The sequence below is a fragment of the Roseinatronobacter ekhonensis genome (assembly GCF_900499075.1).
GTDB lineage: Bacteria > Pseudomonadota > Alphaproteobacteria > Rhodobacterales > Rhodobacteraceae > Roseinatronobacter > Roseinatronobacter ekhonensis.
Genome location: NZ_UIHC01000002.1, coordinates 57672 through 113131, shown reverse-complemented (window position 1 = coordinate 113131; position 55460 = coordinate 57672). Strand labels below are relative to the sequence as shown.

Annotated in this window: 56 protein-coding genes and 1 riboswitch (1 of these 57 only partly in view); of the genes, 30 read left to right on the top strand and 26 right to left on the bottom strand. The window is 63.0% G+C overall.

Features of this window, described 5'->3' with window-relative positions; genetic code table 11:
* Window positions 1-32: 32 nt before the first annotated feature.
* Together ROE7235_RS01500 and ROE7235_RS01495 are read right to left on the bottom strand one after the other, a co-directional pair.
* Window positions 33-326 (bottom strand): hypothetical protein, encoded by a 294-nt coding sequence (locus ROE7235_RS01500; protein ID WP_121092893.1) that lies wholly within the window; start codon window positions 324-326, stop codon window positions 33-35.
* 99 nt (window positions 327-425) lie between these two features.
* On the bottom strand, window positions 426-1280 hold the full coding sequence (locus tag ROE7235_RS01495) for a tetratricopeptide repeat protein (protein ID WP_121092892.1): 855 nt from the start codon (window positions 1278-1280) through the stop codon (window positions 426-428).
* Between the two features lie 117 nt (window positions 1281-1397).
* On the opposite strand from ROE7235_RS01495, the gene ROE7235_RS01490 reads away from it, so the two are divergent.
* A complete protein-coding gene (locus ROE7235_RS01490; protein ID WP_121092891.1) occupies window positions 1398-2021 on the top strand; it encodes a hypothetical protein in 624 nt (207 codons plus the stop codon).
* Between the two features lie 3 nt (window positions 2022-2024).
* Here the strand turns inward: ROE7235_RS01490 and ROE7235_RS01485 are convergent, their stop codons facing one another.
* Entirely contained in the window at window positions 2025-2702 is a 678-nt protein-coding gene (locus ROE7235_RS01485; protein WP_121092890.1) for an SDR family oxidoreductase, read from the bottom strand.
* 120 nt (window positions 2703-2822) lie between these two features.
* Between ROE7235_RS01485 and ybgC the strand changes: the two genes are divergently transcribed.
* From ybgC to ROE7235_RS01420, 13 genes are all read left to right on the top strand, one after another.
* Entirely contained in the window at window positions 2823-3236 is a 414-nt protein-coding gene (gene ybgC / locus ROE7235_RS01480) for a tol-pal system-associated acyl-CoA thioesterase (protein WP_121092889.1), read from the top strand.
* A 100-nt stretch (window positions 3237-3336) separates the two neighbouring features.
* Window positions 3337-4035, top strand: a complete 699-nt coding sequence (tolQ, locus tag ROE7235_RS01475; RefSeq protein WP_121092888.1) for a protein TolQ — start codon at window positions 3337-3339, stop codon at window positions 4033-4035.
* A gap of 2 nt (window positions 4036-4037) precedes the next feature.
* A complete protein-coding gene (tolR, locus tag ROE7235_RS01470; RefSeq protein ID WP_121092887.1) occupies window positions 4038-4508 on the top strand; it encodes a protein TolR in 471 nt (156 codons plus the stop codon).
* 15 nt (window positions 4509-4523) lie between these two features.
* Window positions 4524-5669: a cell envelope integrity protein TolA gene (gene tolA / locus ROE7235_RS20060; protein WP_183073246.1), complete on the top strand. Its 1146-nt coding sequence runs from the start codon at window positions 4524-4526 to the stop codon at window positions 5667-5669.
* The gene (gene tolB / locus ROE7235_RS01460) at window positions 5666-6973 is read left to right on the top strand and encodes a Tol-Pal system beta propeller repeat protein TolB (protein WP_121092886.1); all 1308 of its coding nucleotides are present in this window, start codon (window positions 5666-5668) and stop codon (window positions 6971-6973) included. The genes tolA (ROE7235_RS20060) and tolB overlap by 4 nt, the downstream gene beginning before the upstream one ends.
* A 16-nt stretch (window positions 6974-6989) precedes the next feature.
* Complete coding sequence (gene pal / locus ROE7235_RS01455; protein ID WP_121092885.1) at window positions 6990-7514, top strand: peptidoglycan-associated lipoprotein Pal; 525 nt, start codon at window positions 6990-6992, stop codon at window positions 7512-7514.
* A 3-nt stretch (window positions 7515-7517) separates the two neighbouring features.
* Window positions 7518-8288: a tetratricopeptide repeat protein gene (locus ROE7235_RS01450; RefSeq protein ID WP_121092884.1), complete on the top strand. Its 771-nt coding sequence runs from the start codon at window positions 7518-7520 to the stop codon at window positions 8286-8288.
* Window positions 8285-9508: a tRNA lysidine(34) synthetase TilS gene (gene tilS / locus ROE7235_RS01445; RefSeq protein WP_121092883.1), complete on the top strand. Its 1224-nt coding sequence runs from the start codon at window positions 8285-8287 to the stop codon at window positions 9506-9508. Before ROE7235_RS01450 ends, tilS begins: the two co-directional genes overlap by 4 nt.
* 74 nt (window positions 9509-9582) lie before the next feature.
* Window positions 9583-11508 (top strand): ATP-dependent zinc metalloprotease FtsH, encoded by a 1926-nt coding sequence (gene ftsH, locus ROE7235_RS01440; RefSeq protein WP_121092882.1) that lies wholly within the window; start codon window positions 9583-9585, stop codon window positions 11506-11508.
* Window positions 11509-11870: 362 nt separating this feature from the next.
* Window positions 11871-13142, top strand: a complete 1272-nt coding sequence (locus tag ROE7235_RS01435) for a calcium-binding protein (protein WP_147434149.1) — start codon at window positions 11871-11873, stop codon at window positions 13140-13142.
* 124 nt (window positions 13143-13266) lie between these two features.
* A complete protein-coding gene (locus tag ROE7235_RS01430) occupies window positions 13267-14007 on the top strand; it encodes a hypothetical protein (protein ID WP_121092880.1) in 741 nt (246 codons plus the stop codon).
* A gap of 11 nt (window positions 14008-14018) precedes the next feature.
* Complete coding sequence (locus tag ROE7235_RS01425; RefSeq protein WP_121092879.1) at window positions 14019-14741, top strand: sulfotransferase; 723 nt, start codon at window positions 14019-14021, stop codon at window positions 14739-14741.
* A 14-nt stretch (window positions 14742-14755) separates the two neighbouring features.
* Complete coding sequence (locus tag ROE7235_RS01420; protein ID WP_121092878.1) at window positions 14756-18805, top strand: glycosyltransferase family 2 protein; 4050 nt, start codon at window positions 14756-14758, stop codon at window positions 18803-18805.
* Here the strand turns inward: ROE7235_RS01420 and ROE7235_RS01415 are convergent.
* The 8 genes from ROE7235_RS01415 to mutM form a co-directional block, all read right to left on the bottom strand.
* Window positions 18798-19418 carry a LysE family translocator gene (locus ROE7235_RS01415; RefSeq protein WP_121092877.1) on the bottom strand — a complete coding sequence of 207 codons (621 nt, stop codon included), beginning with the start codon at window positions 19416-19418 and terminating at the stop codon, window positions 18798-18800. The two genes, ROE7235_RS01420 and ROE7235_RS01415, sit on opposite strands and share 8 nt — an antisense overlap.
* The gene (locus ROE7235_RS01410) at window positions 19415-19864 is read right to left on the bottom strand and encodes a VOC family protein (protein ID WP_370743411.1); all 450 of its coding nucleotides are present in this window, start codon (window positions 19862-19864) and stop codon (window positions 19415-19417) included. The genes ROE7235_RS01415 and ROE7235_RS01410 overlap by 4 nt, the downstream gene beginning before the upstream one ends.
* The gene (gene recF, locus ROE7235_RS01405; protein WP_121092876.1) at window positions 19861-20946 is read right to left on the bottom strand and encodes a DNA replication/repair protein RecF; all 1086 of its coding nucleotides are present in this window, start codon (window positions 20944-20946) and stop codon (window positions 19861-19863) included. Before recF ends, ROE7235_RS01410 begins: the two co-directional genes overlap by 4 nt.
* A 19-nt stretch (window positions 20947-20965) precedes the next feature.
* Window positions 20966-22084: a DNA polymerase III subunit beta gene (gene dnaN, locus ROE7235_RS01400; protein WP_121092875.1), complete on the bottom strand. Its 1119-nt coding sequence runs from the start codon at window positions 22082-22084 to the stop codon at window positions 20966-20968.
* Between the two features lie 133 nt (window positions 22085-22217).
* Complete coding sequence (gene dnaA, locus ROE7235_RS01395) at window positions 22218-23567, bottom strand: chromosomal replication initiator protein DnaA (RefSeq protein WP_121092874.1); 1350 nt, start codon at window positions 23565-23567, stop codon at window positions 22218-22220.
* A gap of 388 nt (window positions 23568-23955) precedes the next feature.
* Window positions 23956-24228 carry a 30S ribosomal protein S20 gene (gene rpsT, locus ROE7235_RS01390; protein ID WP_121092873.1) on the bottom strand — a complete coding sequence of 91 codons (273 nt, stop codon included), beginning with the start codon at window positions 24226-24228 and terminating at the stop codon, window positions 23956-23958.
* 147 nt (window positions 24229-24375) lie between these two features.
* On the bottom strand, window positions 24376-25152 hold the full coding sequence (locus ROE7235_RS01385; protein WP_121092872.1) for an enoyl-CoA hydratase: 777 nt from the start codon (window positions 25150-25152) through the stop codon (window positions 24376-24378).
* 63 nt (window positions 25153-25215) lie between these two features.
* Window positions 25216-26079, bottom strand: a complete 864-nt coding sequence (gene mutM / locus ROE7235_RS01380; protein ID WP_121092871.1) for a bifunctional DNA-formamidopyrimidine glycosylase/DNA-(apurinic or apyrimidinic site) lyase — start codon at window positions 26077-26079, stop codon at window positions 25216-25218.
* A gap of 102 nt (window positions 26080-26181) precedes the next feature.
* Here mutM and ubiE point away from each other — a divergent pair, with 102 nt between their 5' ends.
* Together ubiE and ubiB are read left to right on the top strand one after the other, a co-directional pair.
* On the top strand, window positions 26182-26934 hold the full coding sequence (gene ubiE, locus ROE7235_RS01375; protein WP_183073244.1) for a bifunctional demethylmenaquinone methyltransferase/2-methoxy-6-polyprenyl-1,4-benzoquinol methylase UbiE: 753 nt from the start codon (window positions 26182-26184) through the stop codon (window positions 26932-26934).
* Entirely contained in the window at window positions 26935-28464 is a 1530-nt protein-coding gene (gene ubiB / locus ROE7235_RS01370; protein WP_121092869.1) for a 2-polyprenylphenol 6-hydroxylase, read from the top strand.
* A 20-nt stretch (window positions 28465-28484) separates the two neighbouring features.
* Here the strand turns inward: ubiB and tolA (ROE7235_RS01365) are convergent, their stop codons facing one another.
* The 10 genes from tolA (ROE7235_RS01365) to ROE7235_RS01320 all read right to left on the bottom strand — a co-directional run bounded on the left by tolA (ROE7235_RS01365) (window position 28485) and on the right by ROE7235_RS01320 (window position 36795).
* On the bottom strand, window positions 28485-29297 hold the full coding sequence (gene tolA / locus ROE7235_RS01365; protein ID WP_121092868.1) for a cell envelope integrity protein TolA: 813 nt from the start codon (window positions 29295-29297) through the stop codon (window positions 28485-28487).
* Window positions 29297-29674 carry an ExbD/TolR family protein gene (locus ROE7235_RS01360; protein ID WP_121092867.1) on the bottom strand — a complete coding sequence of 126 codons (378 nt, stop codon included), beginning with the start codon at window positions 29672-29674 and terminating at the stop codon, window positions 29297-29299. Before ROE7235_RS01360 ends, tolA (ROE7235_RS01365) begins: the two co-directional genes overlap by 1 nt.
* Window positions 29674-30060, bottom strand: coding sequence for an ExbD/TolR family protein (locus tag ROE7235_RS01355; RefSeq protein ID WP_121092866.1), 387 nt, complete (start codon window positions 30058-30060; stop codon window positions 29674-29676). The genes ROE7235_RS01360 and ROE7235_RS01355 overlap by 1 nt, the downstream gene beginning before the upstream one ends.
* On the bottom strand, window positions 30060-30680 hold the full coding sequence (locus ROE7235_RS01350; protein WP_245963851.1) for a MotA/TolQ/ExbB proton channel family protein: 621 nt from the start codon (window positions 30678-30680) through the stop codon (window positions 30060-30062). The genes ROE7235_RS01355 and ROE7235_RS01350 overlap by 1 nt, the downstream gene beginning before the upstream one ends.
* On the bottom strand, window positions 30680-31351 hold the full coding sequence (locus ROE7235_RS01345) for an adenosylcobinamide amidohydrolase (RefSeq protein WP_183073259.1): 672 nt from the start codon (window positions 31349-31351) through the stop codon (window positions 30680-30682). Before ROE7235_RS01345 ends, ROE7235_RS01350 begins: the two co-directional genes overlap by 1 nt.
* A complete protein-coding gene (locus ROE7235_RS01340) occupies window positions 31348-32103 on the bottom strand; it encodes an ABC transporter ATP-binding protein (RefSeq protein WP_121092863.1) in 756 nt (251 codons plus the stop codon). The genes ROE7235_RS01345 and ROE7235_RS01340 overlap by 4 nt, the downstream gene beginning before the upstream one ends.
* Entirely contained in the window at window positions 32100-33086 is a 987-nt protein-coding gene (locus ROE7235_RS01335) for a FecCD family ABC transporter permease (protein ID WP_121092862.1), read from the bottom strand. Before ROE7235_RS01335 ends, ROE7235_RS01340 begins: the two co-directional genes overlap by 4 nt.
* On the bottom strand, window positions 33083-33841 hold the full coding sequence (locus tag ROE7235_RS01330; RefSeq protein WP_245963850.1) for an ABC transporter substrate-binding protein: 759 nt from the start codon (window positions 33839-33841) through the stop codon (window positions 33083-33085). Before ROE7235_RS01330 ends, ROE7235_RS01335 begins: the two co-directional genes overlap by 4 nt.
* Before the next feature lie 40 nt (window positions 33842-33881).
* Entirely contained in the window at window positions 33882-35756 is a 1875-nt protein-coding gene (locus tag ROE7235_RS01325) for a TonB-dependent receptor plug domain-containing protein (RefSeq protein ID WP_183073242.1), read from the bottom strand.
* Window positions 35757-35888: 132 nt separating this feature from the next.
* Window positions 35889-36097: riboswitch (cobalamin riboswitch) on the bottom strand.
* A gap of 29 nt (window positions 36098-36126) precedes the next feature.
* Window positions 36127-36795 carry a thiamine diphosphokinase gene (locus ROE7235_RS01320; protein WP_245963855.1) on the bottom strand — a complete coding sequence of 223 codons (669 nt, stop codon included), beginning with the start codon at window positions 36793-36795 and terminating at the stop codon, window positions 36127-36129.
* A 142-nt stretch (window positions 36796-36937) separates the two neighbouring features.
* Between ROE7235_RS01320 and ROE7235_RS01315 the strand changes: the two genes are divergently transcribed.
* Window positions 36938-39256, top strand: a complete 2319-nt coding sequence (locus ROE7235_RS01315; protein ID WP_147434148.1) for a hypothetical protein — start codon at window positions 36938-36940, stop codon at window positions 39254-39256.
* A 62-nt stretch (window positions 39257-39318) separates the two neighbouring features.
* On the opposite strand, the gene ROE7235_RS01310 is transcribed toward ROE7235_RS01315, so the two are convergent.
* Window positions 39319-39546, bottom strand: coding sequence for a DUF2842 domain-containing protein (locus ROE7235_RS01310; protein WP_121092857.1), 228 nt, complete (start codon window positions 39544-39546; stop codon window positions 39319-39321).
* Complete coding sequence (locus ROE7235_RS01305; RefSeq protein WP_121092856.1) at window positions 39546-40838, bottom strand: adenylosuccinate synthase; 1293 nt, start codon at window positions 40836-40838, stop codon at window positions 39546-39548. The genes ROE7235_RS01310 and ROE7235_RS01305 overlap by 1 nt, the downstream gene beginning before the upstream one ends.
* Window positions 40839-40991: 153 nt before the next feature.
* Here ROE7235_RS01305 and secG point away from each other — a divergent pair, with 153 nt between their 5' ends.
* The 4 genes from secG (at window position 40992) to ROE7235_RS01285 (ending at window position 44400) form a co-directional block, all read left to right on the top strand.
* Window positions 40992-41354: a preprotein translocase subunit SecG gene (secG, locus tag ROE7235_RS01300; RefSeq protein ID WP_121092855.1), complete on the top strand. Its 363-nt coding sequence runs from the start codon at window positions 40992-40994 to the stop codon at window positions 41352-41354.
* A 118-nt stretch (window positions 41355-41472) separates the two neighbouring features.
* Entirely contained in the window at window positions 41473-43116 is a 1644-nt protein-coding gene (gene pyrG, locus ROE7235_RS01295) for a CTP synthase (RefSeq protein ID WP_121092854.1), read from the top strand.
* Between the two features lie 77 nt (window positions 43117-43193).
* Window positions 43194-43658 carry a RidA family protein gene (locus tag ROE7235_RS01290; RefSeq protein ID WP_121092853.1) on the top strand — a complete coding sequence of 155 codons (465 nt, stop codon included), beginning with the start codon at window positions 43194-43196 and terminating at the stop codon, window positions 43656-43658.
* A complete protein-coding gene (locus tag ROE7235_RS01285; RefSeq protein WP_121092852.1) occupies window positions 43645-44400 on the top strand; it encodes a glycerophosphodiester phosphodiesterase family protein in 756 nt (251 codons plus the stop codon). The genes ROE7235_RS01290 and ROE7235_RS01285 overlap by 14 nt, the downstream gene beginning before the upstream one ends.
* On the opposite strand, the gene ROE7235_RS01280 is transcribed toward ROE7235_RS01285, so the two are convergent.
* Window positions 44388-45005, bottom strand: coding sequence for a TetR/AcrR family transcriptional regulator (locus tag ROE7235_RS01280; RefSeq protein WP_121092851.1), 618 nt, complete (start codon window positions 45003-45005; stop codon window positions 44388-44390). The genes ROE7235_RS01285 and ROE7235_RS01280 overlap by 13 nt on opposite strands.
* 98 nt (window positions 45006-45103) lie before the next feature.
* Here ROE7235_RS01280 and ROE7235_RS01275 point away from each other — a divergent pair, with 98 nt between their 5' ends.
* The 6 genes from ROE7235_RS01275 (at window position 45104) to ROE7235_RS01250 (ending at window position 49665) form a co-directional block, all read left to right on the top strand.
* The gene (locus ROE7235_RS01275; RefSeq protein WP_121092850.1) at window positions 45104-46033 is read left to right on the top strand and encodes an AEC family transporter; all 930 of its coding nucleotides are present in this window, start codon (window positions 45104-45106) and stop codon (window positions 46031-46033) included.
* A gap of 32 nt (window positions 46034-46065) precedes the next feature.
* On the top strand, window positions 46066-46896 hold the full coding sequence (gene fghA / locus ROE7235_RS01270) for an S-formylglutathione hydrolase (protein WP_121092849.1): 831 nt from the start codon (window positions 46066-46068) through the stop codon (window positions 46894-46896).
* On the top strand, window positions 46893-47513 hold the full coding sequence (locus tag ROE7235_RS01265; RefSeq protein WP_121092848.1) for an HAD family hydrolase: 621 nt from the start codon (window positions 46893-46895) through the stop codon (window positions 47511-47513). Before fghA ends, ROE7235_RS01265 begins: the two co-directional genes overlap by 4 nt.
* Window positions 47510-48430 (top strand): ornithine cyclodeaminase family protein, encoded by a 921-nt coding sequence (locus ROE7235_RS01260; RefSeq protein ID WP_121092847.1) that lies wholly within the window; start codon window positions 47510-47512, stop codon window positions 48428-48430. The genes ROE7235_RS01265 and ROE7235_RS01260 overlap by 4 nt, the downstream gene beginning before the upstream one ends.
* Window positions 48431-48499: 69 nt before the next feature.
* Window positions 48500-48811: an H-NS histone family protein gene (locus ROE7235_RS01255; RefSeq protein ID WP_121092963.1), complete on the top strand. Its 312-nt coding sequence runs from the start codon at window positions 48500-48502 to the stop codon at window positions 48809-48811.
* A complete protein-coding gene (locus ROE7235_RS01250; protein WP_183073240.1) occupies window positions 48808-49665 on the top strand; it encodes a YihY/virulence factor BrkB family protein in 858 nt (285 codons plus the stop codon). The genes ROE7235_RS01255 and ROE7235_RS01250 overlap by 4 nt, the downstream gene beginning before the upstream one ends.
* Here ROE7235_RS01250 and map read toward each other — a convergent pair.
* Window positions 49622-50494 (bottom strand): type I methionyl aminopeptidase, encoded by an 873-nt coding sequence (gene map, locus ROE7235_RS01245; protein WP_245963849.1) that lies wholly within the window; start codon window positions 50492-50494, stop codon window positions 49622-49624. The two genes, ROE7235_RS01250 and map, sit on opposite strands and share 44 nt — an antisense overlap.
* 172 nt (window positions 50495-50666) lie before the next feature.
* Between map and ROE7235_RS01240 the strand changes: the two genes are divergently transcribed.
* From ROE7235_RS01240 to ROE7235_RS01230, 3 genes are all read left to right on the top strand, one after another.
* Complete coding sequence (locus tag ROE7235_RS01240; protein WP_121092845.1) at window positions 50667-53546, top strand: hybrid sensor histidine kinase/response regulator; 2880 nt, start codon at window positions 50667-50669, stop codon at window positions 53544-53546.
* 18 nt (window positions 53547-53564) lie between these two features.
* Complete coding sequence (locus ROE7235_RS01235; RefSeq protein ID WP_121092844.1) at window positions 53565-54200, top strand: response regulator transcription factor; 636 nt, start codon at window positions 53565-53567, stop codon at window positions 54198-54200.
* 78 nt (window positions 54201-54278) lie between these two features.
* Window positions 54279-55298, top strand: coding sequence for a Hint domain-containing protein (locus tag ROE7235_RS01230; RefSeq protein ID WP_121092843.1), 1020 nt, complete (start codon window positions 54279-54281; stop codon window positions 55296-55298).
* On the opposite strand, the gene ROE7235_RS01225 is transcribed toward ROE7235_RS01230, so the two are convergent.
* A protein-coding gene (locus tag ROE7235_RS01225) for a hypothetical protein (RefSeq protein WP_245963848.1) crosses the window boundary here: on the bottom strand, window positions 55207-55460 show its 3' end. The gene runs 547 nt beyond the window's last position; 254 of the gene's 801 nt are visible here — the last part of the coding sequence; the start codon falls outside the window, past its right edge — the gene reads right to left on this strand; it ends in the stop codon at window positions 55207-55209. The two genes, ROE7235_RS01230 and ROE7235_RS01225, sit on opposite strands and share 92 nt — an antisense overlap.

Genomic DNA, 55460 nt, shown 5'->3' with positions numbered 1-55460 from the left:
CCTGGTGTGACGTGCCGGCGATGGTCGGTGCCTTAGTCCGGGCAGGACAAGCGGGCGCTAAGCACCCCGATATCGCCTTCGACACTGTTTTCGCGCAGATCGCAGCCGGTCGCGTCACGCATGGCGCGCATCAGTGTCGCGCGCAGATGCGGTTTGTCTGCGCGGCGCGCAAAGCCGTGCCGAATAGCCTCAACCCGGTCATCCGCCCGCCAGACGGTAATTTCGTAGCCACCACGCGTCAGCTTCGTCGGCTCTGCCCGCCCAAGCTGGGGGGAGGGGCTGTCACAAGCGGCCAGCATCAGAAAAAGGACAAGGGCAACACGCATGGATGCATGAAGCCACGGAATGGTTAACGTACGTTTAACGCCATCGAAAAAGCCAACCGCAGTCTTTTGCCGCTCATAAAGCTGTTTGCCTGAGGAGCGTTATTCCGGGCAATCATCACTTTGGGTCAGACAGGCCGCCGCTGCCGTGCGCGCGGCTTGTTCGGCCTGTGCGGTCATGACATCCAGCAAGGCCCCCGACAGCGTGGCCGCCTGCACAAAGCCCTGTTCCTGAGCGACCAGCGCCCAAGTCAATGCGGCTTGAAAACTCTCGCGCCCGCCCTGCCCGCGCGCATGCATCAGCGCAAGGTTATGGCTGGCCGCGCCGAACCCCGCCAAGCCCGCGCGGCGATACCACATCCGCGCCGCTTCGGGGTCAGTCTCGAACAGCGCGCGGCCAAGGTTGAACTGTGCTTCGGTATGACCAGCCTCGGCGGCGCGGGCGAACCACTCGGTCGCGGCAGGATCATCCGCCTCTGCCAGCACCGCGCCCAAGGCGAATTGTGCGTCGATGTGCCCTGCATCCGCGGCTTGCCGGAACCATCGCGCAGCCTGCCCGCGCGCCGCGTCGCCCAACAGCCCGCGATCGTGCAACAGGCCAAGGCTGTGCGCGGACCCCGCATCACCCTGCCCGGCGGCTGCGGCATACCAGCGCGCGGCCCCGTCCCAATCCCCGGCATCGGCCAACAGGCCCGCAAGCGCCGTTTGCGCCGGCAGGTGCCCCGCTTCGGCCGCAAGCGTGAACCAGCGCAGCGCATCCGTCCCGTCACGCAGCGCCAGCACACCAAGGTTGTATTGCGCCAGCACATCGCCGCGTTCGGCCAAGTGCTGCCAGATGGCACGCGCGGTCACGGCATCACCCTCGCGCAGCGCCGCCAGCCCGTCCGCGGCGCGCAACTGCGCCTGCGCCGGAGCGCCCACCAGACCAACCAGTGCAATGATCCATGCCCAGCGCATTTCCGCCCTTCCCGAGTCGGTTCACGCTATAGGGCGCGGGCACGCCAGTGTCACGCCTTTGTGACGGGTTGCGCGCGGGGGTTGTGGCGCTTATGCCAAGCGCCGAAAGGAATGCCCATGGATGCAGCAGAAATCACCGGTTTGTTCACCCGTGCCGACGGCCAGTTCCTGTGCGCGCGTTGGGGGCGGCCCATCGTGCCGGTGGTGTTCGGCGTGGAAGACGCCACGCTGCAAACGGTCAAAGGCGCGATAGAGGCGGTCGTCACACTCGCCAACCACAAGATGGCAGAAACCGACCCCGAACTGGGCGCGAACCTGATGGTGTTCTTCTTTCGCGACTGGGCGGAGTTGCTGGAGGTGCCCAACCTTGACCGTCTGGTCGAGGGGCTGGGACCATTGGTCGCGCGCTTGCAAGCGGCGAGGGCCAATCAATACCGCGTGTTCCGGTTTGACGAGGCGAACGCCATTCGCGCAGCCTTTGTGTTCGTGCGGATGGATGATGCGCTGGCAGAGGTTGATGCAGAGACCTTGGCGCTGTCGCAGGCGGTGCAGGTGATCCTGCTGTGGTCTGAAACGGCCTTTACCGACCGCTCGGCCTTGGCGGTGGCGGGCGAACAGACCATCCTGCGGCCAGAGATCGGCGCGCTGATCCGCGCGGCGTATGACCCGGTGCTTCCTGCGGTCGCCACCGACCCCACCCACGCGCTGCGGCTGGCGGCGCGGATGGGGGATGTGCAGTAGCCCTCAGTTGCGCGGCATGACGGCCAGTTCCAGCACGCTTGCGCGCTCTGGCTGGGTTAGCGCGAACAGGACGGCCTCTGCAATGTCCTCGGGTTTCAGCTTGTCGGGCTTGGGCTCTTCGAAAAACGGTGTGTCGATCATGCCGGGTGCGATCAGCGTGCAGCGCCCGCCCCAGTCGCGCATTTCTTGCGCCATGTTGCCCGCATAGCCCTGCACGAACCATTTGCTTGCCCCGTAGATAGAGCCGGGCAAATGCACTTTACCCGCCATGGACCCCGTCAACACAAGATGCCCCTTGGTCTTGCGTAATTCTGGCAGGGCCGCGCGCGTGGTGTAGAGCAGGCCCATGATGTTCAGGTCGATCATCGCGCGCCATTCTTCCGGATCGCCCGCTTCGGTGCCGGGGGTGTCGAGCCCGGTACCAGCATTGGCAAAAGCCGCATCCAGCCTACCGAAATGCTCTATCGTGCGGGAAATGGCGTCTTCCTGCGCCAGCAGATGCGTTGCGTCGCCGCTGATCGTCAGCGCCGCGTCGCCCAGCTCTGATTGCAAGGCTTTGAGCTTGTCGGCGCTGCGTGCGAACAGGCTGACATTCCATCCGGCAGCGACGGCCGCGCGCGCCGTGGCCGCCCCGATCCCGCTGGATGCGCCGGTGATGAACAGGGTCTTGCGATCTGACATGATATGCCTCCGTGTGGTTGTGTCAGAGCTTCACCTATGCAGCACCTGTGGACCCACAACCCCTTGTCGTGTGACGGTCTTGGCGATAGGCCACAGTCGAACCAAGGCCACAGGCAAGCCATGACCCATTCCCACCCCGTTCGCGTTTATTACGAAGATACCGACATGGCCGGGATCGTCTATTACGCGAATTACCTGAAGTTCATCGAACGTGGCCGGTCGGAATGGGTGCGGGGGCTGGGCGTTGATCAAGCGCAGATGAAAGCGACTGGCGGCGGTGTTTTCGCCGTGCGCCGCGTGGTTGCAGACTACCGCGCGCCTGCCGTTTATGACGACCTGCTAGAGGTGCGCACCCGGTATCTGAGCCATTCCGGCGCGCGTCTGATCCTGCATCAGGCGGTGCTGAGGGGCGCAAAGCTGCTATTCGAGGCCGAGGTAACGCTGGTATGCATCAGTGATGCGGGACGTCCCATTCCCCTACCGGAACGGCTGGTTGCGGAAATCGGTAAAAATCCGCCGCAAGAGGCGGAATAAACCAAGGGTATAACGCCATCGTGTTGGTGTCGCGCTTGTCTTGCTGTATGGTCTGGATCAAAGCCGCCGTCAGATGCGGCCCCCAAACCCGAGCAGACTCATGGACCCGACCACACTGACCGCTGCGCAAGAGATCGACTTCTCGTTGATTGCGCTGTTCGCCCGCGCCACGCTGACCGTGAAGCTGGTGATGATCTCGTTGATTGTCGCCTCTTTCTGGTCATGGGCGATCATCATTCAAAAACACATCCGCTACCGCCGTGCGCGGGCCGAGGCAGAGTCGTTCGACGCGGCCTTCTGGTCGGGCGAGCCGTTGGACCAGTTGTTCGACCAGATCGGTCCCAATCCCGCCAGCCCGCCCGAACGCGTGTTTTCGGCCGGAATGGCCGAATGGCGGCGGTCGCACCGCGCGGATGGCGGGCTGATCCCCGGTGCCGTCGCGCGGATTGACAGGTCCATGGATGTGGCCATCGCGCGCGAAGGGCGAGACCTCACACGCGGGTTGACCTTTCTGGCCTCTGTCGGGTCGGCCAGCCCGTTCATCGGGTTGTTCGGCACGGTCTGGGGTATCAAATACGCGTTCGAGGAAATTGCCCTTGCGCAATCCACGAACCTTGCGGTCGTCGCACCGGGTATTGCAGAGGCGCTTCTGGCGACGGGTCTGGGCCTGCTGGCCGCCATTCCCGCCACGATCTTTTACAACAAGCTGAGCGATGACAGCGACGAGATCCTGTCGGGCTACGAAGCCTTCGCGGACGAGTTCAACACCATCCTGTCGCGCCAACTGGACGCAGCCTGACCATGGGCGCGCAACTGATGGGCAAATCCAAGGGCGGAGGACGGCGCGGGCGGCGTGCGCGCACGGGCCGCATGTCGGAAATCAACGTCACGCCGTTTGTCGATGTGATGCTGGTGCTGCTGATCATCTTCATGGTCGCAGCCCCCATGCTGACGGTGGGTGTGCCGGTGGAACTACCGCGCACCTCGGCGGGCGCGCTGCCAGCCGAGCAAGAGGAGCCGCTATCCGTCACCTTGACCGCAGACGGACAAGTCATGTTGATGAATAGCGAAATCGGCGCGGATGAGTTGATACCCCGCCTGCGCGCGGTCGCGTCCGAGCGGTCCAACCGCAAGGTGTTCCTGCGCGCCGACGGGTCCATCCCGTATGAGCGGGTGGTGCAGGTCATGGGCGCCCTGAACGCGGGCGGGTTCAACGATATCGGGCTGGTCACAGAACAGGGCGGCCCGCGATTTGACGGGCAAGGCAACTAGGGGCCATTCGCCAATATGAGCGTTGCAAGCGACATTGTCGGACGGATGGACACGGGCCAAAAGGCCTCTGCCGTGCTGCACCTTGGCCTTGTGGCCTGGGTGTTGGTGTTCGACCTGTTCGCCGCGCCCTCGAATGAGCGCGACATGCCGGTGGCCGAGGTGTCGCTGGTCAGTGCAGAAGAGTTCGCGGCAATGAGCGGGGCGCAAGCGCCCGTCCCTGCCCCCGAGCCGACACCCGAACCGGAACCGGAACCGGAACCAGCGCCCGAACCAGAGCAGATTCAGCCGCCTGCCCCCATGCCGGAACCTGAACCAGACCCGACACCCGCCCCCGCGCCGGACTCGACCGGGGCGATCTTTTCGCCCGCGCCGACCCCCGGCGCGACGGAGCGTCCTGCCCCACGCCCCGTGGACCGCGTGGCCCCGACGCCATCGGACGCGCCACCAGAGGACGCCACGATCGACCTGACCGCGCAACCGCAGACCAGCGCGGACGCGCAGGGCGATGTGGTCTTGCCCGAACAGGACCAAGCCGCCCCACCAGAGGCGACGACCGAAATCGTGACCGAAGCCACCGAAACGGAAACCGACAGTCTGGACCGCGCCGCAGCCGCGCCCACGGTCAGCCCAAGGCCGCGCACGCGGCCAGAGCGCCCCGCGCCGACGCCGGTCGAGGTTGCTGAAACGCCGGACCCCGAGCCGACGCCAGAGCCAGCGCCAGAACCGGAGCCGGAGCCCGCGCCGGAACCAGATGTCGCGGACGAGGTCGCCGACGCCGTGGCCGCCGCGCTGGCCGACAGCCTTGCGGGCCTTGGCACACCGGGCCCTCAGTCGGGGTTCAGCGCATCAGAGGCCGACCGCCTGCGCCTTGCGATCCAGCAGTGCTGGAACATTGGCACCCTCTCCACCGAAGCGCAGCAGGTCACCGTCACCGTGGGCTTTTCTATGACACCGGGCGCGATGCCCGAACAGGGCAGCATCTACATTGTCGAAAGTTCTCAAGGGTCGGACGGTGCCATTGCGCAAGCTTTCGATGCCGCACGCCGCGCCATCATCCGTTGCGCAAGCTCAAGCAATGGCTACGGCCTGCCGCCAGAGCAATATGACGCTTGGCGCGATGTCGAGATTACATTCAACCCCGAAGGGATGAGACTGCGATGACACGGCTTTTGATTGCTTTTCTGGCGCTCTGGATGGGTTTTGGCATGGCGGCGCAGGCACAGCCCTTGCGCTTGCAGATCACCGAAGGGGTCATCGAGCCGATGCCCTTCGCCGTTCCCGCCTTCGTGCCGGAAGATCAGGGCGGTGGCCAATATGCAGAGGCGCTCTCGCGGGTGGTCGCCGCGAACCTGTCGGGCACGGGCTTGTTTCGCGAAGTGTCGCCCGCCGCGCATATCGCGCGGATCACCAGCTTTGACGCAGGCGTGTCCTATCCCGATTGGCGGGCGGTCAACGCCCAAGCCCTGATCGTGGGGTCGGTGGCGGCCAGTGGCAATAACCTGACCGTCAAGTTCCGCCTGTTCGACGTGGTGTCGGGGCAGCAAATGGGCCAAGGGCTGCAATTTGCGGGCACGGTGCAGGACTGGCGGCGCATGGCGCATAAAGTGTCGGACGCGGTCTATAGCCAGATCACCGGCGAGGGCGGCTATTTCGACAGCCGTGTTGTCTTCGTGGCCGAATCTGGCCCGCGCGAAAACCGCGTCAAACGGCTGGCAATCATGGATCAGGACGGCCAGAACATCCGCACCCTGACCGACGGGCGCGCTTTGGTCATAGCGCCGCGCGTGTCGCCCACTGGCGACAAGGCAGTCTACACCACCTACCAGACCGGCAGCCCGCGCATTGCGCTGATGGATTTGCGGTCGGGGCAAGCACAGCTTGTGGGCGAGATACCGGGCGCGATGACCTTCTCGCCCCGATTTTCGCCCGACGGGCGCGCGCTGGTGTTTTCCGCCGCGATGGGCGGCACGACAGACCTGTTTCGGCTGGACCTTGGCACCGGCCAGATGGTGCGCCTGACCAATTCGCCAGCGATTGCCACGGCTCCCAGCTTTTCGCCCGACGGGCGGTTCCTGACCTTCGAATCCGACCGGTCAGGGGCCAGCCAGATCTATGTCATGCCCGCAAACGGGGGCGAGGCGCAGCGCATCAGCTTTGGTCAGGGCCGCTATTCGACGCCGGTCTGGTCGCCGCGCGGCGATCTGATCGCCTTTACCAAGTCGCATGCCGGGCGCTTCCATATCGGCGTCATGCGCTCTGACGGGTCCGAAGAACGCCTGCTCACGGCTTCTTTCCTTGACGAAGGGCCGACTTGGGCGCCAAACGGGCGTGTCATAATGTTCACCCGAGAGGCGCAAGGGGGTGATCCCGCGCTTTACGCAGTGGATATCTCGGGGCGCAACCTGCGCCGCGTGCCGCTTTCTTCCTCGGCCAGCGATCCGGCCTGGGGCCCGCTCTTGCCATAACAATGGGACACACGACATGAATTTGACCACAAAATCGCTTCTCTTGCTGGCGGGGCTTGCGCTGGCCGCGTGTAACAACCCGCGCCCCGGCATGTTCGGCGGCGGCGGGGCCAATGGGTTTGGCGGCGAGGGAGGCATCACCACCGGCACACTGGGCGACCCCAATGACCCGCGCTCTGTCGCGCATTTCCAGCAACGCATCGGCGACAGGGTGTTTTTTGACGACAACAGTTCTGACCTGACGCCCGAAGGCCGCAGCACCTTGTCCGGTCAAGCCGCATGGCTGCGCGCTAACCCGCAATTTGCGGTTGTTGTCGAAGGGCACGCGGATGAACGCGGCACCCGCGAATACAACGTCGCCTTGGGTGCGCGCCGCGCCGACACGGTGCAACGCTTCCTGATTTCCGAAGGGGTGGCCGCCAACCGGCTGCGCACAGTCAGCTACGGCAAGGAACGCCCGGTCGAAGCCTGCGCCGAGCCGCGCTGCTGGAACCGGAACCGCCGCGCGGTGACGGTCGTGTCGGGCGGGGCTGCGGGGTAAGCCATGCACGCGTTGCGCGCCATCATCCTGACCCTTGTGCTTGCCGCCCCGGCAAGTGCCGACACCGTGGCCGAATTGCGCGCGGAGCTGACCGCGCTGACGGGTGCCGTAGCGGATCTGGCGCGCGAGCTGTCCTCTGGCGAGGGGGCATCGCAGCCGGGTTATGACGGCAGCCTGCTGGACCGCGTCGACCGGATGGAGGCGGCTTTGGCAGACCTGACGGGGCGCACAGAGGAATTGGAATTCCGCATCCGCCGCGCGATTGATGCCGCATCGAACCGTTTGGGCGATCTGGAATTTCGTCTGACAGAACTGGAGGGCGGCAGCACTGACGGGCTGTCGCCACCCGCCCTTGGCCAATCCATGCCCGATCTGTCGCAGCCCCAGCTTGCGGCTGGCGAACAGCGGGCCTTCGATGCCGCCATGGCGCTGGCCGCAGAGGGCGCACCACAAGAGGCCGCTACGGCGCTGGCGCAATTCATCGAAACCTATCCGGGCTCTCCGCTTGGCCCCGAGGCGAGCTTCAAACTGGCCGAGGTCAATCGCGATCTGGGCCGCGAACCCGACGCCGCGCGCGCCTATCTGAACCTGTATATGGCCGCGCCCGACGGGCCAGACGCACCACGCGCGCTGTTGGCTTTGGGCGAAAGCCTTGGACGGCTGGATCAGGTGGCAGAAGCCTGCGCCATGTTCGACGAGCTGCGCGCCCGTTTCGCCGGAAGCCCGCAAGCGGCGCAGGCAGACGACGCGCGCGCGCGGCTTGCCTGCCCTTGACCACCCTGCCCGACCGCTTCAACGGCGCGATGGATACCCTGTTGCCGGACCCGCCCCAAGCCCTTGGGTTGGCAGTGTCGGGCGGTGGCGATTCCATGGCGCTGTTGCATCTGGCCAGCGGTTGGGCCGCGCGCCACGGCTGCCGGTTGTATGTTGCATCGGTCGATCACGGGTTACGGCCCGAAGCAAAGGGCGAATGCGCGCTGGTCGCCGCACGGGCCGCAGGGTTGGCCGCACCGCATGACATCTTGCCATGGTCGTGGGACGGGCGCGGCAATCTGCAAGACCGCGCGCGGCAGGCCCGCCAAGACCTGTTGGCAGCATGGGCCAATGCGCGCGGGATCACGCATGTCGCGCTGGGGCACACCCGCGACGATCAGGCGGAAACCCTGCTGATGCGGCTGAAGCGCGGCTCTGGCGTGGACGGGTTGGCGGCCATGGCACCTGCCCGCACTGCCAAAGGACTGACATGGCTGCGCCCGCTGTTGGATACGCGCCGCGACACGTTGCGCGCCCATCTGCGCAGCCTTGGCTGGGACTGGGCCGACGACCCCAGCAATGATGACACGGGCTATGAACGGGTGCGCACCCGGCAGGCAATCGCGACCTTGGGGCTGGATGTTGACCGGCTGGCAGAGACCGCGGACCGCATGGCCGCAGCGCGCAGCGTGCTGGACAATGCCGCGCAACAGGCCGCAGGTGCGTTGGTGCGTCAAGAGCACGGCGACCTGCTGCTGGACCGTGCCGGACTGAGCGCCTTGCCAGCCGACACGCGGGACCGTCTGGTCGCCGCGGCGCTGTGCTTTGTCGGCAATTCCGCGTATCGCCCCCGCCTGAGCGCCTTGCGCAGCACGCTCGACACCGCGCGCGCCACGCTGCATGGCTGCGTGTTGGTGCAAGGCCCCGACCAGCTGCGTATCTGCCGTGAATGGAAGGCGGTGGACACCGTCACAGCCCCTGCCCCCGGACCGTGGGACGGGCGCTGGCAGATCACCGGCCCGGCACATGACGGGCTGGAAACCCGCGCACTTGGTCCTGTGGGACTGTCGCAAACCGACCGCGCAAGCTGGTTGGTGCCCCGCGACTCCGTGCTCTCAAGCCCGTCGGTCTGGGCGGGTGAGCGGTTGATTGCTGCGCCTCTGGCCGGATTTAACCCGGAATTTCGGGCAAATTGCCGCGCATTGCCGCCCGATTGGCCCGCAACCGGCGACGCTCATTGATTGCGGCGCGGTAATCGCTATGTAACACTGGAACAACGGCGCGACCCGCGCCGACCTGACTAAAGGAGAGGCCCGTGGGCAACGCACGGAATTTCGCTTTCTGGATCGTGCTCTTTCTGCTGATGATCATGTTGTTCAACATGTTCAGCAATGGCAGCAGCACATCCTCGGCACGCAGCGTCAACTATTCGGATTTCATCACGCGCGTGGACAATAACGAGGTCAGCCGCGTGACCATTGATGGCGAACGCATCGTGTTCGTTGGCAGCGACGGCCAGCAATACAGCACCGTGCGCCCCGATGACACCACGCTGACCCAACGCCTGCTGGACCAGAACATTCCGGTCGAAGCGCAGCCGCAGCAGCAGTCAGGCTTCATGTCCACGCTTATGCTGTGGCTGCCGTTCCTGTTGCTGATCGGTGTGTGGATCTATTTCATGAACCGCATGCAGGGCGGTGGCAAAGGCGGCGCGATGGGCTTTGGCAAGTCAAAGGCCAAGCTGCTGACCGAAAAGCAGGGCCGTGTGACGTTTGACGACGTGGCGGGCATTGACGAAGCCAAGGATGACCTTGAAGAAATCGTGGAATTCCTGCGCAACCCGCAGAAATTCTCGCGCCTCGGCGGCAAGATCCCCAAGGGCGCGCTGTTGGTCGGCCCTCCGGGCACGGGTAAAACCCTGCTGGCGCGCGCCGTTGCGGGCGAAGCGGGCGTGCCGTTCTTCACCATCTCCGGCTCTGACTTTGTCGAGATGTTTGTGGGCGTGGGCGCAAGCCGCGTGCGCGACATGTTCGAGCAAGCCAAGAAAAACGCGCCCTGCATCGTGTTCATCGACGAGATCGACGCCGTTGGCCGGTCGCGTGGTGTGGGCTATGGCGGCGGCAATGACGAGCGCGAACAGACGCTGAACCAGTTGCTGGTCGAGATGGACGGTTTTGAGGCCAATGAAGGCATCATCATCGTCGCCGCGACCAACCGTCCTGACGTGCTGGACCCGGCGCTCTTGCGCCCCGGACGCTTCGACCGTCAGGTTCAGGTTCCGAACCCGGACATCAAAGGTCGCGAGCGCATTCTGGGCGTTCACGCCCGCAAGGTGCCGCTGGGCCCGAATGTCGACCTGCGCATCATCGCGCGCGGCACCCCTGGGTTCTCTGGTGCGGACTTGGCAAACCTTGTGAACGAAGCGGCGCTGATGGCCGCGCGCTCGAACCGCCGCTTTGTGGTGATGGATGACTTCGAAAACGCCAAGGACAAGGTCATGATGGGCGCGGAGCGTCGTTCCATGGTCATGACCGAGGATGAGAAGAAGCTGACCGCCTATCATGAGGCAGGCCACGCGGTGGTCGGTCTGCATGTTCCCGAGCATGACCCGATCCACAAGGCCACCATCATCCCGCGCGGTCGTGCGCTGGGTCTGGTGCTGTCCCTGCCGGAGCGCGACCAACTGTCGGTCAGCTACCGCAAATACAAGTCCAAGATCGCCATGGCGATGGGCGGGCGCGTCGCCGAAGAGATCATCTTTGGCGAGGATGCGGTCACGTCAGGCGCGGCCAGCGACATCCAGCAGGTGACGAAAATCGCCCGCGCCATGGTCACGCAATTCGGCTTCGATGAAGAGCTGGGCTATGTCGATTACGCCAATGAGCAGCAAAGCTACCTTGGCAGCTATGGCGGCGGGTCGAACCATTCGGGCATCACCCAGAAGATGATCGATGACAAGGTGCGCGAACTGGTCAACGAAGGCTACGAGACCGCGAAACGTGTTCTGACCGAGCATAAAGAGCATCTCGAAAATCTGGCGCAAGGCCTGCTGGAATACGAAACGCTGACCGGTCCCGAGATTGGGCGCGTCATGCGCGGCGAACCCATCGGACGCGACGATGACGACGCCGATACGCCCAGTAGCGGGACTCCGTCTGTGGCAAGTATCCCGAAAACCCGTGGCCGCAAACGCGGCGGGGACGAAGGCAGCGATGGGATGGAACCCGAACCCAGCGCGTGATCGACCAGATACACTTCAGCGAAAAGCCCGGCCAGATTGGTCGGGCTTTTTTATTCGACGACACCGCAAAAGTGCGAATACGCACGCATCAATAATACCGACCCTCATATCTGGCTCGTAACAGACAAAATGCGCGCAGCGGCTGGGGCGTTGACCCGACTTTCAAATGTGAGGTGCACGATTACCACAGCCGGATATGTTGTGAAATCGCGAGCTTGTGACTATGGTAGCGAAATCAAGGTTTTGAATGGAGAAAAGTTATGCCCCCAGCAAGAATCGTTCTCACTGGGGCTGTCCCAACACTGCCCGGCGATAGCCCAATACCGTTTTTTGACTTCGTGTTTTGGGACTGGCCAGACTTGTTGTCCCAGACATCGACAGAAGTAGAGATCAGAACCCCTGCGACCGGGGCGCTCACCACGATCAATGGTACCGGCTTGTTCGTTGGCGATGATTTCGTTAGCGGCACGATATCCGGGTGGGAAACGCGCGACGCTCAGAATAATCTGGTTGCGACGATCACAGGAATAAGCTGGACTTTCGACGAATTCGACCAAGCCTTGCAAGGGCTGCTGGACGACGACGACCCTACTGCGATGCTGGCCATACTGTCCCAACAAGACCTGATCGTTGATGCGAGGAATGCCACAGGCGCTCAGGTCTTTGGTTTTGGCGACGATGAAAATGAGCTCGTCACGTCAAACATTACCTATTTGGGCAGCAACAACACTGATGATGTGTCTGGCAGCGCGGGAAATGACGACATTTCTGGAAATGGCGGCTACGATTCCATCGTTGGCGGCGGTGGCGGCGATACGCTAAATGGCGGTGACGGGAATGACACCATTCGCGGCCAAGACGGTTTCGATAGCATTCGCGGCAATGACAACGACGATCGCCTTTGGGGCGGCGCGGGCGATGACTCACTGTATGGCGACAATGGTAATGACATTATTGGTGGCGGCGCAGACCAAGACCTGCTCCATGGCGGCGCTGGCAATGACACGCTTTACGGCGGAGGCGGCGAGGACACTCTGAACGCCGATGGCACGCTCACCACAGGGTTCAATGCGTTGTGGGGCATGGGCGGTGCAGATGAAATCAACGCCTCTGACGGCGGCGACCGGATCGGCGGTGGTGGTGGCGCGGACACCATCAATGGCGGCGCAGGCGATGACACCGTCTACGGCGGCATTTACCTTGGGGAAACCACGATCTACGGCAATGGCGGTGACGACGAAATTTACGGCAGTATAGACAATGACACCATTTTCGGCGGCGCGGATGACGACAATATCGGCGGCAACCTCGGCGATGACCGGATCATCGGCGGCACCGGCGACGACACAGTGCGCGGGTTCGATGATGCCGATACCTTCGTGTTCGAGGACGGCCATGACACTTTGCTTGTCGAGGATTTCGACTTCTCCGAGAACGATATGCTGGAACTGGATGCGGACCTGTGGGGCGGTGGCCTGACGACCGCAGCGGTCATCTCGACCTATGGCAATGTGGTTGGTGGCAACCTCGTATTCGACTTTGGCGATGGGGATATTGTCACCCTGCAAGGCATCACCGATACCGCCCAGATGGCGAACTATATCAACATAGTCAACGATCTTGTCGGAGCCTGAGCAACACCGCACGACGGGCATGGGCGCTGAATTAGCGCCCATGTTCTTCGGCCTGACCGGTCGCCCGGCTTGAAGCCGTGGCAGGCGATGCTATGGTGCATCGACATTCGCTTAAGGTCGGACCATGCACGAAAAGCCCTGGATTATCCTGACGCTGCGCCGCACCGGCGGGACAGAATTGACCACGGCGCTTGCAAAGCTGTCGGCCTTTCGCACGATAGAGCATGAGCCGTTCAACGCCGAACGCAAACTGGGTGCAATCACCCAAGCCTTTGATGCACATGGTGATACGGCCCGTTTACGCGCCGACATCGACGCAGCCCTGACCGACACCCCCAACATCAAGCATTGCATCGAAGTGCTGCCCATGGCCGTTACCCGCGAGCTGATCGATGCGGGCCAAGCGCGCGGCTACCACATGATCGTGCTGACCCGCCGGAATGAGGCCAAGCGCATCGGCTCGCTTTTGCTGGCGCAGGCGACCGGCGCTTGGGGCGCGTCAGAGGCCGCAGATGTCTACCCCAAGATCATCGCAGGGTCGCATCAGCCTCATCCGATTGACCTTGCCCGCTTGCCCCACCGTGTGCATGTCGATTTCGCAGCCCTTGGGCAAACCCTGACATTGCTGCGCAATCGTGCCATGCAATGGGACTGGCAAGTGTTCGAGGATATTTACCGCCCTGACGGGTCTGCCGCGACGCAGGTCATCGCGATTGCCGCACGCGCGGGGATCGCGGCCCAGCCCGATGACCCGCGATTGCAGGTCTTCGCCAAAAGCAAGGGGCAGAATTCTGCCGACATCGCGGATTATGTGCCAAATTACGCGGAGGCGCTGGTGCGGCTTCAAACCCTTTGCGCCGCCTGACAAGGACGACCATGCCCGTTTCCACCGCGACAGATCACGGCCACCCTGCTGGCGGGTATGTGTTTATCGTGACCTATGGGCGGTCCGGCTCCACCTTGTTGCAAAACCTGCTCAACACCATCGACGGTGTGGTGCTGCGTGGAGAGAATAACAACACCCTGTGGCACCTGTTTCAGGCATGGCACGCGCTGGACAGCGCCGCCCCGATCCGCGATCTGCGCGCACGCGGCGCGCAAACGGACGCGACCCGCCCATGGTTCGGGGCCGAATTGATCGACCCGGAGGCGCTTGGGCACCAGTTGGCCGCGCTGTTCCGCCGCGAGGTGCTGAACCTGCCCGAACACACGCATATCGGCGGGTTCAAGGAGATCCGCGTGCATGGCGATCCGGAACTGTTTCCGCAATATCTGGATTTCATCGCACGGTTCTTTCCAGGCAGCCGCTTTGTGTTCAACACCCGCGCGCATGACGATGTTGCGCGCTCGGCATGGTGGGCGATTTGCGACCCCGATTTTGTCCGCGCCACGCTGGCAGAGGCGGAAGGGCTGTTTCGGGCCTATGCCGAGGCCCATCCCGACACCAGCCTGATGCTCCATTACGATGACTATATTCGCGACCCTTCTGCGCTGGAACCATTGTTCCGGCGGATGGGCGCGCGCCCGAGTGCCGAACAACTGGAACAGGTGTTTGCCCAGCAATTGAACCATGGCCGTAACCCGGCCTTTCGGACCTGACAAAGCGTAGCTTGATGACCCCTGTCGCACCTCAGCACAGTATCGCATTTCGCGCACCACACCGGGGCGGGCTGTGGCTGGACGTGGATCTGCGTCTGACCGACGGCGCAATGGTCGAGTTTTGGGATGACGCACTGAGCGTTCTGCCGCTGAGTATAGAGTTCCGCCATGATGACGGGCTGGTCGTGATAAACCGGCACTGGCCGCGTGGATGGAGCCGCGAAGAAATCCGGCCTGCGCCCCTTGGACGCCGCGTGCACCGGCTGGCGCTGATCTTTGGAACCGGGCCGACAGGACGGGGCACGGCCTGCGCAATCTGGCTGGACGGGATATGCCTTGCCAAGCTGGACGCCTTACCGCGCCCGGCGCGCGGGGGGCGTTTCGGGCTGCGTCGTGGGTTTCCGGGATTGTCCCGCATCGGGCGGATTGCCTTGCCCGACCCAGCGCGGGTGGTGGCATTTAGCGGCGCGGCCAAGGGGCTGCACCTGACCGACCGGATGGAAGTGACATGGGCGGGCGCAACCCCGCCCGCGACGGTATCTTTGCCCTGCGGCGAAACACTGTCGTTGGAACAGGTGGCACACAGCACGCCTGCGGGCGGGGTTGCCTGCGCTGTTCTGCCCGGTCGGATATGGCGGACCGAGCGCCCTGTGCTGACGCTTGCGGATGCAGATGGCACGCCGCGCGCATCGCTTGCGCTGGACCGCGCCGATTTGGTCGCGCGGTTGGACCGGCTGGCGCAAGGCGGATGGATTGACCATGACGGTCTATCCGCGCTTCAGGCCCTGGAGCACGCACATGCCGCCGGGCTGCATGACGAAATCTCGGACCGTTGCCGGTTGGCGCTGACTCGGGCGTCAGAGATCTACCGGCTGGACCAATTACGCCCCAAGGCCGCGACACGACCGCTGCCCGCGCCGCCTGCCGACCCGGTGGGCGCGCTGCGCGCGCGCTTCGATGACAGCGCAGAGGGCGCGCAAACACTGGCGCGGCTGGACCGGATGCTGCATGACGCATCGCTGTCGCCTGCGCAGGCGGGCCACCTGCTGCTGGGGCTGGTCGAATGGGCGTGCATTCATGACGATCCAGTCGCATTGCTCGCGCTCGCGGACCGGCACGGGGCCGCACTACCGGAAGCCGGGTCGCCCTACAACGCCTCTGCGCTGCTGCCCCGCATCTGGGCGGCGCAGGACTGGGCAGGCCTGCGTGTGGCATTGGACCATATGGTGCCCGCTCAAGGTCGGTGGATTGTCACACCCGCATTGGGCTGGACTTTGCGCGCGCTGGTTACGGACCGCCCCGGACCTTTGGGTCATGCCCCGCTTCGGGACCGGGCAGAGGTGTTGATCGACATCTTGCACGCGATCCGCGCGCTTTCGGCAGAATCCGGCAGCCAGATGCGCTGCCCGCATTTGCTGAATTCTGTGATGGAGGTGATTGCGCAACGCGACCGTCTGCCGCCCGACGCGCTAGAGAGTGTTCGAAAGATCTGTCTGGAGACTTACGGGCTTGTACCCGAATTCTGGGACGCGGTGCAAAACCTGCCTGACGATGGCATGCCACCCGGCATGAGCGAATGGGGCCGTATGGCACGAGACCTGCAAAACGGCACGCATGGTGACGACGTGTTGCGCCTACTTTCGCGGTTCGAGCGCGCAGGGGTCATCGGGGCAGAGGCCCATCGGCGCTGCCTGATCGCAGAAGGCGGCCTGCCGCCGCCCGAAAACGCGACGGCACCACCCGGCGACATGCTGGCAAAACACCTGCCCGAGGCGGCCTTGCGCTGGCTGGCCTTTCCGCGCGCTGGACGCGATACGCCACCAGCGGCGCAGGTGCACAAATTGGCCTGCCAAGGGCTGCACGAGGCCAGCTCCCACACGCCGCGCCCGCCGATGGGCGGGCTGATGTTACAGCTCGGAACGCGCGCCATGGCAGCGCTGGCGGGGCTGCAACGCGGCACGCTTCCCGCCGATCTGGAGGCTGTGCGCCGCGATGCCCTGGCGCTATTGACGCCGGAAGCCGGATTCTGCGGGGGCGCCGTCTTGCTGGCCATGGCCGAAGCGCTTGCCCGCGCCGGCGCCAAGCCGGACGCGGCAAAGATGCTGGACACGCTGGACGAAGGATTACGCAGCCGTGCCGCGACCGACTACAGCGTTGCCCCCGCGCTGCGCCATGCCAGCGCACGCTTTGCCGCCTGCTGCCCAGATGCGGGGCTACGCGCCGAAGCAGCCGCCATCATGGCACCCGACCCTGCGCTTGCCGGGCCGGATATTGGCTTGCGCGCCAAGGCAAACCCGTTGGCAGACACGCTCGTCGTGCTGATCTCGTGCCGTCCCTATCTGGACAGCCGCGTGCCTGCCATACGCGAGGCTTGGGGCGATCTGCTGGCACAACACGGACTGCCCATGATCGTGGCGGTCGGCGGCGGAACCGGTCCCGCCCATGTGAGTGACGGGGTGTTGGAGCTGCCAGCCCCGGATGACTACGAAGGTCTGCCGCAAAAGACACTGGCAATCGCTGATTGGGCACAACGCTGCACCGGCTTTTCGCGCATCCTGAAAATCGACGATGACTGCTTCATGGACCCGCAGGCATTCTTTGCGGACCTTTCGGCGCTTTGCGCACCCTATTACGGTCGCCCGTTGCGCCGCGCCCGTGGCGAGATCGACCGCGCATGGCACATGGCCAAGGCCAGCAGCTTGCGGGGCCGGTCCGATCTGGACAAATCCCCCGAACCCGCAATCTATGCCGATGGTGGCGGCGCCTATCTGCTGACCCGCGACGCGCTTCTGGCACTGGATGCGGCGCGTGCGACGCCCGAAGGCCGCGCATTGGAAGCCGTGTCCTTCATGGAGGACAAGCTGGTCGGCGACCTGCTGGCCCTGCGCGGCATCACGGTTTCGGGTGACAATTACGACATGGCGATTTTCCGGCGCAGCGCACCGGGCGTGACGCCGTTGCCACAATATGAAAATAGCTTTCTGCCCTTTGCAGGTGCGGGGCTGAAAGTTGTGCATCTGGATGGCGGCGGCGACCAGCTTGCCGCCCGCGCGGCGCTGTCCAACCCCTGGCCCAGCCCGATGAAGATTTGGCCGCCGCACGGTCCCGCCCGCCTTGGCTGGGCACGCAACGCGCTTGATCTGGTCAGCCCACCAGAGCGGCTGGCACAGGCGCGCGCCGCAGAGGTGGCGGTGGTGGCGGTCATGCGCAACGAACGGTTCCTGCTGGACAGGTTTCTGAACCACTACCGCCGCTTGGGCGTGGGCGCGTTTCTGGTGGCCGATAACGGCTCTGACGACGGCACGCTGGAACACCTTGTCGCCCAGCCCGATGTGACAGTGTTTGCAACCGACACGCCCTATAATGAATCGCGCTACGGCGTATTGTGGCAGGAAGCGCTGCTGGCAAGCTTTCGGGTTGGCCGATGGAGCCTTGTGGCAGATGCCGATGAATTCCTGTTCTGGTCGCTGCCAGATGCGCAGGGGCAGGTTTCGGGCGACCTGCCTGCCCTGTTGCGCGGGCCGGATTTTGCAGGCGCGGATCTGGTGCGGCTGTCCATGCTGGACCTATACCCGCCCGGCCTGTTGTCCGACGCACGTTTTGCCGGTAGCCCGTTCCTTGATGCCAGCCATATCGACCGCGCACCGCTGCGCTTTGACTATACCGGGCGCGGGCCATGGGGCAATTGCGACAGCGTCACCTCTAACCTGCGCCACAGGTTGATGGAGGCAATGGGCCAGTCCGCCGCGCGCAACCTGTTCGTGGCGCAAAAATTCGCGCTGATGCGGTATCAACCGTGGATGCAGTTTTCCGCCGGCCTTCATTATGCCGTGGGCGGACATGTGGCCGCGCGGGCGCTGGCTTTTGCGCATTTCAAATACAGTGCCGAATTTCACGCCAAGGCGCGGGCAGAGGTCGCGCGCGGCCAGCATTTCAACAACGCCGAGGAATACCGCAAATATCTGGCGCTGCTGTCCGAGGGGCGCGATACGCTGTATGATCCGGCGGTATCCGTGCCTTTGCATGACTGCCCCTTCGTGCAAGATCTGGTGGCCTTCAGGTAAGCCCGATCACCAAGCCCACGCCGATCATCAACCCGCCCGCGATCCGGTTGACGCGGGCCATCGCCTCGCCGGACCGCAGCAAGGCCCGCGCCCGGTCTATGGCCAGTGCCATCAACAAATTGCCCAGCATCGGGATGCTGGCCGACACCGCCAGAATGGCCGCAATGTCCCACCCCGTGACACGGCTAAGGTCAAAGAACCCCGGCAGCACCCCCATGTAGAACAAGATCGCTTTCGGATTCGCGAGGATCACGCTGATCCCGGCCAGAAACCCCGCCATGCGGCCCGGTCGCGTCAACCGGCTGTCGGTGGAAATTCGCGCGCGGGCGTGGCGGATCAGTTGCACCCCCATGACAATGAACATTGCCATGGCGACCCATTTCATCAGCCCCAACAGGTCGCCGTATAGCGACAATATCCATGTCAGCCCGAAGATTGCCGCCAAGGGCCAGAGCATATCCCCCAGCGCCACCCCCACCGCCAGTGGCGCGGCAGAGGCAAACCCGCCCGACATGGCGCGCGCGGTCAGCGCCACCCAGACCGGGCCGGGGGTCAGAAACAGGATCAGGATCGCACCTGCGTAAAACAAAAGGTCGAGTGCGCCGATGGTCATGCGGGGTCAGAACTCTCGACCGGCAGGGTCAGGCTGCCATCGTCGGCCAAGGGCCAGAACGGGTTATGCGCCACTTCCCAGACATGGCCGTCCGGGTCGGCATAGTAGCCCGAATATCCGCCCCAAAATACCGCTTCGGGGGCTTTGAGGGTCGTGGCGCCTGCCGCCAACGCCTCGGCAAAAACGGCGTCCACATCCTCGCGCGTGCTGAAATTCTGCGCCAGCGTGAGCGCGCCGGTGCCCAAGTCTGCGCCCGCGCGGCCTTGATCTTCGGCCAGCGCGTCGCGGCCAAACAGCATCAGCGCCTGACCGTGCAACTGGAAACAGGCCATGCCATCTGTCACCTCTGCCTCGCGCCAGCCAAGGGCTGCGTAGAACGCGCGGGCGCGGGCTAGATCGTCCACCCCCAGCGTGACAAGCGAAATGCGTTGGCGGGGCAAAGTCATGGGACATCCTTTTCAATATGCGACACGCCGTCCCTGTCGGACAACGCGAAAACTTGTGCGCGGGGGCCAAGCCCTGCAAACAGCTCCGCGCCCGTGCCGGTCATAAAACATTGCGCGGCGGTCGCACAAACCGCGTCATAAAGCGCCGCGCGGCGGGCGGCGTCAAGATGCGCCGCGACCTCATCCAACAGCAAGATCGGCGGGGTGCCGCGCTTGGCGCTCAAGGCGCGGGCATTGGCAAGGATCGCGGAAATCAGGAACGCCTTTTGCTCTCCGGTAGAGCATTGCGCGGCCTCCATCCCCTTGGCGGTCCAGACCGCCCGCAAATCGGCGCGGTGCGGCCCGATCAGGCTGCGTCCGGCGGTCATGTCCCGCGCACGGTTCTCTGCCAGCGCGGCGCCCAGATCGTCGGGCGCACTACAATCGAGCGTCATTTCGGCCATGGGGAAGGGGCTGTCGGGGTCGGCATGCGCCGCCAGTTCGGTCAGCGCGGCGCGTCGGTTGGCGGTGATCTGCACACCCGCCTCTGCCATTTGCGTTTCCAGCGCGGCATACCAGCGGGTATCGCGCACCCCGTCGCGCAACAGACGGTTCCGCTCTCGCATCGCCTTGTCATAGGACAGCACATGGCCCGCATGGTCGGGCGCAAAGCTGAGCGTGGTGCGATCCAGAAACCGCCTGCGACCTTCGGCAGCTTCCAGCCACAGCCGGTCCATCGCGGGTGTCAGCCACAGCATCGCGGCCAACTGCCCCAGCGCCAGTTGCGGGACGGCTTTCTCGTCCAGCCGCACCTGCCGCGACTGTCCGGGTTCGGCCCATGTTTCGGCCATGCGTGTGCCGTCGGGTGTTTCGATCTCTGCGCGCAGCTTCCATCCCAAGGCTTGCGGACGCCGCGCCATCTCATCGGGCGTGGCGCGGCGCAAACCGCGACCCGGCGAAAACAGCGACACCGCTTCCAGAATGTTGGTTTTGCCAGAGCCGTTCGGGCCGAAAAGCGCCACGGGCCGGCCGTCAAACACCAGCCGTGTGCGCTGGTGCGAGCGGAAATGCGACAGGGTCAGGTGCGACAGGTAGACGGGCATGGACAGGCCAAGCGGCCCTTTATACCCGCATCGGCATCACGACATAGACGGCGGATGTGTCATTGCCCTCGCGCATCAGCGTCGGGTCGCCGGACGAGTTGAACAGGAACACCGCGTTTTCGCGGTCCACCTGATTTGCAATCTCCAGCAGGTATTTCGCGTTGAACCCGATTTCCAAGCGTTCATCGGCATAGGCGACAATCAGTTCCTCTTCCGCCGCGCCACTATCGGGCGCGTTGACGGACAGGACCAGCTTGTCCTCTTCCAGCACCAGCTTGACCGCGCGCGACCGCTCGGACGAGACGGTTGCCACACGGTCCACCGCCTTGGCGAAATCGCCCGCATCCACTTCCAGCCGCTTGGTGTTGCCGCTGGGGATAACGCGGGTGTAATCGGGGAAGGTGCCGTCAATGACTTTCGAGGTCAGGGTGATATCGGGCGTGGCAAAGCGAATCTTGGTTTCAGAGACTGAGACAGCGATCTGCATGTCGTCATCTTCCAGCAGCTTGCGCAACTCGCCCACCGTTTTGCGTGGCACGATCACGCCCGGCATCGCTTCGGCCCCTGACGGCAGTTCGGAATCGACCCGCGCCAAGCGGTGCCCATCTGTCGCCACGCAGCGCAGCACGCGCCCATCTTCCGCATCGGAGACATGCAAATACACACCGTTCAGGTAGTAGCGTGTTTCCTCTGTCGAGATGGCGAATTTCGACTTGTCGAACAGCCGGCGCAGCGCCTTGGCTGGGGCAGAGAAATTGGCGGCATATTCGCTTGTCGCCATGACCGGAAAATCTTCTTTCGGCAAGGTCGCCAGTGCAAAGCTGGACCGCCCCGCCGTGACCTGCAACCGGCCAGAGCGGCTGTCATCGACCAGTTCCACCATGGACCCGTCGGGCAGCTTGCGCACGATTTCATGCAGCAATACCGCAGATACGGTCGTGGCGCCCGCACGCTCGACCATGGCCGGGGCGCGGTCCACCACTTCGACATCCAGATCGGTGGCGCGAAAGCTGACCTGCGCCTCTTCGGCTTCGATCAACACATTTGCCAAAATCGGGATCGTGTTGCGCCGCTCTACCACGGATTGCGCCTGCGCCACGGCCTTCAAAAGTGCCGCCCGTTCAATGCTGATCTTCATAGCCCAGATCCTTCTGCACGCGGCCTGTTCTTTGGGGCGCAGGTCAGAACATACCCGCGAAAATGGCCGCCCTTCGGACGCCCGACCCTAGACAAATCCGCGCGGGCGGCAAGAGGGAAACCGCTGTGACAGCCTAGCTTTGCAGCAGACGGCGCAGCAAATCGACATCTTCGCCCAGTTGGCTGTCGGTGCCGCGCATTTCTTCAACCTTGCGAACCCCATACAGAATGGTGGTGTGATCCCGCCCGCCAAACCGGCGGCCGATTTCGGGCAATGACCGCGAGGTCAGTTCCTTGGCCAGATACATCGCAATCTGGCGCGGCCGCGCGATGTTGCGCGCGCGCTTCGGCCCAAGCATATCGGACAGACGAATGTTGAAATGCTCCGACACTTTGCGCTGGATTTCCTCTACCGTCACGCGGCGGTCGGAACTGCGCAGAATATCCGACAGGCAATCCTGCACCATATCCAGCGTGATCTCTTGCCCGATCAGGTTGGAAAACGCGAACAGGCGCTGCAAGGCACCTTCCAGCACGCGCACGTTGTTGGTGATACGGTGCGCAAGAAATTCGAACACCCCGTCGCCCACGTTCACCGGGCCAAGGGTTTCCGCAAAAATCGCGGCTTTGCGGTGCAGAATGCCAAGCCGCAATTCGTAGTCGGTCGGGTGCAGGTCCACCACAAGCCCGCATTGCATGCGCGAGGTGATGCGATCCTCCAGATCCTTGATCTCTCCGGGGGCGCAATCGGCAGAGATGACAATCTGCTTGTTCTGGTCCACCAACGCATTGAAGGTGTGGAAGAACTCTTCCTGCGTGCTGTCCTTACCGGCGATGAATTGCACGTCATCGACCATCAGCACATCGACCGAGCGGAACAGGTTCTTGAAATCCATGATCTGACGGTCGCGCAGGGCTTGCACGAAACGATACATGAATTGCTCCGCCGACAGATACAGCACCTGCAAATCCGGGCGGGTCTGGCTAAGTTCCCAGACGATCGCGTGCATCAGATGGGTTTTGCCCAAACCGACGCCGCCATACAGAAACAGCGGGTTGAAGGTGACGGGGCCGCCTTCGGCGACACGCTTGGCCGCGGCATGCGCGAGTTCGTTGGGCTTGCCGACGACAAAATTGTCGAACGTGTAGCGCCCTTCAAGCGGCGCGCCCTCGAACACAGCGGCCGGCTCGGCAGTTCGCGAACCGGCACTTCCAGTAGAGGGCGCCTTGCGCACTATAGGCGCTGTGCTGACAGAAAATTCCAATTGTGACAGGTCCGCGTGATCGGCGCGTAGCCGTGCCACGATCTTGTCATGGTAGTTGCGTTTCACCCAGTCGCCGACAAAGCGTGACGGTGCGCGCAGGCGCGCAATACCATTTTCAACGCCGACCAATTCCAACGGTTCAATCCAGCTTTTAAAGCTGCTTTCGCCCAGTTCCTGCCGAAGTTCCTTGGAAACTTTTGACCATTGCTGTGCGATCATTGACCCCGACCCGTTGTTATATCTACCACCTATTGCACGACAAAACAGCTTGCGGCCTTCACCCCTGAAGACACACAAAAGCAATCTGGCCGGATACCGGCATTACGTGATCACCGAAGGGGCGCGGGCAAGCTGCACGAGAAACCCGTGCACATTTGCCCGTCACATCTGCAAGATTGCGCCTTCTGACGCTCTTGCCAAACTCGTCCCCCCCAGGACTGCGTGACTCGCTGACAGACATTAGCAATCCGGGTAGAAGTCGCGCAACACAACAACGCGCTTGACCTTGGCAAGCGGCGCAAAGAATCATTTTGCGGCGCGGGATCAGGCAGGCCAGAAACGAAAAAAGCGCGCCAGTGGCGCGCTTTTATATCTTATATTCAATACTTTAGGCCTTTTCGCCCAGAGCCTTCACACGGCTAGAGAGGCGTGACATCTTCCGCGCGACGGTGTTTTTGTGCAACACACCTTTGGTCACGCCGCGCGACAATTCGGGCTGTGCGGCGCGTAGGGCTTCGGCGGCTTTTGTCTGGTCGCCAGAGGCAATTGCTTCTTCGACTTTGCGCAGGAAACCACGGATGCGGGACCGGCGCGCCTTGTTGATATCGGTGCGACGCTCCGCCTGACGGGCGCGTTTTTTGGATTGGGGAGTGTTTGCCATTTGCGTGTCTTCTCTTCGGGTTCGTTACATATCTGTTGCGCAACGGACCCGACTGGCCAAAAGACCAGGGTCAAATCTTGCCTTAAGCGGGCCCACGCGCATGTGCTGGGCCGTATAGGGCAAGCGGCTCCGAAAGAAAAGGGGCAATCACTGGTCGCGAAATTGCGGCGTGCGCTTTTCCAAGAACGCCTGCATCCCCTCGGTACGGTCCTCGGACGCGAACATCATGTGGAACATGCGCCGCTCGAACAAAAGCCCCTCGCGCAGGCTGCCTTCATAGGCACGGCCAACCGATTCCTTCACCGCCTTTACCGTGATCTGCGATTTCTCGGCGATCTTGTCGGCCGCAGACATCGCTTCATCCATCAGCTTTTTCACGGGCACCACGCGGCTGACCAGCCCTGCGCGTTCGGCTTCCTCGGCATCCATGAAGCGGCCCGTCAGGTGCATGTCCATGGCTTTCGACATGCCCACAAGCCGTGTCAGACGCTGCGTGCCGCCCATACCGGCAACAATGCCAAGGTTGATTTCGGGCTGGCCGAATTTGGCGGTATCGGCGGCGATGATGAAATCGCACATCATAGCCAATTCGCACCCGCCGCCCAAGGCATAGCCCGACACCGCCGCGATAACCGGTTTGCGCAAACCCGCGATCGCATCGCAAGCCGGGCCGAACAGGTCTTCCTGATAGGCGGCGACAAAGCTCTTGTCGGCCATTTCCTTGACATCGGCCCCTGCGGCAAAGGCCTTGTCGGACCCGGTCAGCACCATGCAGCGCACCTTGTCAGTGGCGTCGGCGGCCTTCATCGCGTCGGCCAGTTCGGAAAGCAGCTTGGTATTGAGCGCGTTCATCGCATCGGGACGGTTCAGGCGAATCAACGCCACATGGTCCTTGATGTCGACGATCAGCGTTTCATAGGCCATGATGTGGCACCTTGTCTGTGGCTGTCAGCCCCTTGGCTTAGCAGCTTGGTTCATGGGTTCAAGTCATCTCTGGCAGGTCGCGCAATAGAAGCTGGAGCGCCCAGATTGTACGATCCGGCGCACGGTGCCCGCGCAACCGGGCTGCTGGCAGGGCTGCGCTTCGCGCCCGTAAACCTTGAATCCATGCTGAAAATACCCCAAAGCGCCATCCGCCTGACGGTAGTCACGCAAGGATGACCCGCCCGCCGCGATTGCCTCTGTCAGCGTGGCCCGGATTTCGCGCACCAACCGTTCAAGTCGCGCAGCGCCTATTCGGTGGGCAGCGCGTGCGGGATGGATACTGGCGCGGTGCAGTGCTTCGCACACATATATATTGCCCAGGCCTGCCACGATTCGCTGATCCAGCAGCGCCGCCTTGATCGGCGTGCGCTTGCCGGCAAGCTGCGCCGCCAGATAGGCGGCGTTGAAGCTGTTGCCCAAGGGTTCCGGCCCGATCAGCGCCAGCAGTTTGTGACTGCCTTGGGCATCGGTTGCGCACAGGTCCATCGCTCCAAACCGGCGCGGGTCGTTGAAGGTAACACGCGCGCCGCCTTCCATGTGGAAAATCACATGGTCATGCTTTTCCAGCGCTGGGTGGTCAAAATGGAACTTGCCCGGCACATGCGGCGCGGGAACACCCGACACGGTCATCCGCCCCGACATGCCCAAATGGACGATCAGCGTCTCGCTGCGGTCCAGGTCGGCCAGCAAGTATTTTGAGCGCCTGCGCAGCGCCAGCACCCGCGCACCGGTCAGGCGTGCGGCCATATCCGACGGAAAGGGCCAGCGCAGATCGGCGCGGCGCAATTCGGCGCGTTCGATCACCGCCCCCTCCATCGCGGGCAACAGCCCGCGACGCACGGTTTCCACCTCTGGCAATTCCGGCATTCGGCCCTCGGCATGGCGTGAGGTCGCATTGTCACGCCCCGCTCAAACCCTATAAGGAGTAGCAACAAGCCCCTGCAAGGGCCAACCGAGCGAGAGCACATCATGACCGACGACAAGAGCACTACACATTTCGGCTTTCAAACGGTCGATGAGGACCAGAAAGCAGGCATGGTGCATGGCGTGTTTTCGTCTGTCGCGTCGAAATACGATGTGATGAATGACCTGATGAGTGTGGGCATCCACCGGGTCTGGAAAGATGCGATGATGGATTGGCTGGCCCCACGCCCCGGCCAGCGTCTGCTGGATGTGGCGGGCGGCACGGGCGACGTGGCGTTCCGCTTTCTGGAACGCGCGGGCGACGGCGCCCAAGCCACCGTGCTGGATATGACGGAATCGATGCTGCTGGCGGGCCAGACGCGGGCAGAGGCCGAGAGCATGGCCACGTCGCTGGATTGGGTGGTGGGCGACGCGATGGCGCTGCCCTTCGAGGATAACAGCTTCGATGTCTATACAGTCAGCTTCGGCATTCGCAACGTCACCCGCGTGCAGGATGCTCTGACAGAGGCATTTCGTGTATTGCGCCCCGGCGGGCGGCTGATGGTGCTGGAATTTTCGCAGATCCCGAATGACTTGATGCAAAAGGTCTACGACCTTTATTCGTTCAATATCATCCCACCCATGGGCAAGTTGGTCACGGGCGACCGCGACAGCTACCAGTATCTGGTCGAATCCATCCGCAAATTTCCCGATCAGGACACATTCGCAGGCATGATCAGTGCGGCCGGGTTCGAGATGGTGAAATACCGCAACCTGTCGATGGGCATCGCGGCGCTGCATTCGGGCTGGAAGCTGTAAATGCGCGGACCCCACAACATATGGCGGCTTGTCCGCACCGGCGCCACGTTCGAGCGCACCGGCGCCATGGCAGAGGTGCTGGAGGCAATGAACGCCCCCGCCCGCCTGCGCTTGGCAGCAAGGGTGCTTGGCTGGCCGTTCAAGCTGCTGGGGCTGAAAGGCGATGAAAACCTGCCCCCCTTGGTGCGCGCGCTGACGGCCCTTGGCCCCGCGTATATCAAGTTCGGCCAGACGCTCGCCACACGCCCCGACGTGGTGGGGCAAGAACTGGCCGACCAGTTGCGCTACCTGCAAGACAAGCTAGCCCCCTTCCCGCGCGCGGAAGCGATCGCGATGATCGAACAGGAATTGGGCCTGCCATTGGCAGAGGCATATTCCGATCTGTCTGAACCCGTCGCCGCCGCGTCGATCGCGCAGGTGCATCAGGCACGGCTGGCGGAAACCGGCGCCAAGGTAGCCGTGAAAGTGCTGCGCCCCGGTGTGGAGCGCGCCTTTCGCCGCGATGTCGATGCCTTCCATCTGGCCGCGTCCATCATTGAACTTCTTTTGCCCAAATCGCGCCGGCTGCGCCCGCTCGACGTGATCGTGCACTTCGAGTCGCTTGTCGAAGGCGAATTGGACCTGCGCATTGAAGCCGCCTCTGCCGCTGAATTCGCCGCGAATACCGAAGGTGACGAGGGGTTCACCCTGCCCCGCCCGGTCTGGCACCTGTCACAGCGCCGGGTGATGACGCTGGGCTGGGCCGAAGGCGTGCCCATGGGCGATAATGCCGCACTGGATGCGCTTGGCATTGACCGGCGCGAGCTTGGCACCCGCGTGTTGACCCTGTTTTTACGCCATGCGCTGCGCGACGGCTTCTTTCATGGCGACATGCACCAAGGCAATATGAAGGTCACGGCGGATGGTGGGATCATCGCGTTCGATTTCGGCATCATGGGCCGGATTGACGCTTATACGCGCCGCGCCTATGCCGAGATTCTGTTCGGCTTTATCCGCAAGGATTACCGCCGCGTGGCAGAGGTCCATTTCGAGGCGGGCTATGTCCCGCCCGACCGCGATATTGATGATTTCGCCCGCGCCCTGCGCTCCGTGGGGGAACCCATCTTCGGGATGGATGCGCGCTATATCTCCATGGCGAAACTGCTATCCTACCTGTTCGAGGTGACGGAACGTTTCGGCATGGAAACCCGTACAGAGTTGATCTTGTTGCAGCGCACCATGGTCGTGGTCGAAGGGGTCGCACGCTCGTTGAATCCAGAGATCAACATGTGGCAGGTCGCCAAGCCCGTGGTTGAGGAATATGTCCGCACCCATGTTGGCCCGCAGGCCTTTGCGCGCGATCTGGCGCTGACCGCCAAGATCCTGTCGCGCTTCGGCCCGCGCTTGCCGCGACTGGTCGAAGAAGCGCTGATCGCGCAAGCTCACCCAAAGCCCGCACCGACGCCTACGCGGCGGATCGGACCACTGGGTTGGGGGCTGACGGGCGGCGGGCTTGTGGCCTTGGGCGTGGCAATCGGGGCGGCGCTCTAGCTAAGCCGCGCAAGGCGACCTTATCGAAACCCAACCGGCAAATTGAACCGATGCGTCCCGCTCACACCGCCCGGCGCGCGTGGCAGGCGCGCGCCCTGCACGGCGCGCAGGGCGGCTTGGTCGAGCGCGGCATTACCTGAACTGCCCGCCACACTAACCCCCGCCAACTGACCGCCCGCCGTAACCGCCAGACGCAACTGCACCACACCGGACGCATTCGTGCGCGGGCGCGACTGCGCGCGTTGCACGGCAGCACGGATACGCCCGCCCCATTCGGCAAGCGCGCTTGCAGAGTTGCCGCCGCCGCTTTGCACCTGCGCAGCCCCTTGCCCGCGTTGGGCTGACGCCCCCTGCCCGCTGGCGCGCTGCGCAGGCGGGCTGGCTTGCGCCGCACGCGGCGCCGGCTTGGCGTTCGGGTCGGGCCGCGCGCGGGGGCGTGTTTCGGGCGGGGTCTGCGGCCTGTTGAACAATTCGGGTAAATCGGGCGCGGAAACACGCGGGGCATCCGCTGCCACGGGTGCGGTCATACCGGGCAGATCGGGCAGATCGGGCAATGTTCCGGGTCTTTGCGGCGCTGGCATGGACGGCGCATCGGGCATCTGCGGCGCGGCCACAGCGTCTGGCAAAACGACCGTTTGCACAGGCCGCTCCCATGCGCGCACCATGGCGGTCAGCGTCGGGTCCGCCGCGCCCACGGGGGCGGCGACCGTCACCGCACCCGCACCCCCATCGCCGCCCGCTGCCATCCCATCCGGCGCAATCGCGGCGAAAGCGGCCAGATGCACCGCAACCGCCGCCACGCCAAACCCTGCGAATTCCACCGCAGCGCGCATCAGCCGCCCCCCTGCCGCGCGACAAGCGTGACCGCCCGCACACCGCCTTGCCCCAGGTCGCGCAATGCGCGCGCCAGAGCGGCAGCCGGGGCATCGGCGTCGGCCCGCAGGGTCACATCAGCGCCCAGCACGGTCAGATCGGGGCGTGTTCCGTCACGCCCGATCAACCGACCCGCATTGTCGAGCCAAAGCACATCAGCGTCGTCAGGGATTGGCCCATCCGCCATTGTGACACTCGGCGGTGTCATCTCGACAGGGTCGGGCGCGGTGATCTGCGCACTCATCAGGAAGAAGATCAGCAGCAGGAACACCACGTTTATCATGGGAACAACGCTTTCGCGGGGCGCGCGGGGGCGAGTGAGTGGCGCGAAATCCATCACGGCTCCATCAGCACAAGCGAAGAGAGACCCGCCGCGCGCAAAGCTTCAGTCAGGCGGGCGGCGTCCTGCACGGTCGCCCCGTCGCGCGGGCGCAGGACAATCAGCGCATCGGGCGCAGGCATGAGGGGGGCAAGCGCTTCGGGCAAGGCCGAAAGGTCGCGCGCCGCCCCGTTCAGCCAGACAGCGCTGCCTGCGAATTCGACCAGTCGGGGTGGACCGGAATAGCTGCCCGCCGCCTGCCCGGCGGGTGCCAGCGCCAGCCCCACATCCTGCCCGAAGCGCGCCGCCAGCATGAAAAACACCAACAGCAGAAACACCACGTCGATCATGGGTGTCAGCGCAGGGCGGCGCGTAGGGCGCGCGGCGGGGCCGAAGCGGAACATCAGCGCCCCCCGGACGTGAAGACGCGGGTGGCAAGGTCTTCCATATCGGCCTGCACCTGTTCACAGATGCTTTCATACCAGCTTAGCGCCATCGACGCCGGGATCGCGACCGCCATCCCTGCCGCCGTGGTCAGAAGGGCCTGCCAGATGCCGCCTGCCAGTGCGGCGGGGTCGGCGCGGTTGCCTGCGGCTTGCAGGGCTTGGAACGCATCGATCATGCCCAGAACCGTGCCAAGTAGCCCGATCAAGGGCGCGATGGTTGCGATCAGCTCCAGCGCGCGCAACCCGCGCCGCGCTTGCATCAAAGCCCCTTTCGCAATGCGCGCGGTGTCCTCGCGCGCCTGCGCGTCGGTCAGGGCCGGGTCCATCCGAGAGTCGATCGCCCGACGCAACATGCGCGACCGCAAGCCGGTGCGCCCGTCCAACGGCGCAACTGCGCCTTGCGCCGCGCCCGATTGCCACGCAGCCACCGCCGCTTCCGCCGGCCCGCGCGACCACGCGCCAAGGCGCGCCATGTCCCACAGCTTCCACAAGATCAGCGCGAGGGTGACGACCGACAGCGCGGCAATGGCCCAGAGTGCCGGGCCGCCCGTGACCAGAAATTCCACAAATCCTGTCATCATCCCTCGCTTTGCGGGCCGATTGTGGCCTGCCATTCTGCGGCACCGCACGCGACCGCGTCAAACACCGCGCGCCCGATGGCTTCGCCCTGCGCCATGTGCATCCCAGCAAAATGTTGATCACCAGATGGCGCTGCAACCGCGATGCAATCGGTGCCGGTGCCGGTCGCCTTGGCACCGCCCGGCACGGTATGATCTGCGGCAAGAATAGCGGCGGTGCGCGCTTGTGTGGCAATGCTCTGCGCTTCCAACAGGCCGGTATCGGACAGGGGCAGTGACAGCTTCACCGCGATGTTGATGGTGCCATATGGTGCCAGCACCTTGTCCCAGTCGCGGCCAGAGCGGTCGGCGCGCGCGCCCACGGCTTCGGCATTCGACAGCCCGACGGTGGCGAGCACCTGAGCCGTCACGCCTTCGACCGTTGCGCGGGCAATGTGGTGACACCCGATATCGCGAGAGGTCAGCAGGCACACCGCGTCAAGCCCCGCCATTTCCTGCGCCAACCATGCGCCCACATCCAGATCGGCGGGCAGGTCTGCATTGCGCACCTGCCGCCACAGGATGTGCTGCGTCGTCTGGTAGCCGGGGCGATGCGGCGCCCAGCTTAAAACCCGATGCGGCGCGCCCAGATCGCAGTCCAGCCACGGCGTGTTGAGTGTGACCTGCATCAGACCACCCCCAACGGCTGACAGATCGGGCCGTCATCGGTTTGGCGCACATAAGCGCGGATCTGGAACACACGGGCCAGCAGGTCGGGCGTCAGCACCTCTTGCGGCGGACCATCGGCGGCAATGCCGCCCTGCCACAGCACGACAAGGCGGGTGCAATAGCGCGCGGCCAGCCCCAGATCGTGCAAGGATGCGATCACGCTGCGCCCGCGCGCGGCCTCTGCGGCCAATGTGTCCATCAACCCAAGCTGGTGCGCGGGGTCCAGCCCCGCCGCAGGTTCATCGGCCATCAAAAGGGGCGTGTCCTGCGCCAAGGCGCGCGCGATCAGAACACGGGCCTGCTCGCCACCCGAAAGTTGGGTGGCAATGCGGGTGCGGAACCCCTCCAGCCCCATGCGGGCCAGCGCTTTGTCAATCGCGGCGCGGTCGGCACCGCCCGGTTTTTGTCCGCGCGCCAGATGCGGCAAACGACCCAGCGTGACCACATCCTCTACGCTGATCGGCCAACCGATTTCGCGCGCTTGCGGCAGCCACGCGGCGCGACGCGCGCGCTCGGCCACAGGCAAAGCCGACAGGGTAGAGCGACCGCGATGCGGCATCATCCCCAACGCCGCGCGCATCAATGTGGTTTTGCCCGCGCCATTGGGGCCAAGAAGACCGACGAATTCGCCCGCACCTACGGTCAAATCAATGTCGCGCAGCACGTCACAGGGTCCGCGCGCCACGCTGAAATCAGAGAGGGTAAATTCGCTCATAGCCCCTGCGCCCGTGTTTTATAAACCAAGTGCAGGAACAACGGCGCGCCCACGATGGCGGTCAGCACCCCCAGCTTCAGGTCGCGGTCGGGCAGCACAAGCCGCACGGCGATATCTGCCGCCAGCACCAGCACCGCGCCCCCCAGGGCCGAGGCCCAAAGCAGGCTGGACGGCCGCGCGCCCACGAAGGGGCGCAGGATGTGCGGCACCACAAGGCCGACAAAGCCCACCGCGCCCGCGACCGCCGTCGCCGCACCCACCATGCTGGCCACGGCCAGAACAAGCACCAGCCGCAGGCGGGACAGGTTCACGCCAAGCGACGCGGCGCTGTCCTCGCCCAAGGTCAGCGCGTCGAACGCGCGGCCTTGGACCAGCAGCAACACCGCGCCGATGGCGATGAAAGGGGCGGCCAGCCAGACATGCGTCATGGACCGGTCTGCCAGTGACCCCATCATCCAGAACATGATTTCGGACGCCGCAAACGGGTTGGGCGACAGGTTCAACACCAGCGCCGTCAAAGCCCCCGCCAGCGCCGAGACCGCAATGCCTGCCAAGATCAATGTCAACGAGCCGCCGCGCGGTCCGGCCAACGCCAGTATCAGCCCCACCGCCAGCACCGCACCCACAAGTGCCGCCGAGGGCAGGCCCAGCGCGAATTGCGCGGCAAAGCCGGTTTGCAGCGCGATCACCGCGCCCAGCGCGGCAGAGCCGGACACACCCAGCAACCCCGGTTCAGCCAAGGGGTTGCGTAGATAGCCCTGCATCGCCGCCCCTGCCAGCCCCAAAGCCGCGCCGATCATCGCCGCCAGAATGGCGCGCGGCAGGCGGATTTCGCGCATGACAAGCGTCTCTGCCAGCCCTTCGCCCCGGATCAGCGCGGCCAGCGACGTGGCAGGCGACAGCCCCGCAGGCCCGACCAGCAGCGACAGCGCGAACAGCGCCGCCACCAGTAACGTCAACACAAGGGCGAGCGCGCGGGTCATTCGCCGGCCTCTTGCAGTCTTGTGATGGCACGCAGCACAGCAGGCGTGCCGCAAACCCACTCGGCATCGGACAGCGCACTGCCGGCGTGCCGGTCGCGCAGCGCGTTCATGGCGGGATGGGTCAACACCGCTTCGGACCGCGACGCGCCGGGGTATTGCTGGCCCGAAATGATCAGGTCGGGCATCAGCATGACCAACCGCTCCATCGGCAAGGTGCCGCCGCCGGACAGCCCCGCTTCCAGCGCGATGTTGGCGAAGCCTGCTGCCGTCAGGATGTCATTGGCCAGCGATTTGTCGCCAGAGGTGTAGTTGTTGGCATAATGCAGCGCCGCGCGCGGGCGGCTGTCGGGACTAGCGCGCAGCGCCGCCAGATCGGCGCTGAATTGCGCCGCCAGGGTTTCGGCCTGCGCGCCGCGCCCCAGCAGGCGGCCCACCTCGCGGATGGCATCGGGGATCTGGTCTAGGCTGTTGACGATCGGCAGTTGCGCGACCTCTACCCCCAGCCGCCGCAGCAGCCCGACCGTGTAGGACGAGGTGAACTGCCCCGCCAGCACCAGATCGGGGTTCAGGCGGAACACCTCTTCGGCCTGGCCGTGGTTGATTGGGTATTTGAGCGCTTCTTTCAGCATGACCGAAACGTTCGGATCATGCGAGATGCGCGAGATCGACACCAACTGCTCCGGTTCGGCCAGCATCATCGCAAGCTGATCGGTGCACAGGTTGATAGAGGCCACCCTCTCGGGTGGCTCAGCCACCGCAGCCCCCGCCCAAAAGGCAAGGGCTGCGGCCAGTGCCCTAGAAGCGCGACGACAAGCCAAGGTAGAACGCCCGGTCAGAGGTGCCATAGCCTGAAATCTTCTGATATTGTTCATTGAGCAGGTTCTCAATTCGGAACAGCAGGTCAGCGTTGTCAGTCAGGCGGTAGCGCATGGACGCATTGACAACCGTGTAGTCGCCCAAGCCGCCAGTGCGCCCGCCGACATGCTGCAACCCGATCTGAGAGCTGAATGTCTCGGTCCAGTCGGATTTCAGCGTGACGTTCAAATCGTGGTAGGGAATGCGTGCCAGACGCCCGCCCGCAGGGTTGCGGGCATCGGTGTAGGTGTAGGCCAGTGACAGGTCATGCTGGTCGGTCACGGGAACACCCGCCGCCAATTCCAACCCGCGCCGCCGCGTTTCGCCCGCCACGTTCTGATACTGGTTGGTAAAGCCCACAGGCCCAGCCACGGGGCAAGGCGCGCCAAACGCACCAACAGTCAGCGCGCAATAACTGATCGCGTTGTCCGTGGATAACTGAAACAGCGTCGCGCTTAGCTCGGCCCCGTTGGCAAAACGGTAATCCGCCCCGATTTCGGCGCTGATGCTGGTTTCGGGCGCAAGTCCGGTGTTGGGCGCAATGCTGAAAACCGGATTGCCAAGCTGTTCATTGATCGATGGCGCGCGGAACCCACGGCCCGCCGCGCCGCGCAACGTCAGCGCCTCGGTCGCCTGCCATGCAGCGGCAATGCGGCCCGTGTAGAACGTGCCAAAGCCCGAATTGTGGTCGGCCCGCAGCGTGGCGGAAATGTCCAGATCGTCACGCGGGGTCCACAAGACCTGTCCAAAAACACCCGAAACACGGTTGCTGTCCGGTCCCTGCCCGCGCACGGTGATGCTTTCTTCTTGCGTATCGGCGCCGTAGATGAAGGTCAGCGCGGGCGAGTATTCGGTCACGCCCTTATAGGCGAAAGAGATGCGCTGCGCTTCGAATACCCCGGCTGAAGTGCCCCGCGGCTGAAAGGCTTCACGCTCCAGATCATACAGCGTGGCGCTGATTTCATGCACTGAATTGCCGAGGCTATACTCGCCGAACACCCGCGCGCCATACTCGCGGCGTTTTAGTAAATTGTCCGCATCGGCACCGAAATCGTCATATTCCGATGTGCTGTCCTGAACGAAACCGGACACACCCAACGCAAAGGTGTCGGTCAGTTGGTAGCGACCCGAAAGGCTGAGGCGCGTGGCTTCATGCCCGTCATCGGTCAGGCCGGGCGCGCCGGGGAAGGGTTCATGCGATGAAAACCCATCGGTGCGCGTGTGGCTGAAGTTCAGCGCCGCCTCGAACCGGTCATCGCGAAAGGCCAGACCATAGCGCAGTAGCTGGCTGTTGTAGCTGCCAACTTCCGCTTGCAAGCTTTGGCTGAAGCCGTCTTCGGTCGCGCCCAATGTCGTGATATTCACCACGCCACCCACGGCAGACCCACCGTATAGCGCCGATTGCGACCCACGCAGCACTTCGACCCGGCCAATATCGGCGGTCGAGAGTGTGCCGAAATTGAACGCGGTTTGCGGCGAGGACGGATCGTCGACCCGGATGCCATCGACATAAACCGCGACATATTCCGGCCCGGCCCCGCGAATGCGCAAACTGGCCGACCCGCCCGGACCGCCGTTTTGCGTAACGGTCACGCCCGGCAATTTGGCAAGGTAATCGACAAGCTGTGTGGTGCCGTCGGCTTCCAGATCTTCTCGCGTCACCACGCTGACAGAGGATGCGGCGCGCGCCAGCTCTGTCGGGGTCAGGTTGGCCGAAAAGGTCACTTCTTCAAGGTTGATGATATCTTGTGCCGCAGCACCCCCGGCCATCAGGCCAAGGGCTGCGACCGTGCCAAGGAAATGGCGTTTGGTCATGGGTCTGCACCTATGCAAGGGCCGCATCAGCGACCCGAAAGTAGAGAATGTCGTGCAGGTGCAACGCACCGCAGACGGCGAAAGATGCCACCGCTACGGTAAAACCGTTACCCGCAGCGCCGCCCGCGCCGGGATAGGGTGAACACTTTGGCAGGTCTCCTGACTTGCGGGTCGCTGCTTTGCCGGGCCTTCCCGTGGTTTGCACCACAGTGGCATATTCCGACATTGCTCGCCGCTTACAGTTGCGGGGGCAGTCGCGGAGTTGCCGCCCGAAGGCCGCGCACCGCGTTCCCATTTTAACCGGGGGCTTTCGCACCCGGACCAAAGTGAATCTGTCGTAGAACCTTCACCGAGTCGGCGCAAGAAATTTTCACGCCTGCCAGTCAGGTGTTTTCAAAATCGCGTCCAGTAGCGCGGGCATGGTGCCACGATCCAGCATAAGCACCATACGGGGCGCGCTGACGCGTAGGCGCAAGACGTCTGACGCCATGCGGTTCGACGTGCCGATCCGGTCGTGTGGCGCAAAACCGATCCCGTCAATCGGCCATTCCAACCCTTCGGACCGCCCTGTCACCGCGCCCATGGGAAACAACGACACACGCGCCCCGCGCGGCAGCGACAAATGCAGGTCCGGCGGGGCCAGCGCACAGATATCCTCGTCTCCCAAAAGCAGCACGCGGGCACGTCCGTGTCGCGCAAGCGAGTTCAACGCCGCGACGGTATGATCCAGTCGCGCACCCAGAAACCCCACGCACAGAACGAATGGCGCGCTGATCGAGCGCAGGCATTTGTCCAGGTCGGTGCTGTCTTGTTCGGGAATATGATGCACGCGCGGGCCAAGGCTTTCGCGCAGGTCGGGGCGGATCGAATCAAGATCGCCGATCACCGCGCGCGGGCTGTAGCCCAGCGCGTCCAGATGATTCGCGCCACCGTCTGCGGCCACAAGATCGGGGGCCAGCGCCAGCGCGCTTGTCAGCGCCGGACGCGCAAACCCTGCGCCGCCGACCAGCGTCACACCACTCTCTGATTGGAAAATCACGGCCAATAGGCTACCTTCTGATTGCGGCACCGAACTTGGGACACGGTCATAAACTGATCATCAAAAAACCCAAGTTCAAACATGTAATCGCTTTTGTAGTCCGCGATGTTCGGGAATGTGCAATTAATTAAAGAGCGATGTGATGGTTGGTCCAAGCAAAATACTTACAGTGTCCTACGGCACGTTTTCGTGCACGCTGGAAGGGTTTGATGAACCTTTCGGCACGATGCAGGCTATAGCGGAATATTTCCGCGATCTTGCGGCGCAGGACCGCTATTTCGGGGCGGAGCCGCCCACACCGGATGCCGAAATGTTGCACCGCATCGCCGAGCGCGAAGTGCAGCGCCGCGTCGAAAGTCGCGTGCAGGAAAACGGAATCGTTCTGCGCCAGCAACCCGACAGCAGTGTCGCACCGGGTGCCGTGGCACCCTATGCCATGGCAAATGTGCTGAAGGCCGCCGTTCAAGGTGGCGCGGCCCCAACGGCGATGATGGCTGCCGCCGCTGCATCCGATACGCGTGCAGAGCCCGAAGCAGTGCCCGAAACGGAACCAGATACAGCGCGCGCCGAACCCGAAACGATGCCGACGGAAGTGTCTGACAAGCTGGCACGCATCCGGGCGGCAGTCGCCAAATCGGAAAGTGCCGCCTCAAGCGAAGCGGCTATCGAAGATGCTGACGAAGTTGTGGCGACGGACGATCTTGATGATCTGCCGGAATTTGAGTCGGCCGCCGCATCGGAACTGGAAGACAGTATCGCGGGCCTGATGGCCGATGAGCAGGCTCAGGACGACGACGGCGATTTCGCCGCAGAACGCGCAGATGACACCGCAGAAGAGGGCGCAGACGACAGCGTCGAAGACGGCAGCGATGTCTCTCCGGAGCGTGCAGAAGACACCTCTGATGAGGACACTGGCAATACCGTTACAACGGCATCGGGTGCGTTTGGCATTGCGCAGGCCAAGGCGCTTGCCCATCCCACGCTCTCGAAGGATGCGGAGTTCGACGATTTCGGGCTGTTCGACGAAGATGACGACCCACGCCCTGCCGCTGTCATGCCGACGGATTTAGCAGAGCCGGTTGCCGAAGACATGGTTTCTGAACCAGAACTTGAACAGGATGAGTTCGAAGAGGACGTGTTCGAGGAAGATTCGTTTGAGGACGATGCGGCGACGCTGGACGATAGCGCGACACATTCGAGCTCGGAGCGCGACGACACGGTTCGCCAAGACACAGATTACGATGACCAACCGCATGACACGGCTGAAGCGCCGACGGCGCAGCCCATTGTCGATGATTTCGAAGAGGATGAGTTCGAGGCCGAGCTGGAACGCGAATTGCAAGACGCCGCGCGGCTTGAAAAAGAGCGCCACTCGATCGACTCGTTGCGCAGCGAAATCCGCGAAGTATTGGGCAAGACCGGTCTGAGCGGCGGGTCGGAAAGCGCCCTTGTCGAGGAACTGGCGGAAATCGAACAGGAAGCGGTAATCAAGCACCCGCATTTCAACCGCAAGGCCAAGAAGCGCATCCCCGGCGATACCGAAAGCACCGCCGCGCGCCTGTTGGAAACCGCGCAATCGGCCCTGGGTGAGCGCGACTCGAAGCGCCGCCGCGAGACATTCGAGCATATCAAGGTCGCCGTTGCGGCCACCCGCGCCGACGAAGATGCCGAGGGCCCGCGCCGCCGGGACATTGAGCAGGATCGCAAGATCGACAAGTTCCGTGACGGCATGGACACGCCTGCCCCGCTTGACGCCGCCTTGGCCCGCGCAGAACAGCGCGCCAAAGCATCCGAGAGCACAGTCGCGGAGAGTGCCTGGGACGAGGACGAGGATGAGGCCGCCGAAGTGGCGCAAGCCCCGAAGCGCGCGCCCGCAACGATGCGTCCGGTGGCCGAACCTGCCCCGGAACCCGAAGCTGAACGGACAGAAACCCAGCCCGAGGAACCGGTTGACAATCCGCGGCCACGCCGCCCTGCTATGGCTGGCGCGCGCCGCAGCGAGCGCCCCAAAGCCGCGCGCGCACCGCTTGTTCTAGTGTCAGAGCAGCGGGTCGATGCTGATACAGCCCCGACAGGCCCGGTGCGCCCGCGCCGCGTACGCAGCAACCAGACCGCCGAAGCCATCGCGTTGAAGGTTGAAGATGCGCCGGTCGGCCAAGATACGCTCGACGCGTTCAAGGCCTTTGCCGATGACGTAGATGCATGGCTGCTGGATGACCAGATCGAGGCGGCGGCGGCCTATTCGACCCATATCCTTGGGCAAGAGGAATTCTCACGCCCCGAGCTGATGAGCTTTGTTCTGGCCTATAACGAAGGCAAGGAAGTCAGCCGCGAAGACATGCTGCGCGGCTTTGGCACGCTTCTGCGCGAAGGGCGGCTGGAACGCGGCGAAGCCGGTCGGTTCCGTCTGGCGCCCGCGTCGGAATATGACGAACCGGCACGGCAATACGCCAACCGCTAATTCCGCACCCAAACAAGAAAAAAGCCCCGGCCATGTGCCGGGGCTTTTCGCATGGAATGCATCTATGTCTCTGGCGGCGCATCGGGGTCAGGTTTGCCAACGCCCAGAAACAGCTTTTTCAGCGGAAAGGTCCAGACAACGCCCAAGACGACATAGATCAGCAACTCTACCAAAAACGGCGGGCGGTTGAACAGTTCGACCACATTGACCGTGACGACGATGTAGAGCGGCAATGCCACCACAAGGGCGACAATCGACCAGCGTTTGCGGGCTTTGAATGAAAGGGCCATCAATCCTCGAAGGGGTCGGTTACTAGAATAGTGTCTTCGCGTTCCGGTGACGTGCTAAGTAGCGCCACGGGACAGCCAATCAACTCTTCGACGCGGCGCACATATTTTATGGCATTGGCGGGCAAGTCGGCCCAAGAGCGCGCACCCTCTGTGGAATCCGACCAGCCCGGCATTTCCTCATAGACCGGGGTGCAGCGCGCCTGCGCCTCGGCGGCGGTGGGCAGGTAATCCATCACCGTGCCGTCCAGATCGTAGCCGACACAGATTTTCAGCGTCTCGAACCCGTCCAGCACATCCAGCTTGGTCAGCGCGATGCCGTTCACACCGCTGGTCGCACAGGTCTGGCGCACCAAGCAGGCATCGAACCAGCCGCAGCGGCGTTTGCGCCCCGTGGTGGTGCCAAATTCATGCCCGCGCTCGCCCAAGCGTTGGCCATCGTCATCGTCCAGTTCGGTCGGAAACGGCCCTTCGCCCACGCGGGTGGTGTAGGCTTTGACAATGCCCAGCACGAAATCAATGGCACCTGGGCCAACGCCCACGCCGGTCGCAGCCTGCCCCGCGATCACGTTGGAAGAGGTGACGAACGGGTAAGTGCCGAAATCCACGTCGAGCAGCGCGCCCTGCGCGCCTTCGAACAGAATGCGCTTGCCGGCTTTGCGCTTGTCGCTCAGCACCTTCCAGACGGGTGCCGCGAAGGGCAGGATTTGCGGTGCAATCTCGCGCAGGCTGGCCAGAAGTGCGGCGCGGTCGATTTCGGGCAGCCCCAAACCTCGGCGCAGCGCGTCGTGGTGCACCAATGCGCGGTCGACCCGCATTTTCAGCGTGGCATCATCGGCCAGATCGGCCACGCGGATGACGCGACGACCGACCTTGTCCTCATAGGCCGGGCCGATGCCGCGCCCCGTGGTGCCAATTTTGGCAACAGAGTTCTGATTTTCGCGCGCGCGGTCCAATTCGCCATGAAACGGCAGAATGAGCGGCGTGTTCTCGGCGATCATCAACGTCTCTGGCGTGATCTCGACCCCTTGGGCGCGGATCGTGGCGATTTCCTCGACCAGATGCCACGGGTCCAGCACCACACCATTGCCGATGACCGACAGCTTGCCACCGCGCACTACGCCCGAGGGCAGCGCGTGCAGCTTGTAGACCTTGCCGTCAATGACCAGCGTGTGTCCGGCATTATGGCCACCCTGAAAGCGCGCCACCACATCGGCGCGCTCTGATAGCCAGTCGACGATCTTGCCTTTGCCTTCGTCGCCCCATTGAGCGCCGACCACGACAACATTGGCCATTCCCGGACCCTTCCTTGCTGAAACCGATCTGGTCTTACCCTGTCGCGGCGGTGCCGAAAACCCGAAAACGCGGGCAAATGGCCAACGATGCGGGGTTGCAGGCGGCTTTCGCAGCCCCTAAGTAGGCCGGATAGACGAAGAGCGGGTTTCCTGATGCAAAATGTCGTGCTGATTGTTCATCTTCTTCTGGCGCTGTCGCTGATCGGCGTCGTGCTGGTGCAGCGCTCCGAAGGGGGCGGGCTTGGCATTGGCGGGGGTGACAGCAATCCGCAAGCAGGCCGCCCGCCATTGACCGCGATGGCAAAACTGACATGGGGTCTGGCCATTGCGTTCATCTCGACATCGCTTTTCCTGACCGTATTGGCCGCACAGCAGTCCGCGAGCACGTCGGTTCTGGACCGTCTAGGTGTTCCTGCACCCATCGATGCGCCTGCTTCACCGGACCTGCCGGCAACGGACAGCCTGCTGCCGCCAAGTCTGGACAGCGATTCGCTGGCGCCACCCCCGGCGGAATGATTTGCCGCCCGCTTGCGGGCGGGCGAAAACTCGGGTAAAGCCATACTCCCGTGGAGGTGCGCCGTTCAGCGCCCCGTTTTCCGATTTTGACACTTCACGGGGAGGTCCGAGCAGACCCATGGCGCGTTATATTTTCATTACCGGTGGTGTCGTCTCCAGCCTTGGAAAGGGTCTTGCGTCTGCGGCCTTGGGCGCGCTGTTGCAAGCACGCGGCTTTACCGTGCGGTTGCGCAAGCTTGACCCCTATCTGAACGTAGACCCCGGCACCATGTCGCCGTTCGAGCATGGCGAGGTGTTCGTCACCGATGACGGGGCCGAAACCGATCTGGACCTTGGCCACTATGAGCGCTTCACCGGCGTTGCGGCGCGGCGCACCGATTCCGTGTCGTCCGGGCGCATCTATTCCAACGTGCTGGAACGCGAGCGGCGGGGCGATTATCTGGGCCGCACCATTCAGGTTATTCCGCATGTCACCAATGAAATCAAAGACTTTCTTGCCGTGGGCGAGGATGAGGTCGATTTCATGCTCTGCGAAATCGGCGGCACTGTGGGCGATATCGAGGGTCTGCCCTTCTTCGAAGCGATCCGTCAGTTCAGCCACGAGCGCCCGCGCGGGCAGTGCATTTTCATGCATCTGACGCTGCTGCCCTATCTGGCGGCGAGCGGAGAGTTGAAAACCAAGCCGACCCAGCATTCGGTGAAAGAAATGCAAAGCATCGGCATCGCGCCCGATGTGCTGGTCTGCCGGTCCGAACATCCGATCCCTGAAAAGGAACGCCAGAAGATCGCGCTGTTTTGTAACGTGAGACCGGATTCCGTGATCCCGGCCTATGATCTGAAATCCATCTATGAAGCGCCCTTGGCCTATCACGAAGCTGGGTTGGATCAGGCTGTGCTGGATGCGTTCGACATCAATCCAGCGCCTCGCCCCCAGCTTGACCGCTGGAACGACGTGATGGACCGGTTGCAAAACCCCGAGGGCGAAGTGCGCATCGCCATTGTCGGCAAATATGTGCAGTTGGAAGACGCGTATAAATCCATCAAGGAAGCCTTGGTGCATGGCGGTATTGCCAACCGCGTCAAGGTGCATGTGGAATGGATTGATGCCGAGGTGTTCGATGGCGCGGACCCGTCCGCCGCGTTGGAACCCTATCACGCCATTCTGGTCCCCGGCGGCTTTGGCGAGCGTGGGACCGAGGGCAAGATCCGCGCCGCGACCTACGCGCGGGAAAAGAAAATTCCGTATTTCGGCATTTGTCTTGGGATGCAGATGGCTTGTATCGAAGCCGCGCGCAATCTGGCTGGCATTGCCGATGCCGGGTCCGAGGAATTCGACCACGAGTCCGGCAAGAAACGGTTTACGCCCGTGGTTTACCACCTGAAGGAATGGGTGCAGGGCAACCACAAGATTGAACGCAAGCTGGGCGACGACAAAGGCGGCACAATGCGGCTTGGGTCGTATAATGCAACGCTGCTCGAAGGTTCGCGCGTGGCCGAGATTTACGGCAGCACCCGGATCGAGGAACGCCACCGCCACCGCTACGAGGTGGACACCCAGTTCCGCGCTGCGCTGGAAGAAAAGGGCCTGAGCTTTTCGGGCCTGTCGCCTGACGGGTCATTGCCCGAAATCGTGGAATACGGCGACCACCCTTGGTTCATCGGGGTGCAGTTCCACCCCGAATTGAAATCCAAACCTTTCGCGCCGCATCCGCTCTTCGCCGATTTCATCCGCGCGGCGGTAGAGGTGTCGCGGTTGGTCTAGGTGGCGGCGGGATTCCCTCTTTCACATTCGCGCCAATCGGGCATAGTTCCGACACCTAACAATCCAAAGGTTCCCCAATGTCCAATGCAATCGAATCCCGCATCGCCGAGCTTGGCCTGACCCTGCCCGACGCACCCGCGCCCGCGGCCAACTATGTGCCGTTCGTGCAAAGCGGGTCGTTGGTGTTCATCTCTGGCCAAATCTCGAACGGGCCGGACGGGCTGATCTGCGGCACGCTGGGCGATGACACTTCGGTCAAGGACGGGGTCGCGGCTGCGCGGGCCTGCGGCCTTGCGCTGATCTCGCAACTGCGCGCGGCTTGCGGGGGCGATCTGACCCGCGTGAAACGCGTGGTCAAGCTGACCGGCTTTCTGAATTGCACCGCCGATTTCACCGACCAGCCCAAGGTCGTAAACGGTTGTTCCGACCTGATGGTTGCGGTCTTTGGCGAAGCCGGGCGGCACGCCCGCGCCGCCGTGGGCGCACCCAGCCTGCCCTTGGGCGTGGCTGTCGAAATAGAGGGCATTTTTGAGATTGCCTGACCTGCCACCGGAATTTCTGACCCGCCCCCTCGCGCATCGCGCCTTGCACGGGGGCGCGGGGCCAGAAAACTCGCGCGCGGCGATCGCGGCGGCAATGGCGGCGGGCTACGGCATAGAGATCGACCTGCAAGCCAGCGCCGATGGCGTGGCGATGGTGTTCCATGACGCGCAACTGAACCGGCTGACGCGAGCCAAGGGTGCAGTGTCGGCCCGCCGCGCGCGCGAGCTGACACGGCTGCGACTGCGCGGCACATCCGAACGCATCCCCACCCTGCGCGAGGTGCTGGCATTGATTGGCGGCCGGGTTCCCCTTCTGATCGAAATCAAGGATCAAAGCGGCGCGCTTGGCCCGGTCGACGGGCGGCTGGAAGCCGATACCGCCGCTGCGCTGCAAGACTATTCCGGCCCGGTCGCGGTCATGTCCTTTAACCCGCACAGCATGGCGGAAATGGCACGGCTTGCGCCCGATGTGCCGCGCGGGCTGGTGACATGTGCCTTCACGCCAGAGGATTGGCCGGGCATACCCGGCGAACGGTTGCAAGAGCTTGCAGCGCTCGACGCCTTCGGCCCGACCGGCGCAAGCTTCATCTCGCATGATCGACGTGATCTGGCCACGGCATCGGTCGCCGCGTTGAAAGCGCAGGGCGCGCCCATCCTGTGCTGGACCGTCAAAAGCGCCGAACAGGAAGTTCAAGCGCGGCGGATCGCCGACAATATCACGTTCGAGGGCTACACCCCGTAGCGCGCCAGGAACGTCGCGACCGCGCCATCGAGCACGCGCTCAATCTCTGCATTGGTGAATTTGCACTGCACACCGCAGATCATCCGGTCGCAGATCGTGGTCTGGCAAAGCTGGAAAAACTGGTCGGCGGCAAGGTTCATATCATCCACCTGCAACACCCCGCGCGCGTCTGCGTCACGCAGGTACGCACCAAAGCACTCGCGGCCCATTTCCGGCCCACCTTCGTAGAAAGCGCGCCCGATTTCGGGAAAGCGCGGGGTTTCGGCCACGCAGATCCGGTACATCGCCAGCGCGAAATCCGAGGTCAGATACTCCAGCATCCGCCGCCCGGCTTCGCGCAGGGCATGTTCGGGGGGTAGATGCGTGTCGGTCAGTTCCACCGCCGAATCAGCCAGCCGCAACATTTCGGCGCGATACATTGCGCTGAACAACTCGCGTTTATCCGCGAAATAGCTGTAAACGGTTGCCTTCGATACGCCTGCCGCACGCGCGATTTCATCCATACTCGCACGCTCGTAGCCGTGCAGCACGAACACCGCGCGCGCACCGTCCAGAACCTGCGCAACCTTGCGCCCCTGCGGGATTGTGAAATCTGTATCGGTCATGCCTGCTCCTGCCCAATGCCACAGATAGGCACTTGCGCCCGTCAAGGAAAGCGGTTCCGCTAGCGGGTGTGGGAGCATCATGTTAACAGGTTCAGAATATGTTGACGATCTTTCTGGAAACCTTGCCGTTCTTTGCCTTGATCGGCTTGGGCCTTGGGGCCGCACGGTTTGGTGTGTTTCCGCCAGAGGCGACGGCCTATCTGACCAAATTCGTGTTCTACTTTGCCCTTTCGGCCCTGTTGTTCGGGTTTTCCGCCAATCTTGGGCTGGACGAAATCTGGCAGCCGCGCGTGATCGCGGCCTATTTGCTGGCCTGTTTGACCGTCTATCTTGCGGTTATGGTCATCGCCTTCTTGCGCCGCGCGACTTTGTCAGCGGCCACGATCGAGGCGCAATGCGCGATCATCGGCAACACCGGTTTCATGGGGTTGCCCATGCTGGCGCTGCTGTTGGGGCCGCAATCCGTGCCCTACATGCTGATCATCCTGTCGGTGGACCTTGTGGTGTTCTCGTCGCTGTTCACCATGATGATAACCCTTGCGCGGCAGGGCCAGATTGACCGCGCTTTGCCGCTCAAGCTGCTCGGCGCGGTGGCGCGCAACCCGATGGTGGCCGCGATGGTGCTGGGGCTGACTTGGGCATCAACCGGCATCGCATTGCCCGCGCCGGTCAATGACACGCTGACGCTGCTGGGCGCGGCGGCCACGCCGGGCGCGCTGTTTGCGATCGGGGCATCACTGGCCGACAAGCGGGTGGAACGGCTTGGCATCGTGTCATGGCTGACCTTCGTGAAGCTGGGCTTGCACCCGGCGGTGGTGGCCCTTTTCGCGCTGGTCGTGTTCCGTCTGGACCCGCAGGCAAGCGCGGTCCTGATTGCGGGTGCCGCCCTTCCCGTGGCGGGCAACGTGTTCATTCTGGCGCAGCATTTCAACGCGGGGCCGGTGCGGGTTTCGGCCACGATCCTTGTGTCCACGCTTGTCAGCATGGCGACCATTCCGCTGGTCGTTGCATGGGTCAGCGGCTTCTGACAGGTTGTTGCCCAAACCAATGGGAAAACGACATGGAAACGATTTCGGAAAACCGCTGCTTCGGTGGTGTGCAGGGCGTGTATCGCCACCCGTCCAAGGCCACCGGCTGCGATATGACCTTTGGCTTGTTCCTGCCGGCAGAGGCCGCTTTGCACCCCGTGCCGCTGCTATGGTATCTGTCGGGGCTGACCTGCACGCATGAAAACGCGATGACGAAGGCAGGGCTTCAGGCCCATGCCGCCGCGCATGGTCTGGCCGTCGTTTTCCCCGATACCAGCCCGCGCGGTGACGGTGTCGCGGATGATCCCGCCTATGATCTGGGGCAAGGGGCCGGGTTCTATGTGAACGCCACCCAAGCCCCCTGGGCGCCGCATTTCCGCATGTGGGACTATATCGCGGATGACCTGCCGCGCGTGCTTTTCGCCAATTTCGCATTGGAAGAGGACCGTCAGGCCATTACCGGACATTCCATGGGCGGGCATGGCGCGCTGACCATGGCTATGGGGTTGCAGGACCGCTTTGCGTCGGTCTCTGCGTTTTCGCCCATCACGAACCCGACCGCCAGCGACTGGGGACGCAAGCAGTTCACCGCGTATCTGGGGCCGGATGAAAGCACATGGCGCGCGCATGACGCCACGCTTTTGCTACAAACCGGCGGCTTTGACGGCGAGATGCTCATCGACCAGGGCAGTGCCGACCAGTTTCTGGACCTGCTGCGGCCAGAGGCCTTGGCGCATGCGATGGCCGCCACCCGCCAGCCGGGCCTGTTGCGCATGCAAAAAGGCTATGATCACAGCTATTTCTTTATCTCGACCTTCGCAGGCGACCATGTCGCCTTTCACGCACAGGCGCTGTCACGATGAGCGGTATTCAGGCGGTCGTCTTCGACATCGGCAATGTGCTCGTGGGCTGGCAGCCAGAGGCGTATTTCGACAGCCAGATCGGCGCGGAGCGGCGCAAGCGCCTGTTCGCAGAGGTTGATCTGGAAGGGATGAACCTGCGCGTCGACCGCGGGGCACCATTTGCACAAAGCGTGCAGGAACTGGCGCGCATGCATCCTGAATGGTCGACGGAAATCATGCTCTGGCAGGACGGCTGGTCGCAGATGTTCGCGCCTGTTATCACTGAAAATGTCACGTTACTGCGGGCCTTGCGCCGCCAAGGAATGCCTGTGTTCGCGCTGTCGAATTTCGGGCGCGAAACGTTTGATATCGCCTGCAACACCCATTCCTTTTTGACTGAATTCGACCAGAAATATATTTCCGGCCATTTGGGCGTTTTGAAACCGGAAGCTGAAATATATGCCATACTTGAACGTAAAAGTGGTGTGGCGCCGGAGCATTTGTTCTTCATTGATGATAAGCCCGAGAATATCGCCGCCGCCAGAGAGCGCGGCTGGGCCGGGCATGTGTTTGAACACCCCGACGCCTTGTTGGCTGACCTGAAACGCCACGGAATTCAACCGCAGGTTCCAACATGACACCAACAATAATTAGCGCGGATATTGAACCGCAGCTTGACTGGTTGGAATTGATCGCCGCGTTTGAATCGGGCCACCGGCGTCCCAAGGCAGAAATAGCAGACAGTTTCCTGTATCGCGGGACCGACACGCTGTTGTCGCGCGCCGCATGGGTGGACGGATTGGGGTCGCTGGTCAAAACCGCAACAATCTATCCCGACAATTCGGCGCAAGGCCTGCCCAATGTAAATGGAGCCGTGGCACTGTTTTCCGACACAACCGGCGAATTGGCCGCGATGGTGGATTTCCACCTTGTTACCAAATGGAAAACCGCAGGCGACAGTCTGTTCGCCGCCAGCAAACTCGCGCGGCCCGACAGTCAAAAGATAACACTTGTAGGCGCGGGGGCTGTTTCAAAATCCATGCACGCGGCCTATTCGGCGCTGTTTCCCGATGCGGAATTCACCGTCTGGAACCGCAGCCCAGAGGCCGCACAGGCCATGGCGCGCGCCCTGCCCCGCTGCACGGCCAGCGATGACCTGCAAGCCGCCGTCACGCAGGCCGACATCATCTGCACCGCCACGATGAGCAAGCAGCCCATATTGCGTGGCGAATGGCTGCGCGCGGGCCAGCATATCGACCTGATCGGTGCATTTCGCTCGGACATGCGCGAAGCTGATGACACCGCGTTGCGCCGCGCGGCGTTGTTCGTGGACAATGTCGATACCACGCTCGACCATATCGGAGAGATGAAAATACCCTTGGCACAGGGCGTTATCACCCGCGCGGATATTCAATCCGATTTTTATGGCATCGCGCGCGGAGAGTTTGCACGCAAATCAGATGATACAATCACAGTTTGTAAAAATGGTGGTGGCGCACATCTGGATTTGATGACCGCAGCCTATATTTTGGAAAAGCTGTATAAGATCGGTTGATTGTGATTTTCCTTGCAAATGTGTAGAATTCGGCGCAAAGGCATAAAGCACATTAGGATGGACCAAACGATGATCGACCTTGATACTCTCTCGCTAGCCGAACTCAAGAAACTTCAAAAGGATGTCGCGAAAGCGATAGATAGTTTTGAAGAGCGTGAAATGAAAGCCGCCGCCGCAGAGGCAGAAGCCGTCTTGCGCGAACGCGGGTTTACATTGGCACAAATCATGCAAATGGGCGTGACCAAACCGCGCGCCAAGGTTGCCCCGAAATATGCCAACCCTGAAGATCCCACCCAGACGTGGACCGGTCGCGGGCGCAAACCCCATTGGGTTATCAACGCGCTGGACGCGGGAAAAACCCTCGACGATCTGGTCATTTGACCTTCGCAGGCAACACCACCCGGTTTTTATGGCACCTGTATAAAGTCATCGATCAGCGCAATATCGGGCTGATCGCTGCGGGCGTTGCCTTTTTCGCACTTCTGGCCATTTTCCCCGGCCTCGCGGCGCTGATTGCCATCTTCGGCTTTTTTGCCGATCCGCTGGTTATTCAGGACCAGATGGCGCTGTTGTCCGATCTCATGCCCCCCGCTGCTCACACGCTGTTGACCAATCAGGTCACGCGGCTGGTCTGGTCGGGCGATGGCACGCTTGGACTGGCCAGTATTGCCTCTACATTCGTCGCGCTGTTTCTGGCCCGTCGCGGGGTGGATGCCCTGCTCAAGGGGCTGAACACCGTGTATGGCGGGCAAAAACGCGCAGGGCTGGCCCAAGCCATAGCCGTTTTGGTCATCACACTGGGCATGATCGTAGTCGGCGTAATCGCGCTTCTGGCAGTGTTGGTGGTGCCGGTGGTTCTGACCTTCTTTCCGCTGGGCGGGGTGACCGGCTGGCTGGCACTGCTGGCGCGATGGGCGATTGCCTTGGGCATTATCGCGCTGTGGCTGTGGGTATTCTACCGCATCGGCCCTAACCGACCGGCCAAGGCACTTTGGCCGGGTTTGCTGACAGCACTTGTGTTGTGGATCGCGGCCTCTGCGGGGTTTTCCTTCTATATCGGGAATTTCGGCAACTATAATGAGGTGTATGGCTCTATCGGGGCAGTCGTTGCATTGCTGACATGGTTTTACCTGTCAGCCTATGTCGTTTTGCTTGGGGGCGTGGTGAACGCGCTGCTGGACGCGGACCGCGTCAGCCGAATGTTGGATGAAACCGGCCCGCAGGGGATTGCGTGAACAACTCATACCCCGTTTCCGTCACCCCGATGGAATGCTCGAACTGTGCCGACAGTGACTTGTCGCGCGTGACCGCCGTCCAGTCATCCGACAGAACGCGCGTGTCGGGCTTGCCAAGGTTGACCATCGGTTCGATGGTAAAGAACATGCCCGGTTCCAGCGTAGGGCCGCGCCCCGCGCGCCCGTAATGCAGCACATTGGGCGGCGCGTGAAATACCTGCCCCAGCCCGTGGCCGCAAAAGTCGCGCACAACCGACATGCGCTGGCTTTCGACATAGCTTTGAATGGCATAGCCGATATCGCCAAACGTGTTGCCGGGGCGGACCGCTTCTATGCCCATCATCAGCGCGTCATATGTGACCTGAATAAGCTTTTCAGCGCGGGGCTTGGGCTTGCCCGCGACATACATGCGCGAGGTGTCGCCAAACCAGCCATCGACCACGACCGTCATATCAATATTCAGGATATCGCCATCGCGCAGCACATCATCGGCGCGACGCTTTTCCAGATCGCGCGAGATGGTTTCGTCCTTGCCCAGCGGGATACCCGCGCCGGGAATGCCATGGCACACGACATGGTTGACGGAAATGCAGCTTGCATGCTCGTACCCGCGATAGCCGATGGTCGCAGAGGTCGCGCCCGCAGCCGCCACCCATTCGGTTATCAGCCGGTCCAGCGCAGCAGTGGTCTGACCCGGGAATACATGCTCGGCAACCTCGTCAAGTATTTCCGCCGCGAGTTTTCCGGCCTTGTGCATTCCCGCGAATCCCTCGCGCGTGTGCAGACGGATTCCCTCTCGGGTGGTTGCGCCGTGAAAAATGTCGCCCAAGGCTGCCTCCGCTGTTGCGATATCGCGGCGAACCTAGTGCGTGTTTGCCATAAACGCCAGTCATGGGTCTTTGAAATTGGCCCAATTGTAAGCAGATTGCGTGACAGATGGCCGCAGAGTCACTAATCTGGCCAGAACCTTAGCTTGTTTTCTTGCAGGGCACCCGCGCGTCATGACCTCTACAGAGCTGCCGTATGGAACACACGCCGCCCCGGTCCGCACGGACAAGGGGACGGCGGCGCTGACGCGGGTGTTTGCTCAGGCGGCGCGCGATCTGCAACGCTGCGCGCCTTTGGAAAGCGACAGCACGCTCGATGCGGTTCTGGGCGCGGTCGGAAGCGCCATGGGCACGTGCCGCGCCTATGTGTTCGAGATTGTCGATACCGTCTTTATTCGCAATACGCATGAGTGGTGTGCCCCCGGCATTGTCGCAATGAAGCCAGAACTTCAGCATGTGCCCTATCACATCGGGGCCGTGTTCTGGGACAGGTTCCGCGAATATGGGTCAATCCAGATCAACGATGTGACCACGATCCTGCCCAATTCCGAACTGCGCCAGATTCTGGACGAGCAGGATATATCCGCGCTGATGGCCGCGCCTTTCTGGCGCAATGGCGAGATGATCGGTTTTGTCGGGCTGGACTATACTTCGGGCCCGCAAAGTTTTCTGCCCGAAGAAGACAACCTGATACGCGCGCTGGCCGCGCAGGTCGGCATGTTGCGCGCGCTCAAACTCTCCTCCCGAGATGCGTTGCGGGTAGAAACTGAACTGGACCGTGCCCGCGCCCGTCTGAGTGCGACTGTCGCCGCATTGCCCGAACTGCTGGTCGAAACCAACCATGACGGTGTCATCATCGGCTTTCACCAAAGCAGCCCACTGACATTCGCCGCGCGCCCGCAAGAGGTCATCGGACAGCCGCCCGAAACGGTACTGCCCGCCCATCTGGCCGCGATCTGCCGCAAAGCCATGCGAGAGGTCGACCTGCTGGGTTGGTCCCAGGCGCATAGCTATGCCGTCAAAACACCGGTGGGGCAAAAGTGGTATACGCTTTATGCAACGTCGCGCAGCCTGACCGGGGCCGCAGACGCAGCGAAAGGCTATCTTTTTGTCGTCCGCGACGTGACCCACGCGCAGCGACAGGACCGACGGGTGCGCCAGTTGGTCCGTGTGGCAGAGCTGTCCAACAATCTCATCATGTTGACCGACGAAGAGCGTCGCATACGCTGGATGAATCCCGCCGCGATTGCACGCACCGGCTACACCTTTCAGCAGGCCGAGGGATTGCGCCCCAGCGAGATCCTGAACCTGAGCCAATCCGCGCCGGATATCGTCGAAGAGCTGTGCCGAACCCTGAATGAAGGCCACGCCATTCATCGCGAATTGCCCGCGAAAAGCCAAGATGGGTCCGATTACTGGCTGGATCTGAACGTGCAGCCGCTGCACGATTCCACTGGTGCGATAGAGGGCTACATGGTCTTGGGCATGGACACGACCAGCCACAAAATGGCAGAGGCCCGGCTATTGAATGACCGCAGCCGTGCCATGAGCGCCAGCCACGAGGGGATCGCGATCATCCGGCCCAACGGGCGGCTATCTTATGCCAATCCGGCGCTGCGCCAGATTCTGGATCTGCCCAAAGGTGTCCGGCTGGACGCCTTGATGTGGACAGATATCACGCCCGCAGACCTGACCGAGCGCATGACCGGAATATTGCCGGTGTTGATGTCTGAAGGGGTGTGGCACGGCGAATTCACCCGCAAGTCGGATGACGGCGCCCTGCGGCATTTCAGCATTTCGCTGTCTGTCGAGGCGGACACATCCACCCTTGCGCAGATACGCGACATCACGCGGCGCAAACAGGCCGAACAGGACCGGGCGCATCTGCGCGAACAGTTGCAAAAGGCGCAAGCCCGCGAATTGGGCGCGCAGCTTGCCGCGGGGCTTGCCCATGATTTCGCGAATGTGCTGGCCACCATCTCTGGCTCTGTCGATGTGCTGTCAACGCAGCTTGGCCCAGAGGCCACACAAACCATCGACCGCATTCGGACCGCAACAGGCGAGGCGCGCGAACTGGCGCGGGGGCTGACCCGTCTAGACACTGCGCGCCCCAAGGCGACGACGCTCGCACTTGCCCCCGTTTTGCAACAGGCTGCCGATTTGCTGACACCGGGTCTGGAAGCCCCGATCCGGCTGGAACTGGACCTGCCCGATGACAGCCTGCATGTGCATGGCGACCGTATGGAGCTGATGCAACTGGTGCTGAACCTGGCGCTGAACGCGCGCGATGCCTGCCGCGAGAGTCTGGACCAAGACCCTGACGGGCCAAATGTGCTGCATCTTCGCGCGCGACCCTGTCCGCCAGACATGCTGCCCGACAGTTTTGAGCTTGGCCTGCGCCTGCCAGATATGGACTACGCCCTGATAGAGCTGTGCGACAGCGGCGATGGCATCCCGCAGGCGCTTGGCGGCTCTATTTTCGCGCCTTATGTCACCTCCAAAGGGGATGCGGGGGCGGGGCTTGGTCTGGCCGTTGTGGCCAATATCGTGACCACACGCGGGGCCGCGCTGCGGCTTTTGCCAAACACCCCCAAGGGCACCCGCGTTCAGGTGTTCTGGCCTTGCAGACCGCTGGGCGGGTTGGACATGGCCACGACATCCACACCGCTGGCCGACACCAATATTCTGCTCGTCGACAATGACGATCTGGTGTTGCAGCAACTGGCCGACACGCTTGTGCGGGCCGGCGCAGAGGTGGCAAGCTGCATCGACCCCGCTGACGCGCTGGAAGCCATCACGCAGGCGCCGCATGACTGGGATCTTGTGTTGACCGATTTCGACATGGGCACGCTGACCGGCAGCGAGCTTGCCAAAGCCATGCATGCCCAGCGCGAAGATCTGCCGATTATCCTGATGACAGGGAACAGCGAGTTGCATTTTGCAACAAAATCTGTGCACACTGATTTCGCTGCGACCTTGCGCAAGCCTATTTGTTCCACTGTTCTAATTTCTGTTCTACTCGCCGCGAAATTGAGGTCTCAGCGTCACATCTGACTGACGTGAAAGCACTGAATGCGCCTCTTGATTGCCGATGACCACGAATTGCTTCGGGATACGTTGCGCAGCTTCTTGCAGCAGCAGGATGGCCTAGAAATATGCACCGTCGGCGATCTGGACGGCGCCCTGGAACTGCTGGACGCGGGCGAAAGCTATGACCTGATCCTGCTGGACTATACCATGCCCGGAATGAACGGGCTGGACGGGCTGCGCCACCTGCTGGACCGTCCCGACACCGGGCCGGTTGCCTTGATCTCCGGGATTGCCGAAACAGAGGTCGCTTTGCAAGCGGTGCAGATGGGGGCACAGGGATTTTTGCAAAAAACCATGCCCGCACAATCGTTGTTGAACGCGATCCGCTTCATGACCCTTGGCGAGCGGTTTGTGCCGGTGGAACTGATCCTGAGCCACATATCCGACCCCGTCCAACCGCAAAAGCCCGTGACCGACCGTCCCGATGTCACGCTGACACCGCGCGAGACAGAGGTCTTGGCCGCGCTCTGCCGGGGCCAGACCAACAAGGAAATCGCGCGCGCGCTCAGCCTGAGCGAACCGACGATCAAGCTGCATGTCAAAACGCTCTATCGCAGACTGGGCGCGACCAATCGGACACAGGCCGCCATGATTGCCCGCAATATGGGGCTAAGCTAAGCGAAACACTGGTTTTTCGCGTGGCATGCTGCTACGATTTTCAAAAGTCGCGGCAACAGCGGCAGAGCAGAGGCAGACATGGCAGGACAAGCAAGCTTGCACGGCGTATTTGCCGTGGCATGGCAGGATGTAGAAATTGACGGCACGTTTGGACTGGCCCCGCATTGGGTGCGGACTGGGGCGGAAGTGCGTTGGCATGGGCGCGCAACGCGGCTCGACGCCCAAACCAGCCTGATGACGTTGCAAAGCCCGACGGGCGGGCAAACGCCCCGACCACGCGCCATGGCCGAACGCCTGACCGGCATTGCCTATCCCGACCCGCCAGAGAATGACGCCGCGCGCGCGCCGCTTGGCGGGATAATGCTGACCGATGGGCACCGGTGTTTCACGCTGCGGCTGGCCGCGCATGGAACGGATTGGCTTGCGGTGTTTTCCGACGGGTTGCCCCCGCCAGAGCAGGCGCTTTGGGTGGTCGAAGCCCGCATCGACACACCAGCACACGCCCCCGCGCAATCTGTCATCTGTTTTGCCGCCGATACCGTCATCGCAACGCCGGATGGCCCCCGCCCGATCGACCGGATCACCGAAGGCGACATGGTTCTGACCCGCGACAACGGCCCGCGTCCCGTGGTCTGGGCCGGTCGCAGCAATTTGTCGGGATTGGCTTTGCGGCGGCACCCGCACCTGCGCCCAATCCGGCTGCGGCGCGGTGCCTTGGGTTCTGTTCCAGAGGACGACCTGCGAATCTCGCCAGAGCACCGTGTTCTGGTCGCAGGACACCGCGCGCAAACGCTATATGGCTGCGACGAAGTATTGGTCCGGGCCGCCGATCTGGTGAACTACCAAAGCATCGCGCCAGATCTGGCCTTGCATGGCGTGGTCTATGTGCATCTGTTGCTGGAAGACCATCAAGTGCTGTTCGCCAATGGCTTGCCATGCGAGAGCTTTCACCCCGGATTGGCCGCGCCCGACATGCTGCGCCAGCATCGCGGTGCCCTGCGCGCGGTTATGCCGGATGTGGTGGACGCGCCGCACCGTTATGGCCCGACAGCCCGTCGCTGCCTATCGGCGGGAGAGGCCGCGCTGCTGGCGGCGTGACAGCTGTGCCATGCACAGCATCATGGGCGGCAAGCCATAACGCATCAATCTCGGCCAAAGCCGCCGCATCCAGCGGTGGGCCGTCCCAGTAGCGGCCGGAGGGGCAGATCGCGCCCAGCTTGCGTTCGGCGGCAAGCGCGGGGGCGATATGGTCGGCAATAC

What these genes read in the sequence shown, in the direction of transcription:
- ROE7235_RS01500 (WP_121092893.1), bottom strand. Translation starts at nt 326, where the DNA reads ATGCGTGTTGCCCTTGTCCTTTTTCTGATGCTGGCCGCTTGTGACAGC.
- ROE7235_RS01495 (WP_121092892.1), bottom strand. Translation starts at nt 1,280, where the DNA reads ATGCGCTGGGCATGGATCATTGCACTGGTTGGTCTGGTGGGCGCTCCG.
- ROE7235_RS01490 (WP_121092891.1), top strand. Translation starts at nt 1,398, where the DNA reads ATGGATGCAGCAGAAATCACCGGTTTGTTCACCCGTGCCGACGGCCAG.
- ROE7235_RS01485 (WP_121092890.1), bottom strand. Translation starts at nt 2,702, where the DNA reads ATGTCAGATCGCAAGACCCTGTTCATCACCGGCGCATCCAGCGGGATC.
- ybgC (WP_121092889.1), top strand. Translation starts at nt 2,823, where the DNA reads ATGACCCATTCCCACCCCGTTCGCGTTTATTACGAAGATACCGACATG.
- tolQ (WP_121092888.1), top strand. Translation starts at nt 3,337, where the DNA reads ATGGACCCGACCACACTGACCGCTGCGCAAGAGATCGACTTCTCGTTG.
- tolR (WP_121092887.1), top strand. Translation starts at nt 4,038, where the DNA reads ATGGGCGCGCAACTGATGGGCAAATCCAAGGGCGGAGGACGGCGCGGG.
- tolA (WP_183073246.1), top strand. Translation starts at nt 4,524, where the DNA reads ATGAGCGTTGCAAGCGACATTGTCGGACGGATGGACACGGGCCAAAAG.
- tolB (WP_121092886.1), top strand. Translation starts at nt 5,666, where the DNA reads ATGACACGGCTTTTGATTGCTTTTCTGGCGCTCTGGATGGGTTTTGGC.
- pal (WP_121092885.1), top strand. Translation starts at nt 6,990, where the DNA reads ATGAATTTGACCACAAAATCGCTTCTCTTGCTGGCGGGGCTTGCGCTG.
- ROE7235_RS01450 (WP_121092884.1), top strand. Translation starts at nt 7,518, where the DNA reads ATGCACGCGTTGCGCGCCATCATCCTGACCCTTGTGCTTGCCGCCCCG.
- ROE7235_RS01430 (WP_121092880.1), top strand. Translation starts at nt 13,267, where the DNA reads ATGCACGAAAAGCCCTGGATTATCCTGACGCTGCGCCGCACCGGCGGG.
- ROE7235_RS01425 (WP_121092879.1), top strand. Translation starts at nt 14,019, where the DNA reads ATGCCCGTTTCCACCGCGACAGATCACGGCCACCCTGCTGGCGGGTAT.
- ROE7235_RS01420 (WP_121092878.1), top strand. Translation starts at nt 14,756, where the DNA reads ATGACCCCTGTCGCACCTCAGCACAGTATCGCATTTCGCGCACCACAC.
- ROE7235_RS01415 (WP_121092877.1), bottom strand. Translation starts at nt 19,418, where the DNA reads ATGACCATCGGCGCACTCGACCTTTTGTTTTACGCAGGTGCGATCCTG.
- ROE7235_RS01410 (WP_370743411.1), bottom strand. Translation starts at nt 19,864, where the DNA reads ATGACTTTGCCCCGCCAACGCATTTCGCTTGTCACGCTGGGGGTGGAC.
- recF (WP_121092876.1), bottom strand. Translation starts at nt 20,946, where the DNA reads ATGCCCGTCTACCTGTCGCACCTGACCCTGTCGCATTTCCGCTCGCAC.
- dnaN (WP_121092875.1), bottom strand. Translation starts at nt 22,084, where the DNA reads ATGAAGATCAGCATTGAACGGGCGGCACTTTTGAAGGCCGTGGCGCAG.
- dnaA (WP_121092874.1), bottom strand. Translation starts at nt 23,567, where the DNA reads ATGATCGCACAGCAATGGTCAAAAGTTTCCAAGGAACTTCGGCAGGAA.
- rpsT (WP_121092873.1), bottom strand. Translation starts at nt 24,228, where the DNA reads ATGGCAAACACTCCCCAATCCAAAAAACGCGCCCGTCAGGCGGAGCGT.
- ROE7235_RS01385 (WP_121092872.1), bottom strand. Translation starts at nt 25,152, where the DNA reads ATGGCCTATGAAACGCTGATCGTCGACATCAAGGACCATGTGGCGTTG.
- mutM (WP_121092871.1), bottom strand. Translation starts at nt 26,079, where the DNA reads ATGCCGGAATTGCCAGAGGTGGAAACCGTGCGTCGCGGGCTGTTGCCC.
- ubiE (WP_183073244.1), top strand. Translation starts at nt 26,182, where the DNA reads ATGACCGACGACAAGAGCACTACACATTTCGGCTTTCAAACGGTCGAT.
- ubiB (WP_121092869.1), top strand. Translation starts at nt 26,935, where the DNA reads ATGCGCGGACCCCACAACATATGGCGGCTTGTCCGCACCGGCGCCACG.
- tolA (WP_121092868.1), bottom strand. Translation starts at nt 29,297, where the DNA reads ATGCGCGCTGCGGTGGAATTCGCAGGGTTTGGCGTGGCGGCGGTTGCG.
- ROE7235_RS01360 (WP_121092867.1), bottom strand. Translation starts at nt 29,674, where the DNA reads ATGGATTTCGCGCCACTCACTCGCCCCCGCGCGCCCCGCGAAAGCGTT.
- ROE7235_RS01355 (WP_121092866.1), bottom strand. Translation starts at nt 30,060, where the DNA reads ATGTTCCGCTTCGGCCCCGCCGCGCGCCCTACGCGCCGCCCTGCGCTG.
- ROE7235_RS01350 (WP_245963851.1), bottom strand. Translation starts at nt 30,680, where the DNA reads ATGACAGGATTTGTGGAATTTCTGGTCACGGGCGGCCCGGCACTCTGG.
- ROE7235_RS01340 (WP_121092863.1), bottom strand. Translation starts at nt 32,103, where the DNA reads ATGAGCGAATTTACCCTCTCTGATTTCAGCGTGGCGCGCGGACCCTGT.
- ROE7235_RS01335 (WP_121092862.1), bottom strand. Translation starts at nt 33,086, where the DNA reads ATGACCCGCGCGCTCGCCCTTGTGTTGACGTTACTGGTGGCGGCGCTG.
- ROE7235_RS01325 (WP_183073242.1), bottom strand. Translation starts at nt 35,756, where the DNA reads ATGACCAAACGCCATTTCCTTGGCACGGTCGCAGCCCTTGGCCTGATG.
- ROE7235_RS01315 (WP_147434148.1), top strand. Translation starts at nt 36,938, where the DNA reads ATGGTTGGTCCAAGCAAAATACTTACAGTGTCCTACGGCACGTTTTCG.
- ROE7235_RS01310 (WP_121092857.1), bottom strand. Translation starts at nt 39,546, where the DNA reads ATGGCCCTTTCATTCAAAGCCCGCAAACGCTGGTCGATTGTCGCCCTT.
- ROE7235_RS01305 (WP_121092856.1), bottom strand. Translation starts at nt 40,838, where the DNA reads ATGGCCAATGTTGTCGTGGTCGGCGCTCAATGGGGCGACGAAGGCAAA.
- secG (WP_121092855.1), top strand. Translation starts at nt 40,992, where the DNA reads ATGCAAAATGTCGTGCTGATTGTTCATCTTCTTCTGGCGCTGTCGCTG.
- pyrG (WP_121092854.1), top strand. Translation starts at nt 41,473, where the DNA reads ATGGCGCGTTATATTTTCATTACCGGTGGTGTCGTCTCCAGCCTTGGA.
- ROE7235_RS01290 (WP_121092853.1), top strand. Translation starts at nt 43,194, where the DNA reads ATGTCCAATGCAATCGAATCCCGCATCGCCGAGCTTGGCCTGACCCTG.
- ROE7235_RS01280 (WP_121092851.1), bottom strand. Translation starts at nt 45,005, where the DNA reads ATGACCGATACAGATTTCACAATCCCGCAGGGGCGCAAGGTTGCGCAG.
- ROE7235_RS01275 (WP_121092850.1), top strand. Translation starts at nt 45,104, where the DNA reads ATGTTGACGATCTTTCTGGAAACCTTGCCGTTCTTTGCCTTGATCGGC.
- fghA (WP_121092849.1), top strand. Translation starts at nt 46,066, where the DNA reads ATGGAAACGATTTCGGAAAACCGCTGCTTCGGTGGTGTGCAGGGCGTG.
- ROE7235_RS01265 (WP_121092848.1), top strand. Translation starts at nt 46,893, where the DNA reads ATGAGCGGTATTCAGGCGGTCGTCTTCGACATCGGCAATGTGCTCGTG.
- ROE7235_RS01260 (WP_121092847.1), top strand. Translation starts at nt 47,510, where the DNA reads ATGACACCAACAATAATTAGCGCGGATATTGAACCGCAGCTTGACTGG.
- ROE7235_RS01255 (WP_121092963.1), top strand. Translation starts at nt 48,500, where the DNA reads ATGATCGACCTTGATACTCTCTCGCTAGCCGAACTCAAGAAACTTCAA.
- ROE7235_RS01240 (WP_121092845.1), top strand. Translation starts at nt 50,667, where the DNA reads ATGACCTCTACAGAGCTGCCGTATGGAACACACGCCGCCCCGGTCCGC.
- ROE7235_RS01235 (WP_121092844.1), top strand. Translation starts at nt 53,565, where the DNA reads ATGCGCCTCTTGATTGCCGATGACCACGAATTGCTTCGGGATACGTTG.
- ROE7235_RS01230 (WP_121092843.1), top strand. Translation starts at nt 54,279, where the DNA reads ATGGCAGGACAAGCAAGCTTGCACGGCGTATTTGCCGTGGCATGGCAG.